Below are 57,671 nucleotides of genomic sequence, written 5' to 3'. Positions count from 1 at the left end.
TATCAATCTTGTACATCGCCTGCACATAACCACCGTTCAGACTTTTCTTCTCAATCACGTTTTTGGCGATATCTAAACCAGGTGTATTACCCCAGTTCCATTCTGCCTGGATACCAAAAGGTTGAGGGTACATAATGAAGCTGATACCGACGCGTTCATCTTCAATGCCGTTTCTGCCTGACAACGGTGTACCTGTCCCTAATGTTGGCGTAGCCGCAGCCAGCGCGCCAGCCGCGTTACGACGGCTATATGGGTTGGTTGATGATACGTACTCACCTCTATACGCCTGAATCCCTGCCTCGTAAATTTGACCACTTTCTGTTTTCCATGGGTAAGTAAAGCGGGAAACCACATGGTAGTTATCATTTTGTTCTGGGCGGTTTGCGCCTTGACCATTGTAAAGACCAAGCGCGAACATACCGTAGTTGCCAGAGTGTTTTAGACCTTGTTTGTTAATATCTTCAAACAACGCTTGAATGTCTGTAGGTGTGTAGTAGTAGAAAGCACCCAGATCACGCTCATCACGCACCGCACTGTTTAATGCATCGTTACGATCCAATGCTAAACGGTTTGAGCTGGATTGCAGGTTTTCAAAACCATAAGGGACTTTGGATTGACCAACGCGGATACGGTGTACGCGTGTTTTATCAATATATACGTCACCATATGCATCACGTAACTGTGCAAAGTTGTTATTACCCGTACCAGCTGTACTAGCGAAGTCTGGCTGGATGTAGTAACTCAGGTGATCACCAAAATCACCGAAGATGATCAAACGTGCACGGCGGATCAGGAAGTTTTTATCCGCATCACCCAGGGACTTATCATCACCCACTGAACGGTCTGACCACAAGTTAATGCCGTCATCACCACCTAGCATGGTGGTGTTACGTACCTGCACATAACCACGCAGGTTTACGCGGCTAGTCCAGCTTTTGCTTTCCTTTTTCTTTTGCACTTCGACCTCAGTACTACGGCCCTTGCTCAACAAGGCGCCTTCCTCTTCAGTCAACACCCCTTTGCTTACTAAAGCTTGTACCAGATCCACGGTCGAGTCCGCCATGGCAGGCAATGATAGGCCAACTAACATGCTTCCCGCCAGGGCGGACAACACGATGTGACGTAATTTTGAATTCATATCTTTTCCCTGTGTGTATATTCATCAATGCAACGGGGCGTATTTTGAACAAGCAATATGACAATTTGATGACAAATAGATGTCTTGGTACTACGGAAAGACTAGTCCGTTGCTAGGCATAAAAAAAACCACCCTAAGGTGGTTTTTTTATCACTGTGCAGCTTATTGTTCGGCACGCATATGCGGGAATAAAATCACATCCCGGATGCTGGCGCTATCGGTGATCAACATCACCAGGCGGTCAATGCCAATGCCACAGCCACCGGTCGGCGGCATGCCATATTCCAGCGCACGGATAAAGTCGGCATCGTAATACATCGCCTCCTGGTCGCCCGCTTCTTTGGCTTTCACTTGTGACAGGAAACGTGCGGCCTGGTCTTCTGCGTCATTAAGCTCGCTAAAGCCGTTGGCCATTTCACGCCCGGTGATAAACAGTTCAAAACGCTCGGTGATTTCCGGCTGCTTGTCTGAAGCACGCGCCAGCGGCGACACTTCGACCGGGTAATCAATAATGTAAGTAGGTTGCCAGAGTTGGCTCTCTGCCGTTTCTTCAAACAGCGACAACTGCAAAGAACCTAAACCGGCATGGTCAAATGCCTTGACGCCGAACTTGAGTAATTCCTGACGCACAAACCCCGCATCATTCAATTGCTCTAAGGTGTAATGTGGCGCATATTTCTGGATCGCACCGATAATGGTCAGGCGCTCAAACGGTTTGCTTAGATCGACTTCTTTACCGGCGTAACTCAGCACCGCGGTGCCTCTGGCTGCAATCGCTGCTGCGCGTATGCATTGCTCGGTAAAATCCATCAACCAGTGATAGTCGGTATAAGCGGCGTAAAACTCCATCATGGTGAATTCAGGGTTGTGGCGTACGCTCAGGCCTTCATTACGGAAGTTACGGTTGATCTCGAACACACGCTCGAAACCGCCTACAATCAGGCGCTTCAGATATAGCTCAGGAGCGATACGCATGAACATCTGCATATCCAGCGCATTGTGGTGCGTGATAAATGGTTTGGCCGAAGCGCCGCCAGGAATCGGGTGCAGCATAGGCGTCTCTACTTCCAGAAACGCGTTGTCGTTCATGAACTGGCGAATCGCGGTGACGACTTTTGAGCGCGCCTTAAAGGTTTCGCGCGTTTCTTCAGAAGTGATTAAATCCACATAGCGCTGGCGGTATTTGATTTCCTGGTCTTGCAGACCATGAAATTTTTCAGGCAATGGACGTAAAGATTTGGTCAGCAAACGTAACTCGGTGACATGCACCGACAACTCGCCAGTGCGGGTTTTAAACAAGCGGCCGCTGGCGCCCAGAATGTCACCCATATCCCAATGTTTGAAGCTTTCGTATAACGCTTCGCCGATCTCATCCCGCGCGACATATAACTGTATCCTGCCGCTGCTATCCTGGATCGTGGCAAAACTGGCTTTACCCATCACGCGCTTCAACATCATGCGGCCAGCCACCACCACTGGGATCTCTTGTGGATCCAGCGTTTCCTTATCGGCTTCAGCATAAGCGGTTTGCAACTCGGCAGCCTGATGTTGCGGTTTGAAATCATTAGGGAACACAGCCGACTGACTTGCCGCTGCCTGTTCGCGCATCAGGCGCAATTTTTCCCGACGTTCTGCGATGACATGGTTTTCGTCAACGGCGGCTTCAATAGGCGCCGATGATGGTTGATTGGATGATTGTGCTGTCATAGTTATCCGGCTGTTGGCCTGAGTGATTTTTAAAACCGCTTATTTTAACATTGTTGCGACTGAATACGTGCGAATTCAGCCGACAGAAGACTGGTTGGGATAAGGCAAATGGATACGCACCATAAACCCGACCGGCGACAGATTGGCCGCTTTGACATAGCCACCGTGCGCCTCTACGATATGCTTGGTCATGGCCAGGCCTATGCCATGACCATCGATTTGTGAAGCACTGCGGCCACGGATAAACGGTTTGAATATCTGCTCCAGTTCTTGCTGCTCTACGCCATTGCCCTGATCCTGTACTTCAATGATGACTTCGCCAGTACGCTCGCTGCGCTGCAACTCAATTGCCACTTCGCCTAACACCGGGCCATATTTGACCGCGTTACGCACCACATTTTCAATCGCGCGCTGCAGCAGTTCCAGTTGTCCGTGTATCAGAATGGCACTCTCCGGCATATCCAGGTGGATGCGTGCATCCTGCCTTTCAAACTGCACATCGCCAACGATGCCTGCCAGCAATCCTTTTAAATCAAGGTCTGTTTTCTGCAGCTTTTGCATGCCGGATTCCAGGCGGAAAATTTCCAGCAACTCGGCGATCATCTTTTCCATGCGCACCGCTTCAAGCTCAACGCGTTGCAATGAGCTTTGCATTTTTTTGGGATTTTGCATCACCAGCCCAACTGCCATCTGGATGCGCGCCAGCGGTGAGCGCAACTCATGTGATACATGGTGCAGCATATTGGATTGGCTTTTGATCATGCTATTCAGCCGCAAAGCCATTAAGTCGAAGGCGGCGCCCAACTCGGCAAATTCATCATGACTGACGGTGATTTTCGGGCTGACGCGTACCAGGAGATTCCCTTCAGCGGCAGTCTTCAGGTGTTCAAGCAGTAGTTTGATCGGATGGGAAATAGACCAGGCCAGCACCCCGGCAAAAATAAAGCTGGTGATTAAACAAAACACCAATGCAGAGAACGGGAAGTTTAATAACAGTTCAACATAATTCAGCTCATTGGGCACATGGATATACCCGGACTGGTTTTCAACTGTTTTGGCGGGAGATGAACTACCAGGAGTCGTCAGCGACGATGATTGCGAGTGGGAGGCATGCGTGTGCGCCGCTTTCTGATGCAATTCCCATTGCACGATATTCCCTACCGTGATCACGGTAGAGATAAGCGCTAGAAACAGTGCGGCAAACAACTTCCAGAACAGCCGTCCCATAGCCCCCGCTATTATTTCAAATGGTTAGTCTCGGACTAATTGATAACCGACGCGGTAAATCGTTTGAATCACATTTACGCCGCCGGAAGCTTCTGATATTTTTTGCCTGATACTACTCAGGTGCACATCAATACTGCGGTCATACTTTACTAATGATCGACCCAAGGCTTTGATCGACAAATCTTCTTTACTGACGATAGTGCCTGCATGCTTGGCCAAAATCTCGATCAAACTGAATTCGGTGCTGGTGAACACAATCGGCTGGTCACCCCAGAACACTTTTCTGCGTTCACCGGAAACCACCAGTTGGCCAACCACAATATCATTGCCTTTAGGGGCGTCGCTATTCTGACGACGCAAGATAGCACGAATACGGGCCACCAGTTCGCGCGGCAGACACGGCTTTTGCACATAGTCATCGGCCCCGCCCTCCAGCCCTTCAATACGGCCTTCATTGTCGTCTTTGGCTGTCAGCATCAGCACAGGGATATCCGAATGTTGCCTGACGTTTTTTAACGTCTGCATCCCATCCTGGCCTGGCATCATCACATCCAGAATCACCAAATCGAACTTACCGGCCAATACATATTGTTCTCCGGTTAAGCCATCGTGCGCAGTTGTGACACCAAACCCCTCTTGTGTCAGGAACTCTTTTAGCATATTGGCTAGCTCGACATCATCGTCAATCAACAGCAGCTTGCTCATTTTATCCTCTTACTGATTAACAGAAGGCTTTTGAACCTTAGCCTCGGAATCTTATAGAACAATCAAATCGATTAACAAGCGTTAAGCAACTAATTTACCCAAGTTTTCACAGTGTATCAAGTTTGTTAATCTTTTTAAATTATAAACCGATTTGATTGATTACAACATATTTAAATTGAACTAAATGCTTCACATAGCTGACTAAGCAACTGACCAAACAATGGCAGCACTTCTGCGGCCCCATGCGGACTTTCGTCATCAGTGGCAGCAATAATATAACTGATTGTCACTTTATCCAGGTTCTCGCGATACTCCAACCAGTGCTCGGCATCCGCTTCCGCAATCAGTCTAAACTTATGAAATCCGGATTCGATAATCTCGGCCAGCAACTCAGCAGAGATCCCTTCAAACAGCGCACTGCCTATCCTTATCTGTGCTTCGTCGTAATCGGGCTGATGCCCTTCCTGAACCAGAGGCATAGTTAAGAAAGCAAATACCAATAATGCGAAACACTGGTAGACGCCCAGCATTTCAAAGTCACTTTGCAGCTCTTCACCCGGATGGCGTCCAGCGGTCTGTATCGCCTTGAATGTCACAAAACTGGCGATGTAATAAGTGGCCTGTTCTACATCTACATTGGCAAACGCTTCCCGCGCTTCTTCTTCAGAGCGCTGCACACCCTGCCGGGTTTCAACCTGGCATAGCTGATGCAGTAATTTCAGGCGTTCGGTGTAAGTCATTTCCATTGATGATCCTTCATTAAAAATTCAGTCACTCAGGCAGTGCTTCGAGCTTTTCCTGACATGCCAGCCATTCACTTTCAATCTTGTCCAACTGCTTGCGATTCTCTGCTTGCGCCATCAGCAAACTTTGTAATTCGGCTTTTTGCGAGACCTCATAGATAGCACTGTCAGCCAGGCGGCTTTCGAATGTATTTTTTTCAGTTTCCAGCGTTGCCATTTGCTTTTCCAGGCTGGCTAACTCTTTTAATAATGGCCGCCGTTCAACCAGCCTGGCCTGCCGGTCAGCTTTTTGCTGATGGTAGCTGTTTTGCTTGGGCGCAGCGCCGCTGTCGGCAATGGCAGACACTTGCGTCATTTTAAGCAGATGCTGTTTGTAGTCATCCAGGTCGCCATCAAATACTTCGGCCTTGCCATCCGCCACCAACATGAACTTTTCGCAGCAAGTCGCCAGCAATGTGCGGTCATGAGACACCATGACCATGCCGCCTTCATACGCTTGCAATGCCAGCGATAATGCATGCCGCATTTCAATATCCAGATGGTTGGTCGGCTCATCCAGCAAAATCAGGTTAGGCCGCTTCCAGATCAGCATGGCAAGCGCCAGTCTGGATTTTTCGCCGCCGGAAAATGGGCCGCAAGCGGTTTTGGCCATTTCGCCACGAAAATCAAAACTGCCCAGAAAATCAAGTAACTCCTGTTCACGCGCGGCAGGGTCCAGCCGTTGCAGATGCTGTAATGGCGAATCAGCTGCAATCAGTTGTTCCAGTTGATGCTGGGCAAAATAGCCAACCCGCAGATCTTTGCCTTCTATCCGTTCGCCCGCCAGCAAAGTCTCAGACTGTGCCAATGTTTTGATCAGAGTGGATTTACCGGCGCCGTTCTTGCCCAACAAGCCGATACGCTCACCCGGGCGGATAGCGAGATGCCCGAAACTGACCAGCACTTTATCGGTATAGCCCAGTTTGGCCTGATTCAATACCAGTAAGGGATCAGGCGCTGAGCCAGGGTCACGGAAACCGAAACTGAAAGGCGAATCCACATGTGCCGCGCTGATGCGCTCCATGCGCTCCAGCGCTTTGATCCGGCTTTGTGCCTGCCTGGCCTTGGTAGCCTGCGCCCTGAAGCGGTCAATATACTTTTGCAGATGCGCCATATGTTGCTGCTGCTTCTGGTAACTCGCCTGTTGCAAGGCCAGCTTTTCAGCACGTTGCCGTTCAAAATCACTGTAACCACCCCGGTATAGCTCCAGCTTGCGCTGCTCTATATGCAGGATATGATTCACCGTATTATCAAGAAATTCGCGGTCATGTGAAATCAATAACAGTGTGCCACGGTAGGCATTGAGCCAGCTTTCCAACCAGATCACCGCTTCAATATCCAGGTGATTGGTCGGCTCATCCAGCAATAGCAAGTCCGAGCGGCACATCAACGCCCGCGCCAGGTTCAAGCGCATGCGCCAGCCACCGGAGAAGTCACTCACGGCCTGTGACAACTGCGCCTGCGAAAACCCCAGGCCAGCCAATAAAGTACTTGCCCTGGATTCGGCACTATAGCCATCGATATCGGCCAGGCGCTGGTGCCATTCGGCGACCAGCAATGGGTCATGCGCTTCACCATTCTGCGCCTGGGCAAGATTGGTTTGCAAGGCACGCAGTTCTTCATCTCCATCCAGCGTGTAGTCCAGTGCGGATTGTGACAGGGCCGGCGTTTCCTGGGCGACATGCGCGATCACCCAGTGTGCAGGGATCAATAACTCGCCGGCGTCAGCCACCAGTTCCCCACGCAACAAGGCGAATAAAGTCGATTTACCGGCGCCGTTTGCCCCGGTCAAGCCTATCCTGTGTCCAGGATGCAATTGAAAACTGGCATCTTCAACCAATGCCTTGCCTGCTCTTGAAAAAGTCAGCTGCTTAAACTGGATCACTGCTGACCACTTTCATTGAACTTGATATCCACGGTGTGACTTTCACTTTAAATTCATTCACTAATTTCATTCACTGCAGGTTGATTTGCCGCTTATTGACTGGTGCAGATCAACTTAACTGTTGCCCCAGAATCATGCAAATTCGGCATTTTAAACGATTCATCCTGATCAGACTGCATAATTCTCGCCGTTAAACCAGCATCTGCTGCGGTGCTGCAACTGTTTTCGAGTAAAATAGTCTGTTGATAAACCACCTGCATCCAAGACCCGTCACTGCTCATGCCTCTGCAAAAAATCAAACGCTGGCTACTCACCCTGCTTATTGTCATCTTGGTGATCCTGGCAGGCATTATCGGTGTGATCCAGTTTTATGTGTTTCCACATATTGATGATTACAAAGACCGTATCGCCCAGGCACTCAGTCAATCGATGCAGCAGGAAGTCACGATTGCACACATCGGCATCCGCTGGAGTGGTTTTGCACCGCATGTGACCCTGGGTAACGTCACCGTCTTCGACAAGCAACAACGCCCTGCGCTGGAACTCTCAAAGGTCACCACCCGCCTGTCGTGGAGCAGCGTGGTGCTGTTATCCCCTTCATTGATCAGCCTGCGTATAGACGCGCCTAACCTGATTATCCGGCGTACAGAGAATGGCGAGCTTTACCTGGCTGGCATCTCCATGTCTGGCAAAGGCAACCCGGCGTTTTCAAACTGGCTGCTGTCACAAAGACGTATCAGCATCACACACGCTACCGTGACCTGGGTCGATGAACAGCGACAGGCGCCGCCTTTATTGCTTGAAGATCTGAATATAGAAATCCTGACCCCGGTATGGCAACGCTTGCTCAACCGGCACACCATCCATATGGATAGCCTGGTGTCTACCGGCACCCAGCAACGCATTACGCTTGATTCGGTATTGATAGGTCACGATGTGGCTAAACCCGAAGTCTGGCATGGCGAAGTTTCCCTGCGCTTGCCGCAGATGGATCTGGCTGCCTGGAGTCCATGGCTGGATCTGCCGGTGAAGGTGCATCAAGGGCAAGGCAGTTTAACCACGACCTTTGCGTTTGAAGCCATGCAATTGCAACGCGTGGCTGCCCAGGTGAATTTGAAAGCGGTTTCTGTCACACCGCCTGATGGCAGCGAAACTTTTTTAGCCAACGCGGTGAGTGGCGAGGTTCGTTGGCAGCGCGTTGAGCAACGCCACATGGTCCATCTGAAACACTTCTCTGCGGATATCCATCCTGGCTTAAACCTTGAAGATGCCAACGGTGAGTTGCAATGGGAAGCGCAAAGCCACGAAGGCGTGCTGACGGTTAAAAAACTGGCGCTAAAGCAAGGCGAAGCGCTGGCCAAGTGGCTGGACGTGCAAGCGGTAGATTCAGCGCCGCAAACTGCAGGGCCACAAGCTTCGCCAGCAAACACTGAACAATCAAAGATTGCACAAATACTCGAGCACGCAGCCCCCAGCGGCATCGCCAGCCAGATCAAACTCCGCTGGCTGAATCGCGCAAACAAATGGCAGGACTATGCACTTGAAGCCAACCTGAATGCCATTCACACAAAAGCTAACGAACAGCTCCCGGGGTTAGAGAACTGGTCGGGGCGGCTGACTGTGCGCCCCAATGCCGGCAGCATTGAACTGGATACACAAAAAGCCAGTTTAGATCTAGCCGGCATCCTGCGTTGGCCGGTACCGATTGATCGTTTGCAGGGCAGTGTCGAGTGGGACAACAACGGCAAAAAAACCCTGATCAGCTCCCGCAACTTGCAATTGTCGAATCCACATATTGCACTACGCACAAATCTGGAATACCAACTGGGCGCTGCCGGCGGGGACACCATACAAGTACAAACGCAGATCGAACGCGGCGATGCCAAACACGCGCCGTTTTATTACCCGCTGATCCTCGGTGAGTCGACATTGCACTGGCTGGATACCTCTATCCTTTCTGGCCAGATCCGGCGTGGCGAGTTGATCATCAAAGGCCGCGTCAAGGATTTTCCGTTTGTGAATGCAGCACATCAGGCTGACCCTGCATTAGGCATATTTAAGGTCACCGCCCAGGTAGATCATGCCAGCCTGGAATACGGCACCGGCTGGCCATTGATTCAAGGCGTAGATGCGTTCCTCAAGTTTGAAGGCACGCGCATGGATATCGCAGTGAAGAATGGCACCACGGTCGGCCAGCGTATCACGCAGGCGCAAGTTGAAATCCCACAGCTGGATGCAGACTGGCCGATGCTGAACGTCAAGGCCACGGTGACAGGCACCGTTGAGCAAGGCGTCAAGTTTGTGAACACCAGCCCGGTACGCCAGGTCACCATGGGTTTTACCGATTACCTGAAAACTGCAGGCGATGCTGAGTTAAAACTGGCATTGCAGATTCCGCTCAACGATGTAGACCAGAGCCAGTTCCAGGGTGATTATGCGATCAAGAATGGCCGCATTGCTGCCAATCCAGAGATCGCCATGCCGGAAATGACCAATATCAATGGCCACCTGAAATTTACTGAAAAAGGCCTGCAAGCACAGGGTGTGCAGCTATCACTTTTTGATAATCCAGCCTCCGTCAGCCTCACTTCCAGGAGTGATAAATCCGTCATTATCCAGGGTAGCGGCCGTATCACGGATGCCGCGCTTAGAAAACTGGACAGTAATCTGCTGACCAAAGCACTGCATGGCACCACAGACTGGAAAAGCAGCCTGCTGATCCAGCCACCCGGCAATATCCGCCTGGATATCCGCTCGCAGTTGATAGGCATGGGCATTGATTTACCAGAACCCATGAAAAAGGCTGTAGAAACACCGGCCAATTTAACCATACGCCTGCGGCAGGAAAGCAACCAGGCCGACAAGATCGCCATTCATTATAACGACTGGTTGCATGCCAACTTGTTACGCACGACCGGCGCGCCAGAACCGAAGATCAGTGCCGGTGAAATCTCGGTCAATACGCCGCCACGTCAGCCTTCTGGTGATGGCATTAACCTGCGGGCAGATTTCCAGAAACTCAACGTAGACGAATGGCTGGCCTACACAGGGCAAACCACAGGCGCAGGTACGGAGCCCGCGCAGCCCATGAGTATCCCGCTCAATCGCATAGATCTGAGTGCTGGCACCCTGCAAGTGTTTGACCGCAACCTGCACCAGATTAAACTGAGTATCACACCAGACCAGGAACGCCTGAAAATGTCTATCCAGAGCCAGGAACTGGCGGGAGACGCAGACTGGATCAGCGCGAAACCGAATAACAAGCTGATTGCCAAATTGAGTTACCTGCGCGTACCGCGCAGTATGGATACCGACAACACACCCGCCGCCCCCGGCGAAGTGCGTCGGCTGAATATGACCTATCCTGAGGTGGAAATCTCTGCACAGGAGTTCCAGTTTGGCGACAAGCAACTCGGCAGCCTGGATATCAAAGCCTACAACAGTGCTGAAAACTGGGTGATCCAGAAAATGAACCTCAACAACCCGGATAGCCAGCTGACTGCTGATGGCACCTGGCGTAACTCTGTACGTAACCCGCAGACCAGTCTCAAATTCAACTTGACCTCCAGCAACCTGGGCAAGACCCTGCAACGCTTCCAGCCTGGCGGCGAGATGGTCAAAGGTGGCACGGGCGAGATCGCTGGCCAGATCGGCTGGCCGGGTAGCCCGCATCAATTTGCGGTGGAGCGGCTGGATGGCAACTTCAGCATGCAGCTCGAAAAAGGGCAGATCCTCAAAGTGCAGCCAGGCGTAGGCCGTTTGCTGGGCTTGTTGAGCTTGCAGAGCCTGCCACGCCGCTTGACGCTGGATTTCCGTGATTTGTTCAGCCAGGGCTTTGCGTTTGATAAAATCACTTCTACCGCTAATATCCGTGATGGCATCTTGCACAGCGATGACCTGTTTATGACTGGCCCAGCGGCCGAAGCAAGGCTCAAAGGTGAAACCAATCTAAAAACGGAAACCCAGCGCCTGAAAGTGAAAGTGATCCCGCATATCAGTGATTCGGTTTCCCTGGCTGCACTGGCAGGCGGGCCTATTGTGGGTGTTGCGGCCTTTATCGCGCAAAAGCTGTTAAAAGACCCATTGAATAAAATCAGCTCCAGTGAATATATGATCACCGGCACCTGGGATAACCCGCAAGAAGTGGATATTGATAAAGCAGAACCAACTAAACAGCCTGTTCAACCCTTAAAAAGCATACAGTGATGTCACACTGGATGCAGTTAACACATTCATTCTAGTTTCAACGGAAAATATGCCATGGCAGACAATAAAACAAAAAAACTGAAATCCGCAGCAAAAGACGATATCGTTAAAGTGGCCGCCATTCAGATGGCCTCCAGCCCGAATGTGGCAGCCAACCTGGTGGAAGCCAAACGCCTGATAGAAATGGCAGTCAAGGCTGGCGCCAAACTGGTTGTGTTACCCGAATACTTTTGCATCATGGGCCTGAAAGATACAGACAAGGTCGCCATCAGCGAAAAGCCGAATGACGGCCCTATCCAGCAGTTTCTAAGCAAAACGGCCAAAGCGTTCAAGCTATGGATCATTGCCGGATCAGTGCCTATGCAAAGCAACCACGCCAAAAAGATCCGTAACAGCTGCCTGGTCTATAACGAAAAAGGTGAACAAGTCGCCCGTTACGACAAGATCCACCTGTTTGGCCTGGACATGGGTACCGAGCACTACCATGAAGAAAACACCATAGAACCTGGTGACAGCGTGGTCGCTATCGATACGCCTTATGGCCGCATCGGGCTGTCGATCTGCTATGACTTGCGCTTCCCCGAACTTTACCGCGCCATGGGTGAGGTGGATATGATCGTCGTGCCTTCCGCATTCACCGAAACCACCGGCAAAGCGCACTGGGAAACGCTAGTGCGTGCCCGCGCCATTGAAAACCTCTGTTATGTGGTTGCCTCGGCGCAAGGTGGTTACCACCTTTCTGGTCGTGAAACCCACGGCAACAGCATGATAGTCGACCCATGGGGCGTAGTACTGGACAGATTGCCACGCGGCTCGGGGATTGTAATTGCCAATATCAACCGCAACTATATCAAGAACCTGCGTCAGAGCTTACCGGCGCTGAAACACAAAACCATTACCACTATTTCATGAAAATGCTGAGTGCCATGCTGGCACTCTTTTCATGAAAACACTTCAAACAATGACGTATTAATAAGTTGACCACTATGCAAACGCTACTCACTACTGCCAATGACATGCTCCTCCGCCCTGCCGGGCTGGATCAGGACGCCTTGAGCAAAGTCCTGTCTGGCATGATGACGCACAATATTGATTATGCCGACCTGTACTTCCAGTACAGTCGTAGCGAGTCGTGGGGGCTTGAAGAAGGCCAGGTCAAATCCGGCAGTTTTAATATTGACCAGGGCGTGGGCGTGCGTGCGGTCAGTGGTGAAAAAACGGCGTTTGCCTATTCGGATGATATCCATCTGGATGCCTTGCAACAAGCGGCACAGGCGACACGCGCCATTGCGAGTCTGGGGCAAGAAAAAACTGGCCACAGCATATTAACCCGTAGCCATGCCCCGCTCTACTTGCCGCAAGACCCGATTGCAAGTTTGAGTGCCGATGCCAAGGTCAAACTGCTGGAAAAACTGGAGCGTTATGCCAAAGCGCAAGACCCGCGCGTGACGCAAGTCATGGCATCTATTGCGGCTGAGTATGAAGTAGTGATGGTCGCGCGTAGTGATGGCGTGATGGCAGGCGATGTGCGCCCGCTGGTCCGTTTGTCATTGCAAGTGATCGCCGAACACAATGGCCGCCGTGAACAAGGCAGCAGTGGCGGTGGTGGCCGGTTTGATTACAGCTATTTCACCGATGAAATCCTGCAGGATTATGCGCAAAAAGCTGTGCATCAGGCATTGGTGAACCTGGATGCTCGCCCTGCTCCGGCTGGCAGCATGACCGTGGTACTTGGCAGCGGCTGGCCAGGCATTTTGCTGCATGAAGCGATTGGTCATGGCCTGGAAGGCGATTTCAACCGCAAAGGCAGCAGCGCATTCAGTAACATGATAGGCCAGCAGGTCGCTGCCAAAGGCATCACCATTGTTGATGACGGCACCATTGCCAATCGCCGCGGTTCATTGACCATGGACGACGAAGGCAATGCACCACAAAACACCGTGTTGATCGAAGACGGCATCCTGCGCGGTTATATCCAGGATACGCTCAATGCCCGCCTGATGGGTATGGGCCTGACCGGCAACGCACGTCGAGAAAGCTATGCGCACATTCCAATGCCACGCATGACCAACACCTATATGCTCAACGGCAACAAAGACCCGCAAGAGATTATCAAGTCAGTGAAAAAAGGCCTGTATGCAGCCAACTTTGGCGGTGGCCAGGTCGATATCACCAGCGGCAAATTCGTATTCAGCGCCGCTGAAGCGTATATGATCGAAGATGGCAAGATCACCTACCCGGTCAAAGGTGCGACCCTGATCGGTAACGGTCCTGATGTACTGACCAAAGTCAGCATGATAGGCAACGATATGTCACTGGATAGCGGCGTAGGCACGTGCGGTAAAGAGGGCCAGAGTGTGCCGGTAGGTGTAGGGCAGCCTACATTGAAGATTGATGGATTGACGGTGGGCGGGACTTCAGCTTAATCTGCTATGAGCTGCATGCTGCTTTGCTTGGGCATTGCTGGACATTCCAGCCCTGATTCAGTTGTAAAACGGCTTTATCACTATAAAAAATTTTAAAACAATAAATTTTAAAAATATTTTTTAGACTATCCCATGGCTGCAATCACTTACCCGCGTCTGATAAAAAGAGTACGTGCTGTCCTGATCGATTGGACATTCACCATACTCGTCATCTTCTTGAGTATCTGGATTGGTAGCAAGATGGGCGTTTCAACGGTCACGGGCAAGGTACTGCTGATTGTTTTACCAATCTTGATCCTGGACCCCATGTTAGTGACCTTCACCGGAGGCACGATAGGGCATCATCTCATGGGCATACGCGTGACACGCATGGATGGCCTGACCAGGATCAATATTGTGGCCGCTACTGCCCGCTTTATTGTAAAAACGTTATTAGGCTGGTTCTCGTTTATTTTCGTACTGACAACCTCAAGGTATCAAGCGGTACATGATGTACTTATGCATTCAATCGTCGTACACAAAGATCCACAAGGGCTGCCCAGCTACGAAGTCCTGACTGAGCGCCCACCCAAAAATGATCCCTACCTGTATCCCTCAGCATGGCGCAGGTTTTTAGTCATCGCAGCATACTGGGTGTTGTATACCTTGATCATCAGTGTCTGCTCGGCCATTTTCATCACACCAACCTGCCTGGATCATCAACGTTGCGGCGCGCCTGAGGATATCACAAGCTTTATAATATCTCTCGCCTGGTTACTGGGCATAGGCTGGATCACGGTTCGTGGTTGGGGTGGAAGATTATATGGCGGTAGAAAAAAACTGCCTGCGACACCCCAGCATGATTGAAAACATTATCCTGCGCGTTGTGTCAGGTTTTTAAAGCCCAGCCAGGCAATGTACACATAACAGATCACCGGCAGGATAAACGCATGGTGCAAGCCCAGGCGGTCAGCCAGCAAGCCAGTCAATAAAGGCACGATCGCGCCCCCTAAAATGGCCGTGGCCAGTAAGCCCGAGCCCTTCTTCTCCTGCCCGGCTTTCAGGCCTTTGATACCCAGAGTAAATATCGTTGGGAACATAATCGAATTACAAAGACCGACCAACACCATGCTGCCTATCGCCAGCGTGCCTGAAGTTTGCATGGAGATCAGTATCAGGATCACAGCAAGCAACGCATGGGTCATCAGCACGCGTGCTGGCGCAAATGCTTTCAGGGTGAAAATACCGAGGAAACGCCCGACCATAGCGCCACCCCAATAAAAGGCGACCAGAGGCGCAGCCTGGGTTTCTGTGACCTGGCTGATATCCATCACATAATTGACCAGAAAGCTGCCGATGGCGACTTCAGCACCGACATAGGCGAATATACCGATCACCCCCAGTAACAAGCCTTTTTCTTTTAATACTTCCAGCCAGCCGCTTTCATCTGCGGTTGTGCTTTCAAGGCCGGTCAGGTTAATGCGCGAAAGCACCAGCGCAATGATGATCAGCACAAACGCAATAAAGAAATAGGGATAGACCACGCCTTCGGCATGTGAGGAGTTCGTCATCGCAGACAGGATGAAGTAGGCCCCGAACAACGGCGCGATAAACGTGCCCAGCGAGTTAAATGCCTGCGCCATAGTCAGGCGCGAAGAAGCCGTTTCTTTGGGGCCGATGACAGACACACAGGGATTAGCCGCCACTTGTAGCAGCACGATGCCGGACGCCAGCACGAACAATGCACCTAGGAAAAGTGGATAGGTATGCAATATGACCGCCGGGTAAAACAGCAGGCAACCTAATGCGGCTAATGCAAAGCCGATCACCATGCCTTTCTGGTAGCCGACACGCTCGATCAATTTGCTGAATGGAATAGACGTCAGCCCGTAAGCCGCGAAAAAACAGAACTGGACCAAAGCCGCCTGACTATAGCTCAGCGAAAAAATCGCTTTCAGGTATGGCACCAGGATATCGTTCAGACAAGTGATAAACCCCATCATAAAAAACAAGATGGTGAGTGAGGTCAGGGCCTTTTTATACATGGATGTCCTTATTATTGCGGGTGCGCAAGCACTACACCATAAATCACCTGGCTTGAAAAGGAAATAATCCCAAATGGAGTGGCGAACTAGTCATTAAATTCAGAGTCTGCTCATTTAACGGCTTGACGGCAAGTGTTATTTTTTAATAAGATAATCCACATGAGGCCACAAGCCTCATCCCTTTATTCCACTCTAGATCAAGGAGATATGATGGCCACCAGCAAACCCACTGACAACGGTATTAAAAAACCTGTCGCCAAAAAAGCAGCTGCACCTAAAGCCGCCGCATCCAAACCAGCAGCCAAAAAAACTGCGAGCAAGACAACCACCAGTAGCAAAAAAAGCAGTTCACCTTCGATTGTCACCAGCGCAGACCGCCTGCAGATGATTGAAGTGGCAGCCTATTACATTGCCGAACAACATGGCTTCAGCGGCCCTAGCGCTGATCACTGGCTCGCGGCAGAGAAAAAGATCGATAGCAAACTGAACGCTTAAGGCGTTTACCAGGCCCGGCACTAGTCACAATCAGTGCTGGCTACCATATGGATATAGCGGTGCCGAAGTAAATTGTATGTCGGCGCCGCTATGCAACGCGTATTGCAAAAAGCCTAACACTTCCGGATGGCTCAGGCGCAAGCCATAAGCGATGTATGGGTACTCAGACAGCGGTACCTGTTTTTGGAAAAAAGGCCAGTGTGGGCTAGGGTTATAAAAGCGCTCTACCAGACTGGTGATCCCCAGCAATTCATATTCTCCGCGCGCATTCAGCACCAGCCAGGGGCCGCCCGAGTCGCCTACCGTTGGCATGGCGATAGTATGGTCATACTGATCCATCTCATTCAGCCGATTGACAGCCAGCAGCGCTTTTTCTGCATGCACCAGTTCCTGCGTATAGGCGAATTGTGTCTGCGCCTGCAAATGCAACATCTCATCCATCTCGCGATAGGCTTTCGGTAACACCTGGTAGAAATCAGATAGATCGCGCACGGGCTTACGCTCGCCGCAGCGAGGGTGCCTGGTGTCTGCTTCGCCATAGCCACGTCCGTAACCGCAGATCATCAGCATCTCAGGCAAACGATCATCCAGACGGATGCGCACAGGTTGTATCGGGCTCAGCACTTTCGCGTCGAACACCAGCACGGCTACATCCTGGGTCAAGTCTTCTGATACTTTATCGAAGGGCCGGTAAAAAGCCTGCTTGAGGCGAATATCTTCAATACCTAACAATTCCGGCTGCGCGATGGATAGCATGGGCAAATCCGTGGGGCCGGTCAGCCGAACTTCTTTCAGACAATGTGCGGCGGTGAGCAGTGTGAGCGGCTTGCGGCCGACAATGACAGCGCTACAGATCGAGTCGTAGTATTCCCACTTCTCTACTGACTGCAGAAAATGTGCATGCTGGATACTCAACTTGACGGTGGAAATCGCCATGCCGGGGAACGTCAGCCCATGAATCAGAGCCTGGGTCGAATGGCCCGTGGTTAACCCCAGGCATACCACCATGACAGGCATGATACGCCTGAGCAATAGTATTCTTGATTGCCACATGCAGCGACTGCGCTTCAATCTCAGGGCAGGCTTCTGCTTGCATTATTCTTTAACTCCAGCGGGCCAAAGCAGGCCTCCAGTGACGGATCGTCATCGTCACAGGCAATAAAGCTGCGCCCATCCGGCTGGAAAAGCACATAGCTGGTTTGCTCGGTGTTGATCTCAGAAGTTTGCCGGGTACAGTCCAGACCTTTATTGCTTAAGGTGACGCGATGAGTGAGTTTAAAAAACCCTTGTGCATCCGGCTGCGGGGTGACCTCATAGCGCGCTTCCAGTTGCTCATCGCCACTGGTCAACACTGCCGTGCCGTCTTCTTTGAACCAGTAAGTTTCCAGACAACCTGTCTCGCGGACTGTTGATTCCCAGTATCCAACCAGCGGATGTTTCAGCGAACGTGCGTCAGTCTCAGCCGCCGGCACCGAACTCACAGTGAGCCCGATCAAGCTCAGCAGACACATGACCATGACTCGTTTATTGCTGACAAGCTGATGACGCATTGCAACCCTCCTGAGAGTGAGATGATGTAAAGCTGTCAGCGATTGTCAGTGAAAAAAATCATTATCAACAGTGAATCTTTCCCAAAAATTGACGCAACATTTCCCTAAACATCTATCACTAACATCACAAAATACACTGCTGGCAGGCAACAAAAAACCCCAGGCTCGCCTGGGGTTTCTTTTAATGCTGGGTAAACGTTGCGATTACTTCATCACGCGGTTACGATATTCGCCAGTACGGGTATCGATTTCGATCCTGTCACCCTGGCTAACGAACAATGGCACCGGGATTTCAAAACCGGAAGCGATTTTCGCTGGTTTCATAACTTTACCTGAAGTATCGCCTTTGACTGCTGGCTCGGTGTAAGTGATTTCACGCACCACTGTGGTTGGCAGTTCAATGGAAATCGCTTTGCCGTCGTAGAAACGCACTTCACAGGGCATGCCGTCTTCCAGGTATGGCAGCGCATCTTCCATGAATTCTGCATCTACGTCATATTGGTTGTACTCTGCATCCATAAACACATAGGTCGGGTCAGCAAAGTAAGAGAAAGTCACTTCTTTCTTTTCCAGTACGATCACGTCAAACTTGTCCTGCGCTGCATAAACGTTTTCGCTTGGCGCGTCAGTCAACAGGTTTTTCATTTTCATCTTCACGACCGCTGAGTTACGGCCGGATTTGTTGTATTCGGCTTTCACAACAACCATAGGATCATTACCAATCATGATCACGTTGCCTACGCGTAAGTCCTGAGCGATTTTCATACTAGAGCCTTTAAATAGAATTTGTGGATAATAAAGCGGCGCATTATACCCGATTTGCGCGCAATTTCTCAATAAAAATCACCAAGTTAGTGGTAAGGTCTGGCTGCTCAGATAACTGGTCCGCATAGTGACGTGCATGCTGCGAAATACTGTCACGATGCGTGATAAAGGTATGCCAATGCTCGGCAGACCACTCCCCTGTCGCCCAAGCTTGCATCAATGGTTGCAGTGCGGCGTTCACCTCATCATTTGCTGATGCCAGGTAATGCTGCACAAAGGCTGCCAGCTTTTCCAGGTGTGTATTTTCAGATTGCTGATAGGGTAACCAGACCATGGGTTTGGCCGCCCAGATCGCGCGTATCCAGCTATCCTCACCGCGCACAAAATTCAAGTCACACAGCGACAACAACAGGTCATAGTCGCTTTGGGATAAAAATGGGATAACTACTATCGTGCACTGCTGATGTTGCAGGCTCTGGCCTGCCTCTAACGTTTTCTCACCCAAAGTTTGTGCGACTAGCGGCGCCACACTCTCTGGCACAATTAAGCGCACAGCTTGCGGAGAATCAGCCAGGGAAGTCAGCAATGCCTTGACCGGTGCATGTGCATAGCAAAACAATGAAACGTTGATGGCTTGTGGCATGGCTGGCAAAGCCAATTGCTGCCAGGCAGCGGCTGGCGATTGCGCAGCCTGCAACGCTAGTGCAGGCAGAAACTGCTCGCGCAGCAAGCCGCCAGTCTGCGGGTTAAAACCAGGGTAAAAGAAATAGCGTATGCGCCCATTGGCTTGCGGAGATGGCCTGCCATGAAAGCCCTGCACCCATGCTTCGGCGGATAAGTAATCGATATTCAGCCAGAGTGTATCTGCTGACATAGCCTGTTGATAGCTATCAGGCAGGCCGCAGCTAAAGGTTTCAATCACCACTTCTGCTGGCTGTGAAAAACGGGAGTCTTCCGTCCAGTGCATCAAGGTGACCAAAGGATGGCCGCTGCCAGAAAACCGTCTGGCCAAGGCGATATCATCCACCCACAGCCGGATATGAATCGCATGCTCATGCGCCAGCTGATGCGCCATGCGCCAGCTGACACCAATGTCGCCGAAATTATCGACCACACGGCAAAAGATATCCCAATGGGGCACAGGTAAACTTGGGGAAGACATGACTGGTGTAAACGATGCTGTTAAACAGGGAACTCGGATATAGCGGGATAGTGTACCTGAAGCGCTGGTAACCACCGCCTGTTTGTCGCGAAACTAGCTGGCGAAGGCAGTCGTCATTTCCATGGTTTTTAACCAGGTCAGTTGCAAGGCTTTGGCATCAATGGCCGCGCGGTGCTGTTGTAAGCCGAACGCTTCACGAATACCCTGTTTGGTGTCATGCCAGACCGTTTTTTGCTCGGCGGTGAGCAAGACACTGAGATCTTCGAGTTTGAAAGCCGGGCTCATGCCAGCCACTTCGTACAAACTGTGCAACCAGACGAAATCCTGGTACCAGCCATCGGTATACAAGGTTTGGCCGGCGAATGTTTTATTCAGGTGCATGGCGATCGCACGGGCGGTTTGCCCGTGCTGCACCAGTTCCTGGCGGGATTGCTGATGCAGTTTTTCGGCTTCGTGATCCCAGTGCTCCCATTCGGCATGTGGCTGTACCTGTGCACTCCACATTGCGCCTGCCGCGTCGATATAGCCGATTTCAATCGGGTAGCTGCCTACGCCAAAGCCAGAAGCTTCAATATCCAGAATGATGGGGGGATTCATGTGTACTTTTTTAATGCCTGAAAATCTGTTTGAGTTGAACGCGTCACTGGATGAGTGACTGTCATACCCCACAGAAAATTCAATGACAGATTGCCTGATTATTTGAGTCAAGCTGCGATTATACGCATGGATATCCCAACTCATCGTCTAAAAATCATGCATTTTCAGTCGCTTATCATGATTTGCATGACATTGTAGCGACAGACTTCTGTTCTAAATTATTTAAAAAACAGAGGCCTGCCCATGCAGCGACTGGCATAAACCACCAGTCGCCAATGCGTGGCTTAAGCCTTGCTAGCCTCAAGCCAGCGACGTTCTACTTCGGCCCAGTTAACCACGTGGTAAAACGCAGCGATATATTCAGGGCGTTTATTCTGGTAGCGCAGGTAATAAGCGTGTTCCCAAACATCCAGGCCCAGGATGGGTGTATTGCCATGCATCAACGGGCTATCCTGGTTGCCACTGCTTTCAACGATGAGTTTGCCTTGCGGATTCACGCTGAGCCAGGCCCAGCCACTGCCAAAACGGCTGATCGCTGCTTGTGTAAATGCGGTTTTAAACGCCTCCAAACCGCCAAGGTCACGGTCGATGGCAGCGAGTAAATCAGCGCTGGGCTGGCCATCGAATGCCGGTGTCATCACACTCCAGAACAAGGTGTGGTTGGCGTGACCACCGCCCTGGTTGCGCACTGCGGTCTGCAACTTTTCAGGCAGGCTATCAAAACGGCGCAGTAGCTGCTCAACCGGTTCCTCTTCCAGGCCAGTACCCGCCAGTGCGTTATTCAGGTTATTGATATAGGTCTGATGATGGCGCTGATGGTGGATCTCCATGGTCTGCGTATCGATGTGCGGTTCAAGCGCATTCACGGCATATGGAAGAGGTGGCAGGCTGTGCGGCATGGTATTTCCTTTTTGTGTGGAGTATAAAAATCAATGTACGCGGGATGGGTGTAGCCTGCTTTCAGGCGTCATCTGCATGTGAGGTTGGGTACGCGCAAGGCAAGCCTCCACCAGCAGAAAGACGCTTGCATCACCCTGCAAATGCGCAAACTGCGTGAGTGCGGTGTAGGTCTCGCGTTGATGGCGGCAGGCGGCTTCGCGCAGTGCAGGCTCGGCGCCCGGATGACAGCTGCATATCACCAGCCGCTCGTGCGCCATACACAAGGTGTCAGCCGCCTCACCCCTGCGGCCAAGGCGCTGCTGGGTGTCGGCCAGGTTGAGATAACTAACCACCAGTGCCGCCACGGCGTTATCCGGCGTATCCCAATCTTTAAAATGTTGTAACAGCATGCTGCGGGCATGTTCGTAGCAGGCGAGCGCCTGTATGTAAGCATGCTCGTGAAAATGCGCATTGCCCTCACGGATCAGCGCTTTCCATGTGTCGCAGATATGGGTATCGCTACTTGTGTGTGCTTGCATCATACCGTTTGTGGATTTACGCCAACGCGGTGTCCAGCATCATCATCAGCACAAAACCCACCAGCAAACCGGTAGTTGCAAACAGCTCGTGCCCCTGCCTGTGTGATTCCGGGATCACCTCATGACTGACCACGAACAGCATGGCGCCGGCGGCAAACGCCAGCCCCCACGGCAACAGGGGCTGGCTGTAAATCAATACCGCTGCGCCTAATACGGCGGCAACGGGTTCAACCAGGCCGGATGCCGCGCCCAGTAGTGCTGATTTCCATTTACCCATACCGACACTGCTCAACGCAAGTGCGACGACCAGTCCTTCAGGCACATCCTGTATGGCAATGCCGGTGGCTAACGCAGCGGCACGTGCAGCGTCATTCCCGGCGGCGGATACGCCTATGGCAAGCCCTTCCGGAATGTTATGCAGCACGATTGCAAACACGAACAACCAAAGCCTGCGGATGCGTTGCGCACTTTCCGTCCCGGCGCCACCGAAGAAATGCTGGTGTGGTAACTTGCGCTCCAGCAACATCAGGCAGCCTGCCCCCAACAATATCCCCGCCCCCGTCAGCATAGAGGCGCCCCAGCGGCCCATGCCCTGTGTCTGGGCTACATCCAGTGCAGGTACTATCAGTGAGAAACAGGTCGCAGCCAGCATGACGCCTGCGCCAAAGCCCAGCAAAGTGTCATGCACACGACGACCCGGCGCACGGGTGACTAACATAGGCACCACGCCTAGCGCAGTGGCCAGTGCCGCAATAGACCCAGAGCCCAGGGCGATGCGCAAGGTGGGCTGGCTAGCGATCATTTGCCAGGCTTCATGCAACAGAAACACAGCGCCGAGGGCGCACACTATATAGCCCAGCGTGCGCCAACCGTAGCTCGCTGCCAGTCTTAAACCATTTTTCTGAAGGATGGAGTGCATGTATCGCCTTTCAATCGCTGAATGTGTGCAGGCTGGAAACCAGACAGAATTGTTCTTTTAATCATTATAAATACGAATCATTATTATTCGCAATAAATAAAAAAGCTTTTTACTGGCATAAAAATGTGACTAGGTGGATGCAAAAAAATTCGCTTAGTGGGGTCAGATGACTGAACTTCGCGTGCGCATTCCTGACCAATGAGAGTTACAAAAAACTTTTTTCAGGAGGAAAATAATGCATAACAACATACTGACGGTTTCATTATTGACAGCCGCAATCGGCCTGTCCGGTTGCGCCAACATGAGCGAAACCCAGAAAGGCACGGCCAAAGGCGCCGGTATAGGCGCAGCAGCTGGTGGCGTTATCGGTGCCATCGCCGATGGTGGCAAGGGTGCTGCGATCGGTGCAGCAGTGGGTGCAGGCGCAGGGGCTATCGCGGGCAATATCTGGTCTAAAAAAATGGAAGCGCAAAGACAGGAGATGGAACAGGCGACTGCAGGCACTGGTGTCGCCGTGACCAAAACCAGTGACAATCAGCTCAAACTGGAGATCCCTAGCGATATTTCGTTTGATAGCGGCAAGTCTGATATCAAACCGAACTTCCGTCCTATCCTCGATAAATTCGCGACCGGCTTGCAAAGTAACCAGGTGGCACGCGTGACCATCGTTGGCCATACCGACAACAGCGGCTCGGATGCCGTGAATGATCCATTGTCAGTGAATCGCGCTGCCAGTGCCCGCAGATATTTGTCTGAGCGCGGCGTGGCTACCAGCCGCATCACGATAGACGGACGCGGATCGCATGAGCCGGTTGCAGCCAATGACACTGCCGCTAACCGTGCAAAAAATCGCCGGGTAGAGATTTTTGTCGCCGAACCTGATCCGGCTGCACCGAAATAAATCTTTCAGACAGCAAAAAGCCGACCTGAGGTCGGCTTTTTTTATCACACGTGAGACCCGATGACTGATAAACAGTCACCGCGGACAGGCAGGAGTTAATCAATCAGTAAAGGTGCAACAAACGCAAAGAATGCGCCGGTCACAAACAAAACCACGGAAAACACATACACCCACAGGCTTTGTTGACGCGTTCTTTTACACAAGGCCGCTAATGCCGGGTCTGCCGGGCAAGGCAGCAGGCGTGCCTGCCATTGCAACCAGCCAGCCACCAGCAACATCGCCCCTGCCAGACTAAACACGAGTGGTTTATGCTCACTGATCCAGATCAGCTGCGGAAACTGGCTGATCAAACTGGTCAGCGTTGCCACCGAGCCAATCGCCACCATCGCAGCTGGCAATGCACAACAAATCAAGGTTGAGCCACTGGTGAATAGCGATAACAGATTGAGCCGCTTGGTCGCCTGCAACCTATGCATTTCAGCCGCCATCACTTGCCGCCTGCTTTCCCGGCATTCGCCACTTGCGCTTGAATCTCAGCCAGGGTCAGGCTCACCCGCTCTACTTTGCTGACCGAATATCCGGCATCCTGAATGACCTTGTTAAACGCTTCATCGGAGACATCTTTTGCGTCTTTCAGCTGCAAGGCCACCACGCGGCTTTTTAAATCCACAAAAGTGCCCTGCCCTTCCGGCAATGCCTTGAGCTTTTTCTCTATGCCTTTGGCACAAAACGCGCACACCATGCCATTGACCTCGGCTTTAATGGTTGTCACCGCAAAAGCGGCCGGTGCCATGGCAGATAACATCAGGGTAATCAGTAATCTTTTCATCGTAAAATCCTTTTAAATAAGCTGGTTAAAACACAAACATGGCATTCAGGCGAGGCGCAAAGCCTTCTCCCTGCCATGGATTGGTTACACCAAATTCGAGAAAGTAGTTTTTGTTGATCAGGCGCAGTGCGGGCGTGACCTGCAGGCCAGGGTCGTTATTGCGCATGGTTTTGGCTTCGATCACAAACCATGGTTGTGTCTGGTCAAAGCCGGTTTCATAAAATGAAAACCCGGCCTGGACTGCCGCCGTGTCGTAGTTCATGCCAGGCGCACGTATCATGCGGGCCTTGGCCAGAAAATACAGACGGGTCGATTCCATATCAAACTGCAGGCTGGGGGTATAGGCAAAGCCATCGTACTGGCCTTTGGCCTCCCCCACACTGCCGTTGAACCAGATATTGGCTTGTGCAGCTGGCAGGTTCCAGCGTTTGATCAAGCCGGTGTAATTGATCCCAGTGATGTTGGTCGCCCGCTCGCCTTTACCCGACATACGCATCTGCTCCACGCCAATGGCATGCCCGAGTGCGGGCGAGTAGTTCAACATCCACTCCTGGTTATAGCGACCGATTTCGGTCATCAGCATGGCGCTATCTTCAAAACCCATCAGTGCCGCCGCTTGTGCTGGCAAAACTAACTGGCTTAAAAAGAAGGCGCCCAGTGAGAAAACAGAAAAAGGTGCAATGGTGTATTGCTTGGACATAAGCCCTCCATATTCAACTTAGCAAAAACGCTTTAGAGCAAAGCGTAATAACGATGCGGACAAATCGACAGACGGATTTGTCCTGCGTGCTAACTGAATATGGGTGGTTTGATGGCGGGAGGATAAGTTTGGGAATGTACCGGTGCGCCCATAAACAATGGCGCAGCCGAACTCAGCGCTAACAGTGGCAGATTGGAAAGTGCGTGAAAATGCGCAACACCACCGCTGATCGCGCAAAATCCGCAGACATCGCAGTGGTGGATCTGAGTTGTGCTTGTTTCATTGGCTGTTTCAGAACTATGCGCAGACTGGTGCTCATGGCAAGGCATCTCACTCATGGCCTGCGCATCGTGCGCATGCGCTGCTGCCTGCTGTGTCTCTAAAGATAATTGCGACAGCATCATTTGCATAGACATGACGCTAGCGGCCATGACAAAGCATGGCAACCAGCAGATCAGGAAAATACAAAGACGTTTTTTCATCGTGGCAATATAGAGAGACTGAAGTCTATTTTAGTTCCAAATCACGCAGTCAGGCATTTATTCATAGCGGATATCTATGATTTCGTATTCAGTTTCGGCGGCAGGCGTGACCACACGTACTGCATCGCCGAGGTTTTTACCCAATAAGGCTTTCGCCATAGGCGCTACCCACGAAATATAACCTTGTGCAGGGTCCAGCTCATCCTGACCGACAATGCGGATGATCATTTCACTGTCATCATCCAGGTTGAACAAGGTCACCCAGGCGCCAAAAAATACTTTTTCGGTGTTGGTTTGCGTGCGGCTATACACGATTTCGGCGGCATCCATGCGCTTGGTCAGAAAGCGTATGCGCGAATCAATTTGGCGCAGGCGCTTTTTGCCGTAAATATAGTCGCCGTTTTCACTACGGTCACCATTGCCCGCCGCCCAGCTCACAACACGCACCACTTCCGGTCTATCAACCTTGATGAGGTATTGAAACTCTTTCTCCATCGCGGCGTAGCCTTCCGGCGTAATGTAGTTTTTGTGCTCTGCCATTGATTAATAACTCTATTCAGGGTCACCCCTGCTCTTGTTCATTTCAGCCTGCACATCATACAACGGTTCTCGATTTCTCCTCAAAATTCATTCAAATCCATGCATCGTTATATGAAGGTTTTGTGAAGCTTTTATTTTAGCCTTCAGTTATGGGTTTTTCATGCGTAATTCACATGTGTGCTGCTCAAACGCCACATAGTTAAGGCAACGCCAGTTGCTGGTTATTCAAGCATTATCTAGAGGAATTCATGAAAAAATCCATTGCTCACCTGAATGTAGGTACCCGGTTATTCTTAGGGTACGCATTGCTCATTCTGTTTACCGCTTTTATTTTTGCCATTGCCTGGCGCGGCTTTAACCAGATCCACCAAACCTGGCAGCATTTTGAGAACACCAACCTGGTCAAACGTACCCAGATTGAAAATGCCAGCAAGGGTTTAAGCGAAGGTGTGCACCACTTTAAAAACTATGTGTTACGTGGCGGCCGTGAAGCCAGCAGGTTCCAGAACAGTATGCAGGATATCGAGCAGGCCATCGCCGCTTATAAGGCGACTGGCGAAATCAACCAGCAGGAAGAAGAGATTCTGGGCAATATGGCACTCGGCCTTGCTACTTACCGCGCCGCGATCGCCCGTTGTGAAGAGCTTAAAAATGGCGGCATGAGCGTGACCGAGATTGACGCAACCGTAAAAGGCGCAGACAAGCCACTGAACCACTCGCTCAGGTTGCTGATGGATATGAACATCGCTGGCGTCACCGAGGCTTCCAGCCAGTTCGCCACCACTATTGCCAGGGCCAACAAACAGATTGAAATCGCGTTGCTGGTTGCTGTGATCATGGCGATAGGCATTGCCTGGAAAATGACCCGTTCGATCACCCGCCCGCTAAATCAGGCCCTGCATCTGGCGCACCAGATCGCTAAAGGGGAGTTTATCGCGCATGACGGCCCTATCCGCAATGACGAAACTGGCAGGTTGTTGCAGGAAATGCAGCGCATGCAAGCGACTATTCAGCGCATTGTCGAATCACTGAATACGATGTCTACGCAACACAGCGCAGGCCTGATCGATCACCGTATCGACAGCCAGCAATTCAATGGCGCTTACCAGCAACTGACCGAAGGCATCAACCGCATGGTGGAAGAGCATATTCTGGCGCAGACGAAATCATTGCAGATTGTCACCGCGTTTGGCGAAGGCGATTTTAACCAGCCGCTGGAAGCATTTTCCGGTCAGCGCAGCTATATCAACCAAAGCATAGAGCAAGTGCGCCAGAACTTTAAACTGTTGATCGAAGATGTGCAGACTTTGTCCCACGCGGCGGAAAATGGGCAATTGAATATCCGCGCCGATGTGTCACGTCATCACGGTGATTTCAAGCAGATTGTCGCTGGCTTTAACCAGACGCTGAACGCAGTGGTAGACCCGTTGCAAACCACTGCGCGTTACCTGGACGAAATGGCGGCTGGTCATATCCCTACCCAGATTGAAGCGCATTTTGTCGGTGACTTCAACCTGGTGCAAATCAGCCTGCAACATTGCGCAGGCGCCATCCATCAACTGATCACTGATGTGCACCACCTGGCTTCTGACGCCCAGCAAGGCCAATTGAATACCCGTGTCGATATTGAAGCGCATGCCGGTGATTTCCGCAAGATCATCCACGGCATCAACCAGACACTGGACGCCGTGGTATCACCTTTAAACGTGGCGGCTGATTGTGTGAAACGCATTGCTGCCGGGGATATTCCTGCGCCTATCGATAATCAATTCCATGGCGATTTCAAGGTATTGATCAACAACCTGAACACCTGCATTCATGCCGTGAACCGCCTGGTGCAAGACACGCGTGAGATTGCATGCGAGGCGCAGCAAGGCCAGCTTTACAGCCTGGTGGATGTCACCGCCCACACTGGCGACTTCAGGGAAGCATTACAGGGTTCGCAGGATATCCTGCAACGTATGGTCGCGCCTATCCAGACCGTGAAGATTGCTGCCGAGACTATCCAGGTCGCTGCGGCAGAGATCGAGAAAGGCAATAACGACCTTTCGCGCCGCACTGAAACCCAGGCTAACGCCTTACAGGAAACCGCCACCAACCTGGAGACCTTGACCAGCAACATCAAGCAGACCGCTGATCATGCGCAGCAAGCGAATCAGCAGGCCAATCAGGCCAACCAGCTGGCGCTGGAAGGCGGCGAGGCTTTCAGTGCGCTGACCACCACCATGCAGGCGATTAATCACACCTCGGCGCAAATCGAGCAGATCACCGGCGTGATCGACAGCATTGCCTTCCAGACCAATATCCTGGCATTGAATGCCGCCGTGGAAGCTGCCCGTGCGGGAGAAGAAGGACGCGGTTTTGCCGTCGTCGCCGGTGAGGTGCGCAACCTGGCCAAACGCTCTGCCGCTTCTGCCAAAGAGATCAAGGAACTGATCGCCGCTTCTGTCTCGCAAACCAGTGACAGCGCCAAACAGGTCAGCCTGGCCGGGCACACCATGCAGGAGATCGTCGGCGCTGTGCAGCAGGTATCACACAGCATACAGGCGATTTCTGAGGCGTCCATGCAGCAAAGTAGCGGCCTGGAACAAATCTATGAATCCATGACTTCCATCGATGAAACCACCCAGCAAAATGCCGCACTGGTAGAACAAGCTGCCGCCGCGGCAGAAAGTATGCTGGAGCAGGTGCATACCCTGGTGGTGTCAGTGAACCAGTTCAAAACAGAGGGTGATGAAACAGACACCAGGCAACCTATGCGTTTAATTGCTTAACCACGTATTCATTTAACCATATAAAAATGCTCCCTTTGGGGAGCATTTTGCGTTTTACCAGGTACCAGAAATCCTATTTCTCGTCTTCAATCGCTTGCGCATCATAGACATAGTGGCTGGTCTCGCCAAAACAGCTGGAGGGCACACCTTTGTGCTCTTTGTATAACAGCCTCGCCCGCTCGCCTGCCAGCTGGTTCACCCTCAGTACCACCGCCGGGTCACGCACCGTGAAATGGAATTTTTCCGCTTGCGTACCGGGGATGGTCACCAGCACCAGTTCGCCTTCCCAAGTTTTGCACACCCAGCCTTTGTTAGAGAGTTTTTGCACATAACCGATCCGCTCGCCGTAGGAGTAGACCCAATTGAGCGATGCCCAGGTATACAGCGTGAAAAAAACCACCGGAAACAGGATCAGCCAAAATATTATTTTTATAAATTTCCCCATATTTGATATGCACCTAATTAAATATTGTTAGAATCAGCTAGCGTTAAGGATTGATATTACATGAGAAAATCATCAGTTGAAGAAATGATATTCACCACGCACCAGCTACGCAGTGATCGTGTGCCCGTATCGCATTTGAGCGCAACCATATGCCATCCGCGACGCAAGCAAACCCATCATGCCTGAAACTGCCAACCCACTTATTCATTACGCTTAAATTTTCCACCGGATGCATTCCCAGCTCATAGCAAATAAACGCATTATTTTATGCGCCTCCGCGCGCCTGGCACAAGGCATCCGCCAGACCCTGCAACAACAAAGTCAGCAACAAGGCTTGTCACAGTGGGAGGCGCCCGAGGTTTACCCCTTGCAGGACTGGCTGAACCAGCTGACTGAACACGCGATTTTATGCGGGCAGATTGCGGTATCAGATGCGCCGCTGGGCATGCTCTCTGCAACGCAGGAAGCATTGCTGTGGGAACAAGCCATTCAATCCAGCCTCAGCCGCCACGAAGCTGCAGCGCTGTTTAATACCAACGGCCTGGCCAGCGCCGCCCTGGAAGCCAACCGCTACCTGATCGAGTGGAACATCAGCATCGACATGGACACGGCGACTGAAGAGACACGCCAGTTTATGCAATGGCGCCAGCAGTTTCAGGCCTTGTGCAGGCAGAGTGGCTACCTGGAAAGTGTGCGTTACCTGGCCTGGCAATCAGGACAATTGCAGCAACACCCTTACAACTTGCCTGCCGATATACAACTGGCTGGATTTGACCGTATCAACCCGCATTTACAGGCTTTGATCAATGAATTGCAGACGCAAGGCGTCAGCGTGACCACCTTTGATATGGGCGCCGCCGCGGATGAGGTCAAGCGCATGCAGTTTACCGAAGCCATGGACGAATGCCGCGCCGCCGTGTACTGGGCGCAACAACATTTGGCCACGAATCCCCAGGCCAGGCTGGCGATAGTCGTACCTGAGCTGGATGCTTTGCGAGACACACTGGCACATCTGCTGGACGATGCGTTCCACAGGGAGGCGTTGCACCCGGCACATGCCGAAACACCGCGTTGCTATGAATTTTCGCTAGGGTTAGCCCTTAACCGCTGGCCGCTGGTAGAGACGGCGCTCAGCTTGCTAAGGCTGGCTTTTCAGCAATCGCCTTTCACACAAACCGAGTTGTCTGCCTTACTGGGCAATGTGTACTGGTCGCAAGCACAATATGAAGCCGACCCGCGTGCAGCAATCGATGCCGAGATGCGCAGGCAACTACCTTTGCAGGTAAAAGCCTCGACCTTTCTGCGTTTTATCGAGCGCAGACAGCAGGATATCCACCCTATCCTTTGTCCGGCGCTGGCCGCTGATTTGAATGCCCTGCTCACTCAGGCAAAACAAACACCGCGCAAACAATTACCTTCTGCCTGGGTCAGCAGTTTTAATCAGTTGCTGGCAGCAACCCATTGGCCGGGAGAGCGCAGTTTGTCCAGCCACGAATATCAATGCGTGCAATCCTTCCAGCGGGTATTGAGTCAGCTGGCCGCACTGGATGCGTGGTTAGGCAGCATAGATGCCATGTCTGCCCTGCACCGCTTATTGCAATTGTGCCAGTCACAGATTTTCCAGCCGCAAACGGTGCGGGTGCCCAATATCACCCTGATGGGTATGCTGGAAGCCTCCGCCCAACCGCTGGACGGGCTGTGGGTAATGGGCATGAATGACCATGTGTGGCCACCGTTATCACGCACCAACGCCTTGATCCCCGCCGAGTTGCAACGCCAGGCGGCAACGCCTAACGCCAGCAGCGAAGTGCAGATCGCCTTTGCCAGCCAGATCCACCAGCGTCTGCTGCGTTCGGCCAGGCAAGTGATTTTCTCCTATGCTGACCGCGAGGGTGACCGGCTGTTACGCATCAGCCCGCTGATACAGGCCATCCCGGAAACCACCGCTACACCAGGCGCGGCCACCCTGGCCGAAACGCTGGCGCAACACAGCAGCCAGGACTGGCAATGGCTGGATGACCATCAGGCACCCGCAGTGCAAGATGGCGAACATGTCAGCGGCGGCACCGGTTTACTGCGTGCGCAAGCGCTGTGCCCAGCCTGGGCGTTTTACCAATACCGTTTAAAAGCCCGCAAACTGGAAACCCCGCACAATGGCCTGGATGCCATGCAACGCGGCGATCTGATCCACCGCGTGATGGCAACCTTCTGGGCACAACAACCGTCTGTCGCGTGGCCCACCGTGCAGGCAGAAACCCTCAAAACACAACTCGACCAGATCGCCACCGCAGTGATTGCTGATTTCAACCAGGCATTTTCACAGCCGTTTTCAGAAGTATTCTGCCAGCTGGAAAGCGAGCGTCTGAGCAAACTGGCATTGACCTGGTTATGGGAAGTCGAACGCGAACGCCCGCAAGCATTTAACGTGACGCTGACAGAAGAAAAATTCACGCCGCTGATCGAAGGCATACAGGTCACCCTGATCATAGACCGCGTCGATACGCTGGAGGATGGCCGACTGGTGGTGATCGACTACAAAACCGGTAGCGCACCGGATTATAAAAACTGGGCCAGTGACAAAATCACCGAACCACAGCTGCCTATCTATGCTGCTTTTATTTTGCAGGATGAGGACATCGCTGCCGTGTGCTTTGGCAAACTGCGGCTGACAGATGGCGGATTCACGGGTGTGGCGGCTGAAGATGACATCGTCACTGGTATCAAAGCATTTAATCACGAAAAAAATAAATTGTTTGATCCGCAAGCATTCCCCGACTGGACTTCGATATTGCAACACTGGCGCAGCCAGATCACCCAAACCGCCCTAGCCTTGAAAGCAGGCGAAGCCGCGGTGGTATTTGAGTCAGAGCAGGATCTGGATTATTGCGATGTGTTGCCATTGTTGCGCCTGCCTGAACGGCAACTGCAATTTGAGCACAAGCATCATGGTGACCAGCCATGAGTGTGACTATGCAGGATAATGACTTGCAGCAGGCACTGGCTAGCGATACTGCTAACCGCCAGCGCGCTTTAGACATTGAATCCTTTATTGTTGAAGCGCCGGCTGGCGCGGGTAAAACAGAGTTGCTGACACAACGCGTGCTCAAGCTGTTACAAACCGTGCAGGCGCCAGAAGAAATCATCGCCATTACCTTCACTAATAAAGCGGCTTCTGAAATGCGCGCGCGTATTCTCGATAGCCTGCAACTCGCGGCGGCAGGCGTGCTGCCAGAAGCGCCGCACAAACAGATCACTTTTGAATTAGGCCTCCAGGCACTTAAACGCTCCGCCGAACTCAACTGGCATTTGCTGGAAACACCCGCCAGATTACGTATCTACACCATTGACTCACTGTGCGCCAACCTGGCGCGGCAAATGCCTTTATTAAGCCGTTTCGGTACACAACCGGCGGTCACTGAAGATGCGTGGGCCTATTACCGTGAAGCGGCCGGGCAAGCGCTGCAAACCATGGACGAGGCCACGCTGGGTGAGCCGGTACGTCTGGTATTGCGCTATATGGATAACGACCAGACAAGGCTGGAAGGCCTGCTGATGGCGATGCTCTCGAAACGTGAGCAATGGCTGCATTTGAGCCAGACTGGCAATCAAACTGATGCGGCTAGGCTGGCATTGTTACATTTAATCGAGAGTGAATTACAGCAGGCAGCGCAGGCATTGCCTGCCCGCCTGCAGGCAGCGCTGATGCCGATCGCACGTTACGCCGCCAGCCAGCTTCCACCCGATCACACTATGTCTGCCTTGCTGGATTGGCAACAGCCATACAGCGCAAGTATTGAAGACTTACCCGGCTGGCGCGCGCTGACCGAGTTATTACTGACCGCCAGCGGTGGCCTGCGCAAGCGGCTGGACAAAAACATGGGTTTGCCAGCGACTGAGGAAGCCAAACCCTACAAGGAAGCCCTGACCGAGATACTGGACGGGCTGGCACAACACAGCGACAGCGACAGCGAGGCCAGCATTGCCCGCATCCGCATGCTGCCAGACCCGGACAATGAAGACGATGCCATGATCCAGGCACTCAGCCAGCTACTGAATATCGCCGCCGCGCAATTATGGCTATGTTTTCAGGCGCAAAACGAAGTGGATTTTGTCGAGATCGCGCAGCGGGCATTGGCCGCACTGGTCGAAGGCGGTGTTTCCACTGAGCTGGCGATGCGCCTGGATTACCGTATCCAGCATTTGTTGGTCGATGAATTCCAGGATACCAGCCCCATGCAGATAGACCTGCTCAAGGCACTGACGCGCGGCTGGCTGCCCGGCGATGGGCGCACCCTGTTTGCCGTAGGCGACCCCATGCAGTCGATTTACCGCTTCCGCAAAGCCAATGTCGGTTTGTTCCTCAATGTCGCGGTCTATGGCATAGGCGATATTCTGCTGACGTCGCTCAAACTGTGGCGCAATAACCGTTCGCGACCGCAGGTGGTCGACTGGATCAACCAGACATTTAAAGGCATGCTGCCCGCCAGGGACGCACCACAACAAGGCGCCATCGCTTACCGGCCATTCGTGGCGACCAGGGCTGAAGCAGAGGGCGCAGGCGTGTTTGTGCACCCGCTATTGATCCCGGTGGCTGAAGCCGATGACGAGCCCGCCGATATCCGTCACCTGGAAGCCGAGCAGATCATACGCATCATCCAGCAAACGCGCGCGCATAAGCCGGACGCCACCATCGCCGTACTGGTGCGCGCACGCCGGCATCTGCACGCTTTGGTGAGCGAGATGCGCCGTAACCACAGCGAATTAAGTTTTCAGGCGGTGGAGATCGAAGAACTGGCCAACCGCCAGATTGTGCAGGACTTGCTCACCCTCACCTATGCCTTGCATCAACGCGCCGACCGCGTGCACTGGCTGGCGTTGCTGCGTGCGCCCTGGTGTGGTCTCACGCTGGCAGACCTGCATGCATTGATAGGCCAGGACAGTCATAGAAGTGTGATGCATCTGCTCAGCGATGAAGCCGTACTCGCCAGGCTGAGTGACGATGGCCAGCAGCGTGCCCGCCATCTCAGAGAAGTCATGCACTCTGCGCTGGAATGGCGCGGGCGCGCGAGCGTCAGCCGCTGGGTGCACAATACCTGGTTACGGCTGGGCGGTGCGCAATGCCTGTGGAATGAAAACGATGTGCAGGACGTGCAGGCGTTTTTTTCCCGCATCGCCGCACTGGAACAACACAATCAGTTCAACCCGCAAGCACTGGCGGAAGATGTGAAAAAGCTCTACGCCGCGCCGGATGCCAAAGCCGATGCCAGTTTGCAGTTCATGACGATCCATAAATCCAAAGGCCTGGAATTTGATACCGTGATCCTGCCCGGGCTGGATGGCGGCAACCCGCCCGATGACGCCAAGCTGGTGATCTGGGAAGAAGTGACACTCGCGCATGGCACCACCGAACTGGTCGCGGCGCCATATGTGCCTGCGGCGCGTAAACGGCAGCAGGCCGCGCTGGGTAAAACCGCCGTGGTCACGGCATACGACTATTTGAATGACCTGGACAAAACCCGTGCCGCTTATGAAGATGCGCGCGTGTTGTATGTGGCGGCGACACGTGCCGAGCGCCAATTGCACTTGTTAGGCGCCGCCAAAGCGGATAAAAATGGCGATCCGCAGCCGCGTAAAAACACCTTTCTGCACTTGCTATGGCCTGCGGTGAGCACATGGTTCACCACAGAACATGACCTGGTCGCACGCGCACCGCTTGCGCAAACCGATGCCGATATCAGGCAATTCGTGCCGCAACTTATCCGCGTACGGCAAGCAGAAACGCCGGCTGTGCTACAAGTATCCGGCACCCTCGCCGCGGCGAGCCATCACCAACAGACCGAAGATGCGCCGGTAGCCGCATTAGAAGCCGACACCGGCACCCTCGCCCACTTATACCTGCAACTGATCGCCGGGCAAGGCATAGATCGCTGGGCAGAGAGTGTCAAAAATCAATTCCTCATGCACGCACCGGCAATGCAGCGCTGGTTAAAACAACGCGGATATGCCGAGAATGAAGCCACGCTGGGCGCAGCCAAAGCCGCCAGCTTATTAACAACGACGCTGTCATCCACCGATGGACAATGGGTGCTAGAGCCGCACGCACAAGCCGCTTCCGAACTGGCGATAGAGCAACTGGCTGATAGCAAGAAGGTCATTGATCGCACGTTTATCGCAGATGGTGTGCGCTGGATCATCGACTATAAATCCATGCCTGTGACCAGCCAGCAAGACCTGAAGGCTTTGGCAGCTTACTTCAAGCCACAGCTGACGGCTTATGCACAGTTGTTCCAGCAAGAAAGCCTGCCGATAAAAACCGCCATCCTGTTTTTGAGTATTGGTAAATTAGTCACCATTGATTAAGGATAAATAATGATAGCGCAACAAGCCATTCTGGATGCCTTCCAGTTCCGCCATGCCTGCAAGGAGTTTGATGCCAGCAAACAGATTCCCCCTGAAGAATTCGAGTTAATTTTGGAATCTGCCCGCCTCTCACCCAGCTCGTTTGGTTTTGAACCCTGGCACTTTATTGTGGTGCAGGATAAGGCCTTGCGCGAAAGCCTGAAACAACATGCCTGGGGCGCGCCACTGAAACTGGATACTGCCAGTCATTTTGTATTGTGCCTGGCCATGAAATCACCCTTTTTAAAACCGGAGGGTGCTTACCTGCCCACTTTTATGCGCGAAGTGCAGCATCACCCGCAGGAAGTGATCGATATGCGCCTGGGCTTTTATAGCCAGTTCAAACAATCCGATTTTGATTTGAGTGATGAGCGAAAATTATTCGACTGGGCCAGCAAGCAATGCTATATCCCGCTGGCCAATATGATGACAGTCGCGGCCATGCGTGGTATAGATTCATGCCCGATCGAGGGTTTCAAGCAGAAGGAAACCGATGCGTTGCTGGCAGAACAATTCGGCGTGAATCTGGAGGAGTACGGCCTGGCGTATATGGTAGCGTTTGGTTACCGCAAAACTGAACCCAAGCCGAAAACACGTCGCGAGATCAGCCAGGTAGTGACCTGGAAATAAAAATGTAAGAAATAAGAATGGGGAAATAATAAACGCCTCAACAAAAAAGCTGCCTATCGGCAGCTTTTTTTATTCGTGCTCGTTTTTAAAATGTCTGCGCACATACCAGACGATAAATATCAGCCCCAGTGCGGCAATCACATAATGGGATTCATGGAAGTAGACTTTGAGGTCTTCCCAATGCTCGCCGGCTTTCATGCCGATATAGCCCAGCACCCAGCACCAGATCAATGAGCCGACAAAGGTATAAGCCACAAAACGTGTCATGTTCATGCGTGCTACGCCAGCCGGGAAGGCAATAAAGGTGCGCACGGCAGGCAGCAGGCGTGCAATAAAAATAATGATCTCACCATGCTCGGCAAACCAGCGGTCTGCCATATCCAGGTCTTTTTTGCTGATCAGCACATATTTGCCGTATTTTTCTACCAGCGGGCGGCCACCGTACATGCCCAGGTAATAGGCAGGGATAGAGCCTACTACGCAACCTATCGCGCCTGCCAGGGCAATGCCCCACAAGGTCATTTCGCCTTTGGTGACCAGGAAGCCGGCAAACGGCATGATGATTTCTGAAGGCAAGGGAATACAGGCGGATTCGATCGCCATCAATAACACGATACCGCCATACCCCATGGTGGAGATGACGCCCATGATCCAAGCGGCGATGGCGGCGAGTAATTTTTCTAACATCAACTAAATTCCTTCAATAAGGTTTTCACCAGTTCTACCCGGTGATTCAAATTGCCCAGCTGCACTGTAACACGTAATTTATCCGGCCCATTCATGCGGCAGCGCTTGTCGCGTTGCAATAAATTCACCAGCTTCATCGGGTCGATATCGGCTTTGACATTAAATTGTAGCTGGATGGCCGCATCGGAGGCGTCGACCTTGATAATGCCCAGTGGCTTGGCGGCGATACGCAACCTATGGCAGGCAATGAGCGCCTCACCTGGCTCAGGCAACAACCCAAAGCGGTCTATCAGTTCTTCCTGCATCACATCCAGCGCTTCGTCGTCCTCACAGTTAGCCAGGCGTTTGTAGAGCACCAGTCGCTCATGTACATCCGGGCAATAGTTGTTGGGTAATAAGGCGGGCGTATGCAGGTTGATTTCGGTGGTCACGCCCAGTGGTGAATCCAGATCAGGCTCTTTACCCGCTTTAAGCTGTTTCACCGCATGGTTGAGCATGTCGGAATACAGGTTAAAGCCTATCTCCTGCATCTCGCCGCTTTGGCTATCGCCTAACAGTTCACCTGCGCCGCGGATCTCCAGGTCATGCATGGCCAGGTGGAAACCGGCACCCAGGTCTTCCAGCAACTGGATCGCATCCAGCCGTTTTTGCGCTTGCGGCGTGATGGTGCGGTGCGGGTCAGTCAGCAGATAGGCATAGGCCTGATGATGGCTGCGACCCACGCGGCCGCGTAGCTGGTGCAATTGCGCCAGGCCGAACATATCTGCACGGTTGATGATCATGGTGTTGGCAGTCGGCACGTCGATGCCGGTTTCAACAATGGTGGTACACAATAACAAATTGGTACGTTGCTGGTAGAAGTCGCGCATCACATGCTCCAGCTCGCGTTCGCGCAACTGACCATGGCCAATTGAGATCCGCGCTTCGGGTAAAAACTTCTCCAGTTTTTCCTTCATCACGTAAATGGTATCGACTTCGTTATGCAGGAAATATACCTGCCCGCCGCGTTTAAATTCGCGCATCACCGCTTCGCGGATAATGCCTTCGGAATATTCGGTATGGAAGGTTTTAATCGCCAGCCGTTTTTGTGGCGGCGTGGAAATCACAGAAAACTCGCGCAGGCCTTCCATCGCCATGCTTAAGGTACGCGGAATCGGTGTTGCGGTCAGGGTGAGCACGTCCACCTCGGCGCGCAGGGCTTTCATTTGCTCTTTCTGGCGCACACCAAAGCGGTGCTCTTCGTCCAGGATAGCAAGCCCCAGGTTCTTGAACTTGACATCTTTCTGGATCAGCCTGTGGGTGCCGATAATAATATCGATGCTGCCATCTGCCAGGCCTTTGAGCGCTTCGGCCTGCTCTTTGGCGGTACGGAAACGTGAGATCTCGGCGATCTTGATCGGCCATTCGGCAAAGCGGTCGACAAAGTTCTGGTAATGCTGCTCGGCCAGCAAAGTGGTAGGCACCAGCACAGACACCTGGCGGCCACCCATCACGGCGACAAACGCTGCCCGCAGCGCGACTTCGGTTTTGCCAAAGCCGACATCACCACACACCAGCCTGTCCATGGGGCGGCCAGATTGCATATCTTTGATGACATTCTCAATCGCTTCCAGCTGGTCTGGTGTTTCTTCAAACGGGAAACCTTCACAGAAAGCTTCGTAATCCTGCAAACTGAGGGTAAACGCATGGCCACGGCGCGCAGCGCGTTGTGCGTATAGGTTGAGCAGTTCGGCTGCGGTATCACGGATCTGCTTGAGTGCTTTTTTCTTGGCTTTTTCCCACTGGCCACTGCCAAGCCTATGCAACGGTGCGCTTTCCGGCGGGCCGCCGGAATAGCGTGAAATCAGGAACAGTTGAGATACCGGCACATATAACTTATCTTCGCCGAAATATTCGATCAACAGTAATTCTGTTTCGCCTTCGCCAAAATCGATATTGACCAGGCCTTTGTAACGCCCCACGCCATGTTGCTCATGCACCACCGGGTCATCCAGGCGCAACTCAGAGAGGTCTTTAAGCATGCCCTCGGCATTACGCGCTTTCTCCTGGTTACGGCGCCGCTGCTGGCGCACAGTGCTGGCATAGAGCTCGGCTTCGGTAATAACGGCTAATTCACCATCCACAAACCCCTGGTGTAATGGCGACACGCCGAGCATGACTGGAAACTGGCTTTTCTCAAACCCGCCCCAATCCTCGGCCAGCGAAAAAGTCACGCCATGTTCGCTGAACAATTGCGCAATGGTTTCGCGGCGGCCCAGGCTTTCAGCCGCGATTAACACGCGGCCATCAAACTGGCTGATAAAACCTTGTAATTTATGCAGGGGCTGTTCTGCCCGACGGTCTACTTCTACCGGTGACATCGTGGTGACGTTTTGTATCTGCTGATGCACCAGCGCAAAGGCATGCGTCTGCTTGAAAAACTCATCGGTTTTTTGTAGCAGGGTTTCTGGTCGTAGAATCGGTTTCTCGGCATCGTAAGCCATCAGGCGATGACGGCTATTGGCATCGGCCCAGAAGGTTTGCGCGGCTTTATCCAGATCACCATGCAGGCACAGCACGGTTTGTTTGGGCAGGTAATCGAACAGGCTGGCGGTTTGCTCAAAAAACAAGGGCAGATACCATTCAACACCACCGCTGGCGGTGCCTTTGCTCACATCCTTGTAGATTTTCGCGCGCTGCGGATCGCCTTCAAAGTATTCGCGGAACTGGCTGCGGAACAATGTAATTCCGGCTTCATCCATAGGGAATTCGCGCGCTGGCAACATACGGATCTCACCGACCGGATAGACGCTGCGCTGGGTATCGATATCAAAGGTACGTATGGTCTCGATCTCATCATCGAACAAATCGATACGGTAAGGCAGCGTGCTGCCCATGGGATATAAATCGACCAGCCCGCCACGCACACTGAACTCGCCCGGGCTCATGACCTGGCTGACATGGTGGTAACCCGCCTGGGCGCACTGGTTGCGCAAGGCATCGACATCCAGCCGCTGGCCTTTTTTGAGCATAAAGGTATGCGCGGCCAGGTAAGCTACCGGCGGCAGGCGCAGTAACGCCGTCGCAATCGGCACAATCACTACATCGCTCTGGTTCTGGCTGAGCTGGTATAACGTAGACAGCCGCTCGGAAATTAAATCCGGATGCGGGGAGAACACATCGTAGGGCAGTGTTTCCCAATCCGGCAGCAAATGCACTTCAATGCCTTTGGCAAAATAGGGAATCTCATCCATCAAACGCTGCGCTTCAAACGCATTGGCAGTTAAAATCACCAGCGGCGATTGTGTTGCTTTTAAACCACAGGCCAATTCGGCCAGCGCTTTACTGTCCAATCCCTGACTGTGAAAAGAAAAACGCTGGGGATGTCCGACGACGGGAAGAGAAACTGCCATAAAAGAATAAAATCTTATTGCTCAGGTTAGGTGAGTAGTTCTTGGCGAATCTGCCGAGTTTGCTATTATAACTGCAAGCGTCCGCTGGCTGTACCGGCATTATAATGAGACGCTCGAGCGATTACGGTACACAGACACGAAGTTTGTGCATAAATCCGGCACGGAGAAAGCATATGAACGATAAACAGGCCGTCGCGCTGGAAGCAGCCAGCTACGTCAAGAACGATATGATTGTCGGGTTGGGCACAGGTTCCACCGCCAATTATTTTATTGAGGCACTCGCCACCCGCCAGCAACAGGAAAACCTGCGTATCACTACCGTGGCCAGCTCCAATATCAGTATGATCAAAGCCCAGTCTGTGGGACTCACCGTATTGAGCTTATCCCAGCTAAGCCAGATTGATTTGTATGTCGACGGGGCGGACGAAATCACTGCCGATAATAGCCTGCTGAAAGGCCGTGGTTACGACCTGGTCATGGAAAAACTGCTGGCAAAAGCTGCCAAAGAATTTATTGTGGTGGCCGATAAAAGCAAACTGGTCAGCCGCATCGGCGAAAATTACCCTATTCCGATTGAAGTGATGCCGTTTGCCTGGCAAGCAGCCAAACGTAGCATAGAAGCCATTGGCGGCAGCGGCGATTTACGCCCGAATGCGGCCAAAGATGGCCTTTCTATTACCAGCTACGGCAGTCTGGTACTCGATATGCATTTTGACGCCGATTTAGATAGTCATCAATTAAATACTTTACTCAACAACATCCCCGGTGTGGTTGAGCATGGCATCTTCACCAGGCTGGCAAGCACCATACTGATTGCCGACCAGGGCAAGATCGAAACGCGGGCTTAATCGCTTTTTCGTTCTCTACAATGCGTTTTCTAAACTGTATTTCTGCGCGTCAGGCATGGCAATGGGCGTTTCTTGTCTGTTTATGCGGTGGATTGCTCGCCTGTAATGACCCTGGCACGCCCAAGCAACCTGCCTTGGAAAAACCGAAACCAGACCCCTACACTATCCGTTTTGTCACCATCAACAGCCCGGATACCTATTTTATTGATAGCCAGAACAATTATGCCGGGCTGGAATATGACCTGGCCAAACGCTTTGTCGATTTCCTGGGGCCGCCTTATAAACTTGAATTCATCGTGGTGGAAAGCTTTGATAAGGTTTTCCCTGCGTTGATGCGCGGCGATGCTGATATTGCGGCGGCTGATATCAGCATTACCGCCTCGCGTAAACGGCAATTCCTGTTCGGGCCCGCCTTTAATCAGGTGCAGTCCATGGTGGTGTATAACCGTGATCAGAACAGTGAACCCGCCAAGCCAGATGCATTATTCAATAAAAGAATCGTGTTACCGAAAAGCACCAGTTTTGTTGAACGCATGCGCGAACTGCAATCGCAACATCCGCAACTGATCTGGCGCGAAACGGAAAAACTCAGCTCTGAACAATTGATAGAAGCCGTGGCGCGCAATGAAATCGATTTCACGGTGGCAGACAACCACTTGCTGGCCATCATGCAATATCTTTATCCGCAACTGGATGCGGGATTGATGCTGGGGCCGGTCGATAAAATCGCCTGGGCACTGAACAAGTTTTCCGGCGAAGAAAAACTGAAACAGGTGCAGGCGTTCTTCAAGAAGATAGAAAAAGATGGCACTTTGCGCAACCTGCTAGACCGCTATTACGGCCACACCAAACGTCTGAAACAGGTTGATGTAGCGACTTTCCTGAGCAAATCCAATACCTTGTTACCGAGATATACGAGGCTGTTCAAAGGGGCGCAAGAAGTGACTGACATAGACTGGCGCCTGCTCGCCGCGCTCAGTTATCAGGAGTCGCACTGGGATAATTACAGCACCTCACCGACCAACGTACGCGGCTTGATGATGCTGACCGAACAAACCTCTAACATGATGAATGTGACCAATCGGCTGGACCCTCAGCAAAGCATCATGGCCGGTGCAAAGTTTTTGCTGTGGCTGAAAGACCGCCTGCCCACGCGCATCCCTGAGCCGGACCGTACTTTTATGACGCTGGCAGCTTACAACAACGGCGTTGGCCACCTGGAAGATGCGCGCATCATTGCGCAACGGCTGGGGCTCAACCCGGATAGCTGGGCGGATGTGAAACGCGGCTATCAACTGCTGAATGACCCGGAACATTATGTGAATGCCAAGCACGGTTACTGTAGCTGTGGCGCGCCGGTGATCTACACCGAACTGGTGCGCAGCTATTACCAGATCATGCAGAAATATTACCCGATTTATGAGCCTGGCCTGGACCCATACAAGATCGCAGATAACAAAATGCCCTGGTTGTTAGCCAGGGCAGAGTAAAAATACCTAGTGTTTCAGATCAAGCCGTGATCACGGTCTTGCCACCCATATAAGGCTGCAGTGCTTTCGGAATCGTCACGCTGCCATCCGCATTCTGGTTATTCTCCAGCACCGCCACCAGCGTACGCCCTACTGCCAAACCGGAACCATTCAATGTATGTAACAACTCTGGTTTGCCATTGGCGTTTCTGAAACGTGCCTGCAAACGCCTTGCCTGGAAAGCTTCACAGTTAGATACTGAAGAGATTTCGCGATAGGTATTTTGCGCAGGCAGCCAGACTTCCAGGTCATAGGTCTTGGCAGCGCCAAAGCCCATATCACCGGTGCACAGTGACACCACGCGATAAGGTAATTCTAAGGCCTGCAACACGTTTTCGGCATGGCCGACCATCTCTTCCAGCGCCTGGTAGCTGTTTTCAGGGTGCACGATCTGCACCATCTCGACTTTATCAAACTGGTGCTGACGTATCATGCCCTTGGTATCACGGCCATAAGAACCCGCTTCTGAACGGAAGCAAGGCGTATGCGCGGTCAGTTTGATAGGCAGTAACTCCAGCGGCACGATCTCATCACGCACGGTGTTGGTCAAGGTGACTTCTGAAGTCGGGATCAGGTACAGTTTGCTATCGTTGTGCGGCGTAACAAACAGGTCTTCTTCAAACTTGGGCAATTGTCCGGTGCCTACAAGGGTTTCGCGATTCACCATATACGGCGTATAGCATTCGGTGTAACCATGTTTTTCGGTTTGCAGATCCAGCATAAACTGCGCCAGCGCACGGTGTAACCTGGCGATCTGGCCTTTCATCAAGGTAAAACGCGCGCCTGACAACTTGGCGCCGGTATCAAAATCCAGGCCTAACGGCGCACCGACATCGGCATGGTCTTTCACTGCAAAGTCAAAATTACGTGGCGTACCCCAGCGGCGTGCCTCCACGTTTTGCGTTTCATCGTTTCCAACCGGCACGCTTTCATGCGGCAAGTTAGGCACATTCAGCATCAAGGCCTGCAACTTGGCCTGAACCTCATTCAGCTGTGCTTCAGCAGCCTTTAACTCATCACCCAACCCAGCGACTTCTGCCAGGATCGCACTGGCATCTTCGCCTTTGGATTTGGCAATACCGATCTGCTTGGACGCCGTATTGCGTTTAGCCTGCAGATTCTCAGTATTGGTCTGTATCGTTTTACGCTCTGCTTCCAGTGCTTTAAACACATCTGCCGGAAAATCGAACTTGCGCGCTTTCAGGCGCGCGGTCACATTGTCCAAATCGTTTCTAAGTTGTTGTATATCTAACATTTATTTTTTCGCTTTGCTGTTCAGGTGTTCTTGATCTAGTGCTTGTAAGTGATTGAGCTTTTCGCTTATTTTACCTTCCAATCCACGTGAGGTGGGCTGGTAAAACGCCTGCGCAGGTAAATCATCCGGGAAATATTGCTCGCCAGCGGCATAGGCATTCGGCTCATTGTGCGCGTAACGGTATTCTTTACCGTAATCGAGCGCCTTCATGAGTTTGGTTGGCGCGTTACGCAAATGCAAGGGCACCATGCGTGATTTATCCTGAGCCACAAAGGCTTTGGCCTGATTGTAAGCCATATATGCGGCATTACTTTTCGCCGCCACGGCCAGGTAAATCACGGCATTGCTGAGGGCAAGCTCGCCTTCTGGTGAGCCCAGGCGCTCGTAGATCTGGATGGCTTCCAGCGCGATGGTTTGCGCTTTGGGGTCAGCCAGGCCGATATCTTCCACCGCCATGCGCACAATGCGCCGAGCCAGGTAAAGCGGGTCAGCGCCGCCATCCAGCATGCGCATAAACCAGTAGAGCGCGGCATTGGGGTTGGATCCACGCACCGATTTATGCAGGGCAGAAATCTGGTCATAAAACGCTTCGCCACCTTTATCAAAGCGGCGCAGCTTGCTGGCCATGCTGGATTGCAAAAATGCATCATCAATGGTATCGATCCTGGCAATTAAGGCACCGTTAAACAGCCCTTCTGCAAAATTCAGCAAGCGCCTGGCATCGCCATCGGCGTAATCTAATATCTGCTCTTTGACTTTATCGTTAACACTAATGTCTGGCGCCATTTTCAGGCGTGCGCGTTCAAGCAACTCAGCCAGCTCATCTTCAGTCAACGCGGTCAGCACGAATACTTGCGACCGGCTGAGCAACGCGCTGTTCACTTCAAATGAAGGGTTCTCAGTCGTCGCACCGATAAAAGTGATCAACCCGCTCTCGACAAACGGTAAAAACGCATCCTGCTGACCTTTGTTGAAGCGATGGACCTCGTCAACGAACAAAATGGTATTGCGGCCGGTTTGCTGCAAGGTAAGCTCGGCGCGCTCTACCGCTTCGCGGATATCCTTGATACCAGACAGCACGGCAGACAAAGGCACGAATTCGGCCTCCGCAGTTTGTGCGATCAGGCGCGCCAGGGTGGTTTTACCCACACCGGGCGGCCCCCACAGAATCATGGAAGGCAACTTGCCGGACTCGAACGCGCGCCGTAAAGGCTTGCCCTCGCCCAGCAAATGCGTTTGCCCGACCACTTCATTCAGTGTTTTCGGGCGCAGTTGCTCGGCAAGCGGGACGGAAGATGGTGTTTGTGGCTCAAACAGGGATGACATATAGCCTGTGCAGTGGTGATGGTTTATTCACCAACCACATCTACCCCTTTGGGAACGGTGAACAGGAACTGCGAAGTATTCAATGACGGATTCACTTCTACGTTCGAGAACACAATGTGGGTGCTTTGGCCGAACGCATCCACCAGGCGCATCTCGGCCAGCTTGCCATGATTAAAGGAAATAATCACCACCTGGAAACCGCTGTCTTTTTGTTTAGGCTTGGCCTGTACGCGTTGCAGGCCTTCATAATCGACCAGGCGAGACAAGCGGAAACTCTCTTCCACATTGGGCCCACCAGCGAGCAAAGCAGCCGGGCTGGTGCCTAGTACTTTATCAACTGTGCGCACGCTGACCTGCTGCAGATCCACATCAAACAAAAATACCTGACGGCCATCGCTGATGATTTGCTGCTCGTAAGGTTTTTGATAATCCCAGCGGAATTTATTAGGCCGCTGCAACAGCATATTGCCATTGACCTCTTGCAGCTTGCGGCCCTTCTGGTCGAACACGGTTTGCTTGAATAGCGCGCGCATGGATTGCGTGGATTGATAAAACTGCTTTAAATCATCGACACCATCGGCATACACCATGGTCGGGGAAACCAGGCCAACCAATAACGCGGCAGCACCTAACGGTGCGCTCACCACTGAAACAACTCTCGAAAAAACCGCGGCAGCCGCTATGCGGACTGGCCATTGTTTACCTGATAGATTACTCATGGTCACCTCCAGCTTTCACTAATACTTCACGGTTACCATTACTTTGCATCGCGGATACCAAACCTGCACGCTCCATATCTTCAATTAATCTTGCTGCCCGGTTATAACCTATGCGCAACTGGCGTTGCACTGACGAAATAGACGCACGGCGGGTTTTCAGTACAATCGCTACCGCTTCATCATACAGCGGGTCTTTTTCCCCACCGGCATCATCGCCGCCCAAGACACCATCGGCATCACCACCTTCGGTCTCATTGGTCAGAATGCCCTCGATGTAATTAGGTTCACCCTGTGCCTTGAGGAAGTTAACCACATTGTGCACTTCACCATCACTGACGAACGCGCCGTGGATACGTTGCGGGTAGCCGCTGCCGGGTGGCAGGTAGAGCATATCGCCCTGGCCTAGCAAGGTTTCAGCGCCCATCTGGTCGAGGATGGTACGCGAGTCTATCTTGCTGGATACCTGGAAAGCCACCCGTGTCGGCACGTTGGCTTTAATCAGGCCGGTGATCACATCCACCGATGGTCGCTGGGTTGCCAGCACCAGGTGGATACCTGACGCACGCGCTTTTTGTGCCAGGCGGGCAATCAACTCTTCCACTTTCTTGCCAACCACCATCATCAGGTCTGCGAGCTCGTCGATCACGACCACGATCAATGGCATTTCATCTAAGGGCTCCGGCTCATCGGGCGTCAGGCTGAACGGGTGCGGAATAGAAGTCCCTTGTTTTTTGGCTTCCTGTATCTTCTGGTTATAGCCTGCCAGGTTACGTACCCCCAGGGTAGACATCAGCTTGTAACGGCGCTCCATCTCCGCCACACACCAGTTCAGCGCATTGGCGGCCTGGCGCATATCTGTGACTACCGGTGCCAGCAGATGCGGAATCCCTTCATAGACGGACAACTCCAGCATTTTCGGGTCGATCAGGATCATGCGTACACGGTTGGCTTCTGATTTGTAGAGCAGGCTCAGAATCAGCGCGTTAATGGCGACAGATTTACCGGAACCGGTAGTACCCGCAACCAGCACATGCGGCATTTTGGCCAGGTCGGCCACAATCGGTTTACCAGCGATATCCTTACCCATGGCAATGGCGATAGGCGAATTCATATCGGCATAGGCCTGGCTGCCCATGATTTCTGACAGCGACACGATCTGCCGTTTGGGATTAGGGATTTCCAGCCCCATATAACTTTTACCGGGGATGGTTTCTACCACCCGTACGCTGATCACTGACAATGCCCGCGCCAGATCCTTGGAAAGATTGGTGATCTGGCTGCCTTTGACGCCTGGCGCGGGATCCAGCTCATAGCGCGTAATCACCGGTCCAGGCTGGGCAATGACGACTTTGACTTCAATGCCAAAGTCCATCAGCTTGCGCTCTATCAGGCGCGAAGTGAAATCCAGTGTTTCTGCCGATTGCAACTCCACCGATTGATTAGGTGCATCCAGCAAATGCAAGGCTGGCAGGCCTTCCTGCTCAATGGCCTCAAACAATACGGTTTGTTTTTCTTTGACCACACGTTCACTGGGGACGACCAGCACTTCAGGCACGCTGATCTCTACCGGTTTGCGGTCTTCTACGCGTTTGCGTTCCGCCTCGACAAACTCTTCACGTGCCTGTAAGGCCTGGCGCCCGACTTTGCGGTCTTGCCAATCCTGGAATTTCAGCGTGCTCCATTGGTGGAAGTGGATCACCCACTCGCCCAAACGCTCGCTCATGCTGATCAGCGACCAGCCGGTAAACAGGCTGAAGGCAGTGGCAAACAACACCAGCAACAACATGGTCGAACCGGCAAAACCAAACATATTGCGCAGCAAATGATCAATGCCACTGCCGATCACCCCGCCCTGCTTGAGCGGAAAATCCGCCGGAAAGCTGACCAGATGGCCGGATTCAAGCGCAGCTGAAGCCAGCAGCAATAAAGCAAAGCCGACGCCGTTCAACCACCAGTCCTGCCTTTCGATGGCATCGAGATGCAGCCGCTCATACATCAGCCACACGATGTAAAAAGCCAGCACCACAAACCACCAGGAAGAAAAACCGAACAGGGATAGCAGCACATCAGCTATCCACGCACCAACGGTGCCGCCAGCATTATGAATAATGTCGTTCTCGCCTATCGCATGTGTCCATCCCGGGTCTTCATGCGAGTATGATGCCAGTATCACTGCCAGAAATACGCCAAGTGCTGCCAATGCAATCCAGCTGACTTCGCGCAGCAATTTAGCATCGCGCAGCTGTTTTTCTGTCGATACTTTTTCCAAACGGGCATTGGATACATTTTTTTTATTAAAAAACAATGCGTTATCTCTTTCTTTACGCAAGTGAACTTAAATGATTATAACAAAATCAAATTGCACACAGGCACTCTAGCTTTTAAAATACATTCAACGACAACAAGGAGACATCATGGACATTGGTATTAATAATAAAGACCGTCACGAAATTGCAGAAGGCGTATCAAAACTGTTGGCAGATACCTATACTTTGTACCTGAAAACCCATTACTTCCATTGGAATGTCACCGGGCCCATGTTCAATACTTTGCACCTGATGTTTGAAACACAATATACCGAGCTGGCACTCGCAGTTGATTTAATCGCCGAACGTATCCGCTCACTGGGCGTGCATGCGCCAGGTACCTACGCGCAGTTCTCCAAACTGACTTCTATCGAAGAAACTGTGGATGTGCCTAAAGCACAGGACATGATCAGCGAACTGGTCGCTGGCCATGAAGCGGTCTGTCGTACCGCACGTAGTGTGTTCCCGGCGGCGGAAAAAGCGGCTGATGAAGCCACCGCTGATTTACTGACTCAGCGTTTGCAACTGCACGAGAAGACTGCATGGATGCTGCGTAGCTTGTTGGAAAAGTAATTCTTTGCCATACAGCTATATTTAGCACCTGAATTTGGGGATGAAACCTTGCAACAAGTGATTTCATCCCCATTTTATTGAACAGATCAAACCAAAAAAGAAAGAAAAGTATGGCTACCAAGCATGCACGTTTATTGATTTTAGGCTCCGGCCCAGCCGGTTACAGTGCAGCCGTTTATGCGGCCCGTGCCAATTTAAGCCCGGTGCTCATCACCGGCCTGGCGCAAGGTGGTCAATTAATGACGACGACTGAAGTGGATAACTGGCCTGCGGATGCTGACGGCGTGATGGGCCCGGAATTGATGGAGCGTTTTCAGAAACACGCTGAGCGTTTCAATACCGAAATGATTTTTGACCATATCCACACCACGCACCTGAAAGAAAAACCGATCCGCCTGGTGGGTGATAATAGTGAATACACCTGCGATGCCCTGATTATTGCTACCGGCGCCTCAGCCAAATACCTGGGCCTGCCTAGCGAAGAAGCGTTTGCTGGCAAAGGCGTGTCTGCTTGTGCCACGTGTGATGGCTTCTTCTACCGCAATCAGGAAGTCGCCGTGATCGGTGGCGGCAATACCGCTGTCGAAGAGACGCTTTACCTGGCTAACATCGCCAGCAAAGTGACATTGGTGCACAGACGCGACAAGTTTAAAGCGGAAGCCATTCTGGTCGACAAACTGATGGAGCGCGTGAAAGAAGGCAAGGTAGTGCTGGAAACGTTTAATACGCTGGACGAAGTGTTGGGCGACAACACCGGGGTTACCGGCATGCGTCTGAAAGATGTGAACTCTAACGCCACCAAAGATGTGCCATTGAAAGGCGTATTTATTGCGATTGGTCACCAGCCGAATACGCAGATCTTTGAAGGCCAGCTGGAGATGGAAGGTGGTTATATCGTGACGCAGGCCGGTCGTCAGGGTAACTTTACGGCCACCAATATCCCCGGCGTATTTGCAGCTGGCGACGTGCAGGACCATATTTACCGCCAGGCAGTAACCAGTGCGGGTACTGGTTGTATGGCGGCACTCGATGCCGAGCGCTACCTGACCAGCCTGGAATAATCAGTTCGGGCCAGGTATTTGGTCACAAATGCTCAGCAAATCAAAAGCGCACCCAGGTGAATACAACTAGGGGGCGCTTTTTTCTTTTAGAATGCAGCCTTGCGCTAGTAAAATAAATCGCCATGACCAACGACGTGCCAAATACAGAGGATGACGACGACATTCACCTGTTCCATGAAGCAGTCAAAGGCGCACGTCCGGTAGCCCCCAAGCGTATCCTGCATGCGCCGAAAAAACCCAAACCGATTCCGCGGCAACTGATACGCGATGAGCAGCAGGCGCTGGTCGATTCCTTAAGTGACAATTATATCCCCGCACACGAACTGGAAAGCGGCGAGGAGCTGCTTTACCTGCGTGATGGCCAGTCACCTGTCATCCTGAGTAAACTTCGCCGCGGCCACTGGGTGGTGCAGGCCCATATCGATCTGCACGGACTGATCAGTGATGAAGCCAGGCTGTATGTGTCCGAATTTATCGCCGATTGTAAAAAGCGTGGCTTGCGTTGCATACGCATTGTGCACGGCAAAGGCTTAGGTTCCAGAAATAAAGAACCGGTCCTGAAACACAAATTGCGTAACTGGCTGATGCAAAAAGATGAAGTGATTGCCTATGCCCAGGCCAGGCAAACGGATGGCGGCAGCGGCGCCGTGATCGTGTTGCTTAAAGCATAAACGCGACACCTTTTCAGGTATCGCGTTTCCGTTTTACAAGGTCATTCAGGTTTCAGATTCAAGTATTGCATTCCCTGAAGATGACTAACCGTTATTCCCAATAACGACGTTGTTTATGTGCGCCGTGCCCTTTACCAGCTTTCGGGCGGTAATCAGACTGGCGGTAAGCCGCGGGATGATACACAACAGGTACTGGCTGAATCTGTGTGTAGTGCGGCCTCATCACAACCGTCACATCCATCACCGGGCCAGGGTCCCTGTCCATTAACGTACTGTACTGCCGGCCCTGGTATTCATAATTAACCATATAGCCAGTCGTCACGGTTTGCCACTGGTCAACCACCACACATTGCTCAACCGGCCGTGTCACCACACGCTCGTAGCCGTAGGTATTCTGGTTGCCAACACGGTCGCCAACGATTGCACCGACACCGGCACCCACTGCGGCAGCAGCCACCCGGCCACCACCTTTACCTATCGTGCTACCCAGCAAACCACCGGCGACACCACCAATGATGGCACCGGTGTTAGAGCGTGCAGGTTGTTCGTAGACGCTTTCACGCATATAACCGGTGTGGCATTCCTGGCGTGGCTGGTTGATCTGCTGCATTTGCGGGCTGACCGACAGCACTCTTGCCCGGTCTATAAATTGCGCATCCGCAAACGCCATCTGGCTGGTCGCCATCAATACCACACTTAACCCTATCAGTTTACGCATTCACTTTCTCCTCTCAACAGCCTGCTTGATGCAGTTATTTCCATAACGTGCATTCAATCACGGCAGATGACTGGTGAATGTATCGATGTGTGGCGGATTTGTATCGCTGGAGATACAGGCCGTTTTATTGACCGCTGTTGGCCAGCTTGAGCAGCTCGCCGCGTTGCTGGATTTCAATCACGCCCCGGCCCATGGTCAGCCAGCCTTTTTGCTCCAGCCGCTTTAACTGGCGGCTGATGACCTCCCGCGCCGTACCCAGCTCATCGGCGATCTGCTGGTGCGTGCGGTGGATATTGTTATTGCCGATATCCAGCAAACATTTGGCCAGGCGCGCATCCAGTGTCTGGAAAGCCACTTCGTCCAGCAACACGATCAGGTCGCTGATCAGCGCGCCGTAATTCTGCATCACGTATTGCCTGAATACAGGCGAATCTATCATCAGGCGCTGGAAAATCGCATCCGGCACGATCACATCTTCAATCGCCTCTTCCACAATGGTAGAAGCCGGGTACTGGCTATTGCCCAGCAGGCAAGTGGTGGTAATGACGCAGGTTTCGCCAGCTCCCACGCGGTAAAGCAGGATCTCCCGTCCGCTGGCAGACATCTTGTAGACACGCGAACGGCCCTTCAGGCGTAATACATAGCCGCCACAGTGATCGCCTTCCTGATAACCGATGGTGCCAATCGGCGCTTCTACAATACGCGCATATTGCAGCAATAACTTTTTGCCCGACTCTTCCAGCGCTTCCAGCTCGGGAAAAAGACTCATCCATGATAATGATTGCATACTGTACTTTTGCCCCTATTCGTTTTTTTGTTGATGCCCCGGTCACGGCTTCGCTTAACATTCACAGCGTCACTTAGCATTCACAGCTTTACTTAGCATGAAGTCACGCAGAAAGAACCATGACAGACTTTTATGCGATAAACTTTATCATAATTGATACATCAATCGTCATGGCGGTGACACGATATGACAGACGGATGATTCAATTACATCAATTCATACAATATAAAAATAATGTTCTTCATAGGGGTAGTATGCAATGTCTGAGATCACAGCGAATATTTTTGAGCAGTTGAGAGCATCGGCCGACCAGGCCAGCAGTCTTTTAAAGGTGATGGCTAATAGCGACCGATTGATGTTGTTATGCCAGCTCTCGCAAGGAGAGAAATCCGTCAGCGCCCTGGAAAGCAATTTGAATTTACGACAACCCAGCCTGTCACAACAATTAACCGTGTTACGCGAAGCACAACTGGTGATTACCCGCCGCGAAGGTAAAAATGTGTTTTACCGCATCAGCAGCCCGGCGGCACTGGCTGTCATTCAGGTATTGCACCGGGAGTTCTGCCAGCAGGCGATCCGTTTTGAAAGCGCTTAGGAGTCAAAGTATGGAAGTGAAACAGATAGACCCGCGATTCAGTGTCGCTGGTCAGTTAAATGCGGCTGATCTGGCAGAGATCGCCGATCAGGGATTTAAAGTAGTGATTAATTTCCGCCCGGATGGTGAAGGCGGTGACGCTCAGCCAGCCAATGCCACACTGGCAGAAAAAGCACAGGCACTTGGCCTGCATTATGCTTATATTCCTGTGGTACCTAACCAGATTCAAGCCAGCCATGTTGATGAGCTGCGCACATTTTTAACGCAACATCCAGGCCAGACGCTGGGTTTTTGCCGCACAGGCAATCGCGCGAACCAAGTTTACCAGCAAGTGCTACAGTCTGGCAACCTAGGCTACGATGCCAGCAAACCCGCCTGTTGCCAGCCACAGAATGCGCCGGAAAACCTGTCGTCACGTGTATTGGGCTGGATTAAGCGGTAAGATTGGCAAAACCAACCTTATGTGAGTATGCAAACTTATGAGCAACACTTCTTTTGAAGTCGTCATCGTCGGCGGTGGCAGCGCAGGCTGTGCCATTGCTGCCAGCCTGAAAAAACGGGCGCCTTCCCTCAAGATTGCCATTATCGAACCCTCTGCCCAGCATTATTACCAGCCAGCCTGGACGCTGGTCGGTGCCGGTGAGTTTGACGCGAACAAAACCGTCAGACCCATGACGCAAGCCATTCCCGATGGCGTGACCTGGTTGCAGACGGCGGTGACTGCATTCAACCCAGCTGAAAAACAAGTCACTACCGCCACATCAGGCACTATTCAATATGCGCAACTGGTGGTGGCTGCTGGCCTGAAGCTGAACTGGGAAGGCATTAAAGGCCTGACTGAAACGCTGGGTCAACATGGGGTCACTTCCAATTACCGCTTTGATCTCGCGCCTTACACCTGGAAACTGGTGCAGGAATTGCAATCAGGTGTCGCTATTTTCACGCAACCACCCATGCCTATTAAATGCGCAGGTGCGCCACAAAAAGCACTGTACCTTTCCTGTGCCGAATGGCTGGGCAAAGGCCGCCTGGGCAATATCAAAGCATCGTTCTACACGTCAACTCCCGCCCTATTTGGCGTGAAAGAATACGTAGAGCCGTTGATGCAGTATATCCGCCGTTACCAGGTAGACCTCAACCTCAATAGCACGCTGGTAGAAGTGGATGGCCCGGCAAAAACTGCCTGGTTCAATGTGAAAGATGCTGATGGCAATGTGAACCGCATCAGCAAATCATTTGACTTGCTGCATGTGGTGCCGCCACAAACGCCACTCGACTTTGTGAAACAAAGCCCGCTTGCCAATGCAGATGGCTGGGTGGAAGTCGACCAGCACAGCTTGCAGCATGTGAAATACCCCGAGATTTTTGGCGTAGGCGATTGCACCAATACGCCCAACGCCAAAACAGCGGCTGCCGCGCGCAAGCAGGTGGTGATCGCCGCGGAAAACCTGCTGGCACAACGTGCCGGACAACCGCTGCCCTCACGTTATGATGGCTATGGTTCCTGCCCGCTGACGGTAGAAAAAGGAAAAATCATACTGGCCGAGTTTGGCTATGGCGGCAAGATCGTGCCGACTTTCCCGTGGGATTCGACCAAACCACGTCGCTCTGCCTGGTGGCTCAAGAAATATGTTTTACCGTGGCTGTACTGGAACCTGATGCTTAAAGGGCGCGAGTGGCTGGCGCGTTGCGGCGCCTGCGGTTAGGCATGCCAATTATTTTGCGCCAGAAAATCCTGTAGCCATTGCAAGGTCAATGCCACGCCAAAGCCATTGACCTCACTGGCGACTGCGCCCAGGCCATCTTTGTGGGTATAAGAAGACAGATCGACATGACACCATGAGATATCACCTTCAATAAACTTGCCGAGAAAGCGCGCAGCAATGATATGGTCAGCATCGCTCTCCATGGTGCACTGCTTGATATCGGCGATCTCGCTATCCAGTTCGCTGTCATAGTCTTCCGCATAGGGGAAAGCCACCACGCGCTCGCCACTGGCAATGCCCGCCACCACCATTTGCTGATTCAATTCATTACGATTGGCGACGATGCCACTCATACGTGAGCCTAATGCCGTCTGCATGCTGCCGGTCAAGGTGGCGTAATCAAGCATCACATCGGGCTTATCCCGGCTGGCTAATGTCAAGGTATCGGCCAGCACCATACGCCCTTCGGCATCGGTATGCACGATTTCAATGGTCATGCCATTGAGCGCCGTGACTACGTCATTCTGTTTATAGGCGTTTGGGCCGATATGGTTTTGCGCGATGGCCAGCCAGCAATCGATATTCACCGGCAGTTGTTGCGCGCTAATCGCCTGCAACACACCCACCGCTACCGCACTACCATTCATATCCTGATGCATGCCCTGCATATATTTGGCCGACTTTAAATTATGGCCGCCGGTATCAAAACAGATGCCTTTGCCGACCAGGGCAACGGTTTTTTCTGCCTGCGGATGCCTGTACGACAATCTGACGATGGCTGCATCTTGCGGCGCTGAACCTTGTGCCACAGCCAAAAATGCGCCCGCGCCGATGGCGGCTAACTTTTCACAATCCCATTCTGTATATTGCCAGTGCTGCGCAGTGGCCAATGCGTGCAAGCGCTGGCGGTAAAGCTGGGGCGTTTGCTGGTTGGGTGGCGTGAGCGTGAGCGCGCGGGTTAAGGTATTCCCTGCCACAATCGCATCGACTTCGGCAGTCCATGGCAGATTCTTGACGCCAAAAACACAGATATCCTTTAGTGCATTACATTTAGTTTCACGTTTAAGCACGGGCAGATTCTGGGCATTCACCACAGCCACATAAGCCGCGTGGCGGGCGATCTGGCTGATATCTTCATCTTTGCCGACAATCGCAATCGCAAGGCGCTGCGGGCGCTCATCCAGCAAGGTTTTAACCGCTTGCCTGAGCAGCGTCAGTTGTTCAAATACCGATTGCGTTGTCTTAATCTGCACAGCGCTGGCCAGCACCCCATTTGCCAGTTCCAGCGTCAACGGTTTCTCAGCGATATCCTGCAAAGAGCGCTGGCTGCGCTTGAGTTTATGATCCAATGTCTGTTGAAACGGGATGTTTTCAGGCAATGCATCTACAAACACCAGTAGCAAATGCTGGGAAAAATCCAGCATGGCGGATTCGTTTATCTCGGAATGATGGGTCCAGTTAATCGTCATACAGTCAGAAAACACTCTTATATAAAATATCAAATAAACGTAGCAAATACCTGTAGTTACGCATTGTTAATTCATGCAAAACTTGACCAAAAGCAGCAAAAAAGAGACACTTACGGCTGATTGAAAGGTTGGCTTCCCGCAACACTATGGGGACGCGCAACGTGATACCATTAAAATAACAAGTATCCGATTTCGGAACCCCTTCTTGGTAATCAACAATTGCTCAACTCCAGGCACTGCTACTTGGTTTAGTACCCAGCCCTGGATTATACGCACAGCGACTTAAAACTCGGAGAATCCTCACGCATGGCAACGCATTCGCAAGCACACCTCAATGAAACTGATGCTCAAGAAACCCAGGAATGGTTAGACGCACTCAGTGCAGTAATTGAGAATGAAGGGCCAGAACGTGCCCACTTCCTGCTGGAAGCAATGATAGACCAGGCTCGCCGTTCAGGCGGCCATTTGCCGTACAAAGCAACGACTTCTTACGTCAACACGATTCCCACGCACCAACAAAGCAAGTTACCTGGCGACCCGGAAATGGAGCGCCGTATCCGCGCCCTGATCCGCTGGAACTCGATCATGACCGTGCTGCGTGCAAACGAAAAATCGCCTGGCATTGGCGGTCACATCGCCAGCTTCCAGTCGGCAGCGACGTTGTATGACGTTGCTTTTAACCATTTCTTCCGTGCTGCGAATGAAAGTTTCGGTGGCGACTGTGTGTATTTCCAGGGCCACTCATCCCCAGGTGTTTACGCACGTGCTTTCCTTGAAGGCCGCATCACCGCAGAGCAGATGGATAACTTCCGTCAGGAAACCGGCGGCAATGGCCTTTCCAGCTACCCTCACCCATGGTTGATGCCTGATTTCTGGCAGTTCCCTACCGTGTCTATGGGTCTGGGACCATTGGCCGGTATTTACCAGGCGCGTTTCCTCAAGTACCTGCATAACCGCGGTATCGCAGACACGGCTGACCGTAAAGTATGGGTATTCTGCGGCGATGGCGAGATGGATGAGCCAGAATCACAAGGCGCGATCTCACTGGCTGCACGTGAAGGCCTGGACAACCTGATCTTTGTGATCAACTGTAACTTGCAACGCCTGGATGGCCCGGTGCGTGGCAACGGCAAAATCATCCAGGAACTGGAATCCAACTTCCGTGGTGCCGGCTGGAATGCGATTAAAGTCATCTGGGGCTCTTACTGGGATCCGTTGCTGGCGATGGACAAAGACGGCCTGCTACGCAAACGCATGGAAGAATGCGTGGATGGCGAATACCAGAACTTCAAGCAAAAAGGTGGCGCGTATACGCGTGAACAC

General features: G+C 52.3%; 50 protein-coding genes (2 of these 50 running past the window's edge). 20 read left to right on the top strand and 30 right to left on the bottom strand.

Annotated features, from left to right (window positions below; translation table 11 throughout):
* From ACTS9Y_RS11430 to ACTS9Y_RS11405, 6 genes are all read right to left on the bottom strand, one after another.
* A protein-coding gene (locus tag ACTS9Y_RS11430; RefSeq protein WP_442586056.1) for a porin crosses the window boundary here: on the bottom strand, nt 1-1,138 show its 5' portion. It extends 302 nt beyond the left edge of the window; 1,138 of the gene's 1,440 nt are visible here — the first part of the coding sequence; the start codon lies at nt 1,136-1,138; the stop codon falls past the left edge of the window.
* Nucleotides 1,139-1,300: 162 nt separating this feature from the next.
* Nucleotides 1,301-2,845: a lysine--tRNA ligase gene (gene lysS / locus ACTS9Y_RS11425; protein WP_442586055.1), complete on the bottom strand. Its 1,545-nt coding sequence runs from the start codon at nt 2,843-2,845 to the stop codon at nt 1,301-1,303.
* Between the two features lie 75 nt (nt 2,846-2,920).
* The gene (locus ACTS9Y_RS11420) at nt 2,921-4,072 is read right to left on the bottom strand and encodes an ATP-binding protein (protein ID WP_442586054.1); all 1,152 of its coding nucleotides are present in this window, start codon (nt 4,070-4,072) and stop codon (nt 2,921-2,923) included.
* A gap of 24 nt (nt 4,073-4,096) precedes the next feature.
* The gene (locus ACTS9Y_RS11415; RefSeq protein ID WP_442586053.1) at nt 4,097-4,777 is read right to left on the bottom strand and encodes a response regulator transcription factor; all 681 of its coding nucleotides are present in this window, start codon (nt 4,775-4,777) and stop codon (nt 4,097-4,099) included.
* Nucleotides 4,778-4,947: 170 nt separating this feature from the next.
* Nucleotides 4,948-5,523, bottom strand: a complete 576-nt coding sequence (locus tag ACTS9Y_RS11410) for a hypothetical protein (protein ID WP_442586052.1) — start codon at nt 5,521-5,523, stop codon at nt 4,948-4,950.
* 25 nt (nt 5,524-5,548) lie between these two features.
* Nucleotides 5,549-7,444, bottom strand: coding sequence for an ATP-binding cassette domain-containing protein (locus tag ACTS9Y_RS11405; RefSeq protein WP_442586051.1), 1,896 nt, complete (start codon nt 7,442-7,444; stop codon nt 5,549-5,551).
* A gap of 279 nt (nt 7,445-7,723) precedes the next feature.
* Between ACTS9Y_RS11405 and ACTS9Y_RS11400 the strand changes: the two genes are divergently transcribed.
* The 4 genes from ACTS9Y_RS11400 to ACTS9Y_RS11385 all read left to right on the top strand — a co-directional run bounded on the left by ACTS9Y_RS11400 (nt 7,724) and on the right by ACTS9Y_RS11385 (nt 14,922).
* Nucleotides 7,724-11,650 carry a YhdP family protein gene (locus ACTS9Y_RS11400; protein ID WP_442586050.1) on the top strand — a complete coding sequence of 1,309 codons (3,927 nt, stop codon included), beginning with the start codon at nt 7,724-7,726 and terminating at the stop codon, nt 11,648-11,650.
* A gap of 54 nt (nt 11,651-11,704) precedes the next feature.
* The gene (locus tag ACTS9Y_RS11395; protein ID WP_442586049.1) at nt 11,705-12,562 is read left to right on the top strand and encodes a carbon-nitrogen hydrolase family protein; all 858 of its coding nucleotides are present in this window, start codon (nt 11,705-11,707) and stop codon (nt 12,560-12,562) included.
* 74 nt (nt 12,563-12,636) lie between these two features.
* Nucleotides 12,637-14,076 carry a metalloprotease TldD gene (tldD, locus tag ACTS9Y_RS11390; protein WP_442586048.1) on the top strand — a complete coding sequence of 480 codons (1,440 nt, stop codon included), beginning with the start codon at nt 12,637-12,639 and terminating at the stop codon, nt 14,074-14,076.
* Nucleotides 14,077-14,208: 132 nt separating this feature from the next.
* Nucleotides 14,209-14,922, top strand: a complete 714-nt coding sequence (locus ACTS9Y_RS11385; protein ID WP_442586047.1) for an RDD family protein — start codon at nt 14,209-14,211, stop codon at nt 14,920-14,922.
* 5 nt (nt 14,923-14,927) lie between these two features.
* Here ACTS9Y_RS11385 and ACTS9Y_RS11380 read toward each other — a convergent pair whose 3' ends face one another.
* Entirely contained in the window at nt 14,928-16,100 is a 1,173-nt protein-coding gene (locus tag ACTS9Y_RS11380; protein WP_442586046.1) for a sugar MFS transporter, read from the bottom strand.
* Between the two features lie 210 nt (nt 16,101-16,310).
* Here ACTS9Y_RS11380 and ACTS9Y_RS11375 point away from each other — a divergent pair, with 210 nt between their 5' ends.
* Entirely contained in the window at nt 16,311-16,595 is a 285-nt protein-coding gene (locus ACTS9Y_RS11375; protein ID WP_442586045.1) for a DUF2934 domain-containing protein, read from the top strand.
* Between the two features lie 30 nt (nt 16,596-16,625).
* Here the strand turns inward: ACTS9Y_RS11375 and ACTS9Y_RS11370 are convergent, their stop codons facing one another.
* The 8 genes from ACTS9Y_RS11370 to ACTS9Y_RS11335 all read right to left on the bottom strand — a co-directional run bounded on the left by ACTS9Y_RS11370 (nt 16,626) and on the right by ACTS9Y_RS11335 (nt 23,006).
* A complete protein-coding gene (locus ACTS9Y_RS11370) occupies nt 16,626-17,648 on the bottom strand; it encodes a trypsin-like serine protease (protein WP_442586044.1) in 1,023 nt (340 codons plus the stop codon).
* A 20-nt stretch (nt 17,649-17,668) separates the two neighbouring features.
* Entirely contained in the window at nt 17,669-18,145 is a 477-nt protein-coding gene (locus ACTS9Y_RS11365) for a hypothetical protein (RefSeq protein WP_442586043.1), read from the bottom strand.
* Between the two features lie 204 nt (nt 18,146-18,349).
* Nucleotides 18,350-18,910: an elongation factor P gene (efp, locus tag ACTS9Y_RS11360; protein WP_442586042.1), complete on the bottom strand. Its 561-nt coding sequence runs from the start codon at nt 18,908-18,910 to the stop codon at nt 18,350-18,352.
* 43 nt (nt 18,911-18,953) lie between these two features.
* On the bottom strand, nt 18,954-20,072 hold the full coding sequence (gene earP / locus ACTS9Y_RS11355) for an elongation factor P maturation arginine rhamnosyltransferase EarP (RefSeq protein WP_442586041.1): 1,119 nt from the start codon (nt 20,070-20,072) through the stop codon (nt 18,954-18,956).
* A 93-nt stretch (nt 20,073-20,165) separates the two neighbouring features.
* Entirely contained in the window at nt 20,166-20,669 is a 504-nt protein-coding gene (locus tag ACTS9Y_RS11350; protein WP_442586040.1) for a hypothetical protein, read from the bottom strand.
* A gap of 284 nt (nt 20,670-20,953) precedes the next feature.
* Entirely contained in the window at nt 20,954-21,568 is a 615-nt protein-coding gene (locus ACTS9Y_RS11345) for a superoxide dismutase (protein WP_442586039.1), read from the bottom strand.
* Nucleotides 21,569-21,598: 30 nt separating this feature from the next.
* Complete coding sequence (locus tag ACTS9Y_RS11340) at nt 21,599-22,090, bottom strand: hypothetical protein (RefSeq protein WP_442586038.1); 492 nt, start codon at nt 22,088-22,090, stop codon at nt 21,599-21,601.
* 13 nt (nt 22,091-22,103) lie between these two features.
* Nucleotides 22,104-23,006: a ZIP family metal transporter gene (locus ACTS9Y_RS11335; protein ID WP_442586037.1), complete on the bottom strand. Its 903-nt coding sequence runs from the start codon at nt 23,004-23,006 to the stop codon at nt 22,104-22,106.
* Nucleotides 23,007-23,241: 235 nt separating this feature from the next.
* On the opposite strand from ACTS9Y_RS11335, the gene ACTS9Y_RS11330 reads away from it, so the two are divergent.
* Complete coding sequence (locus ACTS9Y_RS11330; RefSeq protein ID WP_442586036.1) at nt 23,242-23,907, top strand: OmpA family protein; 666 nt, start codon at nt 23,242-23,244, stop codon at nt 23,905-23,907.
* Between the two features lie 95 nt (nt 23,908-24,002).
* On the opposite strand, the gene ACTS9Y_RS11325 is transcribed toward ACTS9Y_RS11330, so the two are convergent.
* The 5 genes from ACTS9Y_RS11325 to greB form a co-directional block, all read right to left on the bottom strand.
* Nucleotides 24,003-24,395, bottom strand: coding sequence for a hypothetical protein (locus tag ACTS9Y_RS11325; RefSeq protein ID WP_442586035.1), 393 nt, complete (start codon nt 24,393-24,395; stop codon nt 24,003-24,005).
* Nucleotides 24,395-24,736, bottom strand: coding sequence for a heavy-metal-associated domain-containing protein (locus ACTS9Y_RS11320; RefSeq protein WP_442586034.1), 342 nt, complete (start codon nt 24,734-24,736; stop codon nt 24,395-24,397). The genes ACTS9Y_RS11325 and ACTS9Y_RS11320 overlap by 1 nt, the downstream gene beginning before the upstream one ends.
* Before the next feature lie 25 nt (nt 24,737-24,761).
* Nucleotides 24,762-25,436, bottom strand: a complete 675-nt coding sequence (locus ACTS9Y_RS11315) for a hypothetical protein (protein WP_442586033.1) — start codon at nt 25,434-25,436, stop codon at nt 24,762-24,764.
* An 89-nt stretch (nt 25,437-25,525) separates the two neighbouring features.
* On the bottom strand, nt 25,526-25,918 hold the full coding sequence (locus tag ACTS9Y_RS11310) for a hypothetical protein (RefSeq protein ID WP_442586032.1): 393 nt from the start codon (nt 25,916-25,918) through the stop codon (nt 25,526-25,528).
* 57 nt (nt 25,919-25,975) lie between these two features.
* A complete protein-coding gene (greB, locus tag ACTS9Y_RS11305; RefSeq protein ID WP_442586031.1) occupies nt 25,976-26,458 on the bottom strand; it encodes a transcription elongation factor GreB in 483 nt (160 codons plus the stop codon).
* Between the two features lie 248 nt (nt 26,459-26,706).
* Between greB and ACTS9Y_RS11300 the strand changes: the two genes are divergently transcribed.
* The gene (locus tag ACTS9Y_RS11300) at nt 26,707-29,232 is read left to right on the top strand and encodes a methyl-accepting chemotaxis protein (protein ID WP_442586030.1); all 2,526 of its coding nucleotides are present in this window, start codon (nt 26,707-26,709) and stop codon (nt 29,230-29,232) included.
* Nucleotides 29,233-29,305: 73 nt separating this feature from the next.
* Here ACTS9Y_RS11300 and ACTS9Y_RS11295 read toward each other — a convergent pair whose 3' ends face one another.
* Entirely contained in the window at nt 29,306-29,677 is a 372-nt protein-coding gene (locus tag ACTS9Y_RS11295; RefSeq protein ID WP_442586029.1) for a hypothetical protein, read from the bottom strand.
* 60 nt (nt 29,678-29,737) lie between these two features.
* Here ACTS9Y_RS11295 and ACTS9Y_RS11290 point away from each other — a divergent pair, with 60 nt between their 5' ends.
* Genes ACTS9Y_RS11290 through ACTS9Y_RS11275 form a run of 4 tightly spaced genes read left to right on the top strand, consistent with a single transcriptional unit; the run spans nt 29,738 to nt 36,706 of the window.
* Complete coding sequence (locus ACTS9Y_RS11290) at nt 29,738-29,863, top strand: hypothetical protein (RefSeq protein WP_442586028.1); 126 nt, start codon at nt 29,738-29,740, stop codon at nt 29,861-29,863.
* Nucleotides 29,864-29,906: 43 nt separating this feature from the next.
* Complete coding sequence (locus tag ACTS9Y_RS11285; protein WP_442586027.1) at nt 29,907-32,639, top strand: PD-(D/E)XK nuclease family protein; 2,733 nt, start codon at nt 29,907-29,909, stop codon at nt 32,637-32,639.
* Entirely contained in the window at nt 32,636-36,037 is a 3,402-nt protein-coding gene (locus tag ACTS9Y_RS11280; protein ID WP_442586026.1) for a UvrD-helicase domain-containing protein, read from the top strand. Before ACTS9Y_RS11285 ends, ACTS9Y_RS11280 begins: the two co-directional genes overlap by 4 nt.
* Nucleotides 36,038-36,046: 9 nt before the next feature.
* Complete coding sequence (locus tag ACTS9Y_RS11275) at nt 36,047-36,706, top strand: NAD(P)H-dependent oxidoreductase (RefSeq protein ID WP_442586025.1); 660 nt, start codon at nt 36,047-36,049, stop codon at nt 36,704-36,706.
* Between the two features lie 69 nt (nt 36,707-36,775).
* Here ACTS9Y_RS11275 and ACTS9Y_RS11270 read toward each other — a convergent pair whose 3' ends face one another.
* Together ACTS9Y_RS11270 and mfd are read right to left on the bottom strand one after the other, a co-directional pair.
* Complete coding sequence (locus ACTS9Y_RS11270) at nt 36,776-37,393, bottom strand: DedA family protein (RefSeq protein WP_442586024.1); 618 nt, start codon at nt 37,391-37,393, stop codon at nt 36,776-36,778.
* Nucleotides 37,393-40,785 (bottom strand): transcription-repair coupling factor, encoded by a 3,393-nt coding sequence (gene mfd, locus ACTS9Y_RS11265; protein WP_442586023.1) that lies wholly within the window; start codon nt 40,783-40,785, stop codon nt 37,393-37,395. Before mfd ends, ACTS9Y_RS11270 begins: the two co-directional genes overlap by 1 nt.
* Before the next feature lie 173 nt (nt 40,786-40,958).
* On the opposite strand from mfd, the gene rpiA reads away from it, so the two are divergent.
* Entirely contained in the window at nt 40,959-41,633 is a 675-nt protein-coding gene (gene rpiA / locus ACTS9Y_RS11260; RefSeq protein WP_442586022.1) for a ribose-5-phosphate isomerase RpiA, read from the top strand.
* Nucleotides 41,634-41,653: 20 nt separating this feature from the next.
* Nucleotides 41,654-43,123: a membrane-bound lytic murein transglycosylase MltF gene (mltF, locus tag ACTS9Y_RS11255; protein ID WP_442586021.1), complete on the top strand. Its 1,470-nt coding sequence runs from the start codon at nt 41,654-41,656 to the stop codon at nt 43,121-43,123.
* Between the two features lie 19 nt (nt 43,124-43,142).
* Here mltF and serS read toward each other — a convergent pair whose 3' ends face one another.
* The 4 genes from serS to ACTS9Y_RS11235 are packed head-to-tail and all read right to left on the bottom strand — an operon-like array spanning nt 43,143 to nt 48,767.
* Nucleotides 43,143-44,417, bottom strand: a complete 1,275-nt coding sequence (serS, locus tag ACTS9Y_RS11250; RefSeq protein WP_442586020.1) for a serine--tRNA ligase — start codon at nt 44,415-44,417, stop codon at nt 43,143-43,145.
* The gene (locus tag ACTS9Y_RS11245) at nt 44,418-45,743 is read right to left on the bottom strand and encodes a replication-associated recombination protein A (protein ID WP_442586019.1); all 1,326 of its coding nucleotides are present in this window, start codon (nt 45,741-45,743) and stop codon (nt 44,418-44,420) included.
* A gap of 23 nt (nt 45,744-45,766) precedes the next feature.
* On the bottom strand, nt 45,767-46,462 hold the full coding sequence (gene lolA / locus ACTS9Y_RS11240) for an outer membrane lipoprotein chaperone LolA (RefSeq protein ID WP_442586018.1): 696 nt from the start codon (nt 46,460-46,462) through the stop codon (nt 45,767-45,769).
* A complete protein-coding gene (locus tag ACTS9Y_RS11235) occupies nt 46,455-48,767 on the bottom strand; it encodes a DNA translocase FtsK (RefSeq protein ID WP_442586017.1) in 2,313 nt (770 codons plus the stop codon). The genes lolA and ACTS9Y_RS11235 overlap by 8 nt, the downstream gene beginning before the upstream one ends.
* A 109-nt stretch (nt 48,768-48,876) precedes the next feature.
* Between ACTS9Y_RS11235 and ACTS9Y_RS11230 the strand changes: the two genes are divergently transcribed.
* From ACTS9Y_RS11230 to ACTS9Y_RS11220, 3 genes are all read left to right on the top strand, one after another.
* Nucleotides 48,877-49,341 carry a Dps family protein gene (locus ACTS9Y_RS11230; protein ID WP_442586016.1) on the top strand — a complete coding sequence of 155 codons (465 nt, stop codon included), beginning with the start codon at nt 48,877-48,879 and terminating at the stop codon, nt 49,339-49,341.
* Nucleotides 49,342-49,451: 110 nt separating this feature from the next.
* Nucleotides 49,452-50,402, top strand: a complete 951-nt coding sequence (trxB, locus tag ACTS9Y_RS11225) for a thioredoxin-disulfide reductase (RefSeq protein ID WP_442586015.1) — start codon at nt 49,452-49,454, stop codon at nt 50,400-50,402.
* 122 nt (nt 50,403-50,524) lie between these two features.
* Entirely contained in the window at nt 50,525-51,073 is a 549-nt protein-coding gene (locus ACTS9Y_RS11220; RefSeq protein WP_442586014.1) for a Smr/MutS family protein, read from the top strand.
* A 91-nt stretch (nt 51,074-51,164) separates the two neighbouring features.
* On the opposite strand, the gene ACTS9Y_RS11215 is transcribed toward ACTS9Y_RS11220, so the two are convergent.
* Both ACTS9Y_RS11215 and ACTS9Y_RS11210 read right to left on the bottom strand, forming a co-directional pair.
* Nucleotides 51,165-51,791, bottom strand: coding sequence for a glycine zipper 2TM domain-containing protein (locus ACTS9Y_RS11215; protein WP_442586013.1), 627 nt, complete (start codon nt 51,789-51,791; stop codon nt 51,165-51,167).
* Nucleotides 51,792-51,915: 124 nt separating this feature from the next.
* Nucleotides 51,916-52,578: a Crp/Fnr family transcriptional regulator gene (locus ACTS9Y_RS11210; protein WP_442586012.1), complete on the bottom strand. Its 663-nt coding sequence runs from the start codon at nt 52,576-52,578 to the stop codon at nt 51,916-51,918.
* Between the two features lie 259 nt (nt 52,579-52,837).
* On the opposite strand from ACTS9Y_RS11210, the gene ACTS9Y_RS11205 reads away from it, so the two are divergent.
* The 3 genes from ACTS9Y_RS11205 to ACTS9Y_RS11195 are packed head-to-tail and all read left to right on the top strand — an operon-like array spanning nt 52,838 to nt 54,879.
* A complete protein-coding gene (locus ACTS9Y_RS11205) occupies nt 52,838-53,173 on the top strand; it encodes a metalloregulator ArsR/SmtB family transcription factor (RefSeq protein ID WP_442586011.1) in 336 nt (111 codons plus the stop codon).
* A 10-nt stretch (nt 53,174-53,183) separates the two neighbouring features.
* Nucleotides 53,184-53,615, top strand: coding sequence for a TIGR01244 family sulfur transferase (locus tag ACTS9Y_RS11200; protein WP_442586010.1), 432 nt, complete (start codon nt 53,184-53,186; stop codon nt 53,613-53,615).
* A 37-nt stretch (nt 53,616-53,652) separates the two neighbouring features.
* A complete protein-coding gene (locus ACTS9Y_RS11195; protein ID WP_442586009.1) occupies nt 53,653-54,879 on the top strand; it encodes an FAD-dependent oxidoreductase in 1,227 nt (408 codons plus the stop codon).
* On the opposite strand, the gene ACTS9Y_RS11190 is transcribed toward ACTS9Y_RS11195, so the two are convergent.
* Nucleotides 54,876-56,348, bottom strand: a complete 1,473-nt coding sequence (locus ACTS9Y_RS11190) for a M17 family metallopeptidase (RefSeq protein WP_442586008.1) — start codon at nt 56,346-56,348, stop codon at nt 54,876-54,878. The two genes, ACTS9Y_RS11195 and ACTS9Y_RS11190, sit on opposite strands and share 4 nt — an antisense overlap.
* Nucleotides 56,349-56,654: 306 nt before the next feature.
* On the opposite strand from ACTS9Y_RS11190, the gene aceE reads away from it, so the two are divergent.
* Nucleotides 56,655-57,671, top strand: the 5' end (the start) of a protein-coding gene (gene aceE, locus ACTS9Y_RS11185) for a pyruvate dehydrogenase (acetyl-transferring), homodimeric type (RefSeq protein WP_442586007.1). The gene runs 1,653 nt beyond the window's last position; 1,017 of the gene's 2,670 nt are visible here — the first part of the coding sequence; its start codon is at nt 56,655-56,657; the stop codon falls past the right edge of the window.

Source organism: Methylophilus sp. (assembly GCF_052173275.1).
Classification (GTDB): Bacteria; Pseudomonadota; Gammaproteobacteria; order Burkholderiales; family Methylophilaceae; genus Methylophilus.
This window is presented reverse-complemented; position numbering and strand designations above follow the sequence as displayed.

Excerpts from the sequence above, each read along its gene's own strand:
- serS (WP_442586020.1), bottom strand. The coding sequence starts at position 44,417 with ATGTTAGATATACAACAACTTAGAAACGATTTGGACAATGTGACCGCG.
- ACTS9Y_RS11345 (WP_442586039.1), bottom strand. The coding sequence starts at position 21,568 with ATGCCGCACAGCCTGCCACCTCTTCCATATGCCGTGAATGCGCTTGAA.
- ACTS9Y_RS11380 (WP_442586046.1), bottom strand. The coding sequence starts at position 16,100 with ATGTATAAAAAGGCCCTGACCTCACTCACCATCTTGTTTTTTATGATG.
- ACTS9Y_RS11415 (WP_442586053.1), bottom strand. The coding sequence starts at position 4,777 with ATGAGCAAGCTGCTGTTGATTGACGATGATGTCGAGCTAGCCAATATG.
- ACTS9Y_RS11280 (WP_442586026.1), top strand. The coding sequence starts at position 32,636 with ATGAGTGTGACTATGCAGGATAATGACTTGCAGCAGGCACTGGCTAGC.
- ACTS9Y_RS11215 (WP_442586013.1), bottom strand. The coding sequence starts at position 51,791 with ATGCGTAAACTGATAGGGTTAAGTGTGGTATTGATGGCGACCAGCCAG.
- ACTS9Y_RS11205 (WP_442586011.1), top strand. The coding sequence starts at position 52,838 with ATGTCTGAGATCACAGCGAATATTTTTGAGCAGTTGAGAGCATCGGCC.
- ACTS9Y_RS11375 (WP_442586045.1), top strand. The coding sequence starts at position 16,311 with ATGGCCACCAGCAAACCCACTGACAACGGTATTAAAAAACCTGTCGCC.
- ACTS9Y_RS11315 (WP_442586033.1), bottom strand. The coding sequence starts at position 25,436 with ATGTCCAAGCAATACACCATTGCACCTTTTTCTGTTTTCTCACTGGGC.
- ACTS9Y_RS11230 (WP_442586016.1), top strand. The coding sequence starts at position 48,877 with ATGGACATTGGTATTAATAATAAAGACCGTCACGAAATTGCAGAAGGC.
- ACTS9Y_RS11220 (WP_442586014.1), top strand. The coding sequence starts at position 50,525 with ATGACCAACGACGTGCCAAATACAGAGGATGACGACGACATTCACCTG.
- ACTS9Y_RS11410 (WP_442586052.1), bottom strand. The coding sequence starts at position 5,523 with ATGGAAATGACTTACACCGAACGCCTGAAATTACTGCATCAGCTATGC.
- trxB (WP_442586015.1), top strand. The coding sequence starts at position 49,452 with ATGGCTACCAAGCATGCACGTTTATTGATTTTAGGCTCCGGCCCAGCC.
- ACTS9Y_RS11310 (WP_442586032.1), bottom strand. The coding sequence starts at position 25,918 with ATGAAAAAACGTCTTTGTATTTTCCTGATCTGCTGGTTGCCATGCTTT.
- ACTS9Y_RS11370 (WP_442586044.1), bottom strand. The coding sequence starts at position 17,648 with ATGTGGCAATCAAGAATACTATTGCTCAGGCGTATCATGCCTGTCATG.
- ACTS9Y_RS11285 (WP_442586027.1), top strand. The coding sequence starts at position 29,907 with ATGCATTCCCAGCTCATAGCAAATAAACGCATTATTTTATGCGCCTCC.
- mfd (WP_442586023.1), bottom strand. The coding sequence starts at position 40,785 with ATGGCAGTTTCTCTTCCCGTCGTCGGACATCCCCAGCGTTTTTCTTTT.
- ACTS9Y_RS11385 (WP_442586047.1), top strand. The coding sequence starts at position 14,209 with ATGGCTGCAATCACTTACCCGCGTCTGATAAAAAGAGTACGTGCTGTC.
- ACTS9Y_RS11350 (WP_442586040.1), bottom strand. The coding sequence starts at position 20,669 with ATGAATCCCCCCATCATTCTGGATATTGAAGCTTCTGGCTTTGGCGTA.
- efp (WP_442586042.1), bottom strand. The coding sequence starts at position 18,910 with ATGAAAATCGCTCAGGACTTACGCGTAGGCAACGTGATCATGATTGGT.
- ACTS9Y_RS11395 (WP_442586049.1), top strand. The coding sequence starts at position 11,705 with ATGGCAGACAATAAAACAAAAAAACTGAAATCCGCAGCAAAAGACGAT.
- lolA (WP_442586018.1), bottom strand. The coding sequence starts at position 46,462 with ATGAGTAATCTATCAGGTAAACAATGGCCAGTCCGCATAGCGGCTGCC.
- ACTS9Y_RS11340 (WP_442586038.1), bottom strand. The coding sequence starts at position 22,090 with ATGATGCAAGCACACACAAGTAGCGATACCCATATCTGCGACACATGG.
- ACTS9Y_RS11270 (WP_442586024.1), bottom strand. The coding sequence starts at position 37,393 with ATGTTAGAAAAATTACTCGCCGCCATCGCCGCTTGGATCATGGGCGTC.
- ACTS9Y_RS11330 (WP_442586036.1), top strand. The coding sequence starts at position 23,242 with ATGCATAACAACATACTGACGGTTTCATTATTGACAGCCGCAATCGGC.
- ACTS9Y_RS11400 (WP_442586050.1), top strand. The coding sequence starts at position 7,724 with ATGCCTCTGCAAAAAATCAAACGCTGGCTACTCACCCTGCTTATTGTC.
- ACTS9Y_RS11245 (WP_442586019.1), bottom strand. The coding sequence starts at position 45,743 with ATGTCATCCCTGTTTGAGCCACAAACACCATCTTCCGTCCCGCTTGCC.
- ACTS9Y_RS11295 (WP_442586029.1), bottom strand. The coding sequence starts at position 29,677 with ATGGGGAAATTTATAAAAATAATATTTTGGCTGATCCTGTTTCCGGTG.
- ACTS9Y_RS11365 (WP_442586043.1), bottom strand. The coding sequence starts at position 18,145 with ATGCGTCATCAGCTTGTCAGCAATAAACGAGTCATGGTCATGTGTCTG.
- ACTS9Y_RS11420 (WP_442586054.1), bottom strand. The coding sequence starts at position 4,072 with ATGGGACGGCTGTTCTGGAAGTTGTTTGCCGCACTGTTTCTAGCGCTT.
- ACTS9Y_RS11300 (WP_442586030.1), top strand. The coding sequence starts at position 26,707 with ATGAAAAAATCCATTGCTCACCTGAATGTAGGTACCCGGTTATTCTTA.
- ACTS9Y_RS11195 (WP_442586009.1), top strand. The coding sequence starts at position 53,653 with ATGAGCAACACTTCTTTTGAAGTCGTCATCGTCGGCGGTGGCAGCGCA.
- earP (WP_442586041.1), bottom strand. The coding sequence starts at position 20,072 with ATGTCTTCCCCAAGTTTACCTGTGCCCCATTGGGATATCTTTTGCCGT.
- ACTS9Y_RS11275 (WP_442586025.1), top strand. The coding sequence starts at position 36,047 with ATGATAGCGCAACAAGCCATTCTGGATGCCTTCCAGTTCCGCCATGCC.
- ACTS9Y_RS11290 (WP_442586028.1), top strand. The coding sequence starts at position 29,738 with ATGAGAAAATCATCAGTTGAAGAAATGATATTCACCACGCACCAGCTA.
- mltF (WP_442586021.1), top strand. The coding sequence starts at position 41,654 with ATGCGTTTTCTAAACTGTATTTCTGCGCGTCAGGCATGGCAATGGGCG.
- ACTS9Y_RS11320 (WP_442586034.1), bottom strand. The coding sequence starts at position 24,736 with ATGAAAAGATTACTGATTACCCTGATGTTATCTGCCATGGCACCGGCC.
- tldD (WP_442586048.1), top strand. The coding sequence starts at position 12,637 with ATGCAAACGCTACTCACTACTGCCAATGACATGCTCCTCCGCCCTGCC.
- ACTS9Y_RS11190 (WP_442586008.1), bottom strand. The coding sequence starts at position 56,348 with ATGACGATTAACTGGACCCATCATTCCGAGATAAACGAATCCGCCATG.
- ACTS9Y_RS11325 (WP_442586035.1), bottom strand. The coding sequence starts at position 24,395 with ATGGCGGCTGAAATGCATAGGTTGCAGGCGACCAAGCGGCTCAATCTG.
- greB (WP_442586031.1), bottom strand. The coding sequence starts at position 26,458 with ATGGCAGAGCACAAAAACTACATTACGCCGGAAGGCTACGCCGCGATG.
- rpiA (WP_442586022.1), top strand. The coding sequence starts at position 40,959 with ATGAACGATAAACAGGCCGTCGCGCTGGAAGCAGCCAGCTACGTCAAG.
- lysS (WP_442586055.1), bottom strand. The coding sequence starts at position 2,845 with ATGACAGCACAATCATCCAATCAACCATCATCGGCGCCTATTGAAGCC.
- ACTS9Y_RS11210 (WP_442586012.1), bottom strand. The coding sequence starts at position 52,578 with ATGCAATCATTATCATGGATGAGTCTTTTTCCCGAGCTGGAAGCGCTG.
- ACTS9Y_RS11335 (WP_442586037.1), bottom strand. The coding sequence starts at position 23,006 with ATGCACTCCATCCTTCAGAAAAATGGTTTAAGACTGGCAGCGAGCTAC.
- ACTS9Y_RS11200 (WP_442586010.1), top strand. The coding sequence starts at position 53,184 with ATGGAAGTGAAACAGATAGACCCGCGATTCAGTGTCGCTGGTCAGTTA.